56 protein-coding genes and 2 pseudogenes (1 of these 58 cut by a window edge) are annotated in these 55706 nt (G+C 67.7%); 33 read left to right on the forward strand and 25 right to left on the reverse strand.

Annotation, left to right across the window (positions count from 1 at the left end; all coding sequences use genetic code 11):
• Both CA237_RS06535 and CA237_RS06540 read left to right on the forward strand, forming a co-directional pair.
• On the forward strand, positions 1-606 hold the 3' portion of the coding sequence (locus CA237_RS06535) for a hypothetical protein (protein ID WP_066693328.1). Its footprint begins 111 nt before the window's first position; the window shows 606 of its 717 coding nt (coding positions 112-717); its start codon lies off the left edge, out of view; its stop codon occupies positions 604-606.
• A 54-nt stretch (positions 607-660) separates the two neighbouring features.
• On the forward strand, positions 661-1122 hold the full coding sequence (locus CA237_RS06540) for a vgr related protein (RefSeq protein WP_066693330.1): 462 nt from the start codon (positions 661-663) through the stop codon (positions 1120-1122).
• 4 nt (positions 1123-1126) lie between these two features.
• Here CA237_RS06540 and CA237_RS06545 read toward each other — a convergent pair whose 3' ends face one another.
• Positions 1127-1978 (reverse strand): energy transducer TonB, encoded by an 852-nt coding sequence (locus CA237_RS06545; protein ID WP_164523843.1) that lies wholly within the window; start codon positions 1976-1978, stop codon positions 1127-1129.
• Positions 1979-2060: 82 nt separating this feature from the next.
• On the opposite strand from CA237_RS06545, the gene CA237_RS06550 reads away from it, so the two are divergent.
• The 9 genes from CA237_RS06550 to CA237_RS06590 all read left to right on the forward strand — a co-directional run bounded on the left by CA237_RS06550 (position 2061) and on the right by CA237_RS06590 (position 8454).
• Positions 2061-2867 carry a DUF1206 domain-containing protein gene (locus CA237_RS06550; RefSeq protein WP_066693334.1) on the forward strand — a complete coding sequence of 269 codons (807 nt, stop codon included), beginning with the start codon at positions 2061-2063 and terminating at the stop codon, positions 2865-2867.
• Complete coding sequence (locus tag CA237_RS06555) at positions 2864-3235, forward strand: GCN5-related N-acetyltransferase (RefSeq protein ID WP_198158603.1); 372 nt, start codon at positions 2864-2866, stop codon at positions 3233-3235. Before CA237_RS06550 ends, CA237_RS06555 begins: the two co-directional genes overlap by 4 nt.
• On the forward strand, positions 3232-6192 hold the full coding sequence (gene uvrA, locus CA237_RS06560; protein ID WP_066693336.1) for an excinuclease ABC subunit UvrA: 2961 nt from the start codon (positions 3232-3234) through the stop codon (positions 6190-6192). Before CA237_RS06555 ends, uvrA begins: the two co-directional genes overlap by 4 nt.
• A gap of 35 nt (positions 6193-6227) precedes the next feature.
• Positions 6228-6737: a hypothetical protein gene (locus CA237_RS06565; protein ID WP_232308041.1), complete on the forward strand. Its 510-nt coding sequence runs from the start codon at positions 6228-6230 to the stop codon at positions 6735-6737.
• Positions 6715-6909 carry a hypothetical protein gene (locus CA237_RS06570; RefSeq protein ID WP_066693339.1) on the forward strand — a complete coding sequence of 65 codons (195 nt, stop codon included), beginning with the start codon at positions 6715-6717 and terminating at the stop codon, positions 6907-6909. The genes CA237_RS06565 and CA237_RS06570 overlap by 23 nt, the downstream gene beginning before the upstream one ends.
• Before the next feature lie 97 nt (positions 6910-7006).
• On the forward strand, positions 7007-7417 hold the full coding sequence (locus tag CA237_RS06575; protein WP_066693344.1) for a hypothetical protein: 411 nt from the start codon (positions 7007-7009) through the stop codon (positions 7415-7417).
• 187 nt (positions 7418-7604) lie between these two features.
• Complete coding sequence (locus CA237_RS06580; RefSeq protein WP_066693346.1) at positions 7605-7817, forward strand: cold-shock protein; 213 nt, start codon at positions 7605-7607, stop codon at positions 7815-7817.
• 56 nt (positions 7818-7873) lie between these two features.
• Positions 7874-8077: a hypothetical protein gene (locus CA237_RS06585; RefSeq protein ID WP_066693348.1), complete on the forward strand. Its 204-nt coding sequence runs from the start codon at positions 7874-7876 to the stop codon at positions 8075-8077.
• A 50-nt stretch (positions 8078-8127) separates the two neighbouring features.
• The gene (locus CA237_RS06590; protein ID WP_066693349.1) at positions 8128-8454 is read left to right on the forward strand and encodes a hypothetical protein; all 327 of its coding nucleotides are present in this window, start codon (positions 8128-8130) and stop codon (positions 8452-8454) included.
• Between the two features lie 28 nt (positions 8455-8482).
• Here the strand turns inward: CA237_RS06590 and CA237_RS06595 are convergent, their stop codons facing one another.
• From CA237_RS06595 to CA237_RS06635, 9 genes are all read right to left on the reverse strand, one after another.
• Entirely contained in the window at positions 8483-10513 is a 2031-nt protein-coding gene (locus tag CA237_RS06595) for a TonB-dependent receptor (RefSeq protein ID WP_241215445.1), read from the reverse strand.
• A gap of 22 nt (positions 10514-10535) precedes the next feature.
• Positions 10536-10883 (reverse strand): iron-sulfur cluster assembly accessory protein, encoded by a 348-nt coding sequence (locus CA237_RS06600; protein ID WP_066693354.1) that lies wholly within the window; start codon positions 10881-10883, stop codon positions 10536-10538.
• Positions 10883-11341 (reverse strand): SUF system Fe-S cluster assembly protein, encoded by a 459-nt coding sequence (locus CA237_RS06605; RefSeq protein WP_066693357.1) that lies wholly within the window; start codon positions 11339-11341, stop codon positions 10883-10885. Before CA237_RS06605 ends, CA237_RS06600 begins: the two co-directional genes overlap by 1 nt.
• Positions 11338-12561: a cysteine desulfurase gene (locus CA237_RS06610; RefSeq protein WP_066693360.1), complete on the reverse strand. Its 1224-nt coding sequence runs from the start codon at positions 12559-12561 to the stop codon at positions 11338-11340. Before CA237_RS06610 ends, CA237_RS06605 begins: the two co-directional genes overlap by 4 nt.
• A complete protein-coding gene (locus CA237_RS06615; RefSeq protein WP_066693363.1) occupies positions 12540-13616 on the reverse strand; it encodes a SufD family Fe-S cluster assembly protein in 1077 nt (358 codons plus the stop codon). Before CA237_RS06615 ends, CA237_RS06610 begins: the two co-directional genes overlap by 22 nt.
• 142 nt (positions 13617-13758) lie before the next feature.
• Complete coding sequence (gene sufC, locus CA237_RS06620) at positions 13759-14502, reverse strand: Fe-S cluster assembly ATPase SufC (RefSeq protein ID WP_126013427.1); 744 nt, start codon at positions 14500-14502, stop codon at positions 13759-13761.
• Between the two features lie 43 nt (positions 14503-14545).
• Positions 14546-14842, reverse strand: a complete 297-nt coding sequence (locus tag CA237_RS06625; RefSeq protein ID WP_066693367.1) for a hypothetical protein — start codon at positions 14840-14842, stop codon at positions 14546-14548.
• A complete protein-coding gene (gene sufB / locus CA237_RS06630) occupies positions 14839-16302 on the reverse strand; it encodes a Fe-S cluster assembly protein SufB (protein ID WP_066693371.1) in 1464 nt (487 codons plus the stop codon). Before sufB ends, CA237_RS06625 begins: the two co-directional genes overlap by 4 nt.
• A complete protein-coding gene (locus CA237_RS06635; protein ID WP_066693373.1) occupies positions 16302-16730 on the reverse strand; it encodes an SUF system Fe-S cluster assembly regulator in 429 nt (142 codons plus the stop codon). The genes sufB and CA237_RS06635 overlap by 1 nt, the downstream gene beginning before the upstream one ends.
• A gap of 384 nt (positions 16731-17114) precedes the next feature.
• On the opposite strand from CA237_RS06635, the gene CA237_RS06640 reads away from it, so the two are divergent.
• Together CA237_RS06640 and CA237_RS06645 are read left to right on the forward strand one after the other, a co-directional pair.
• Positions 17115-18101, forward strand: a complete 987-nt coding sequence (locus tag CA237_RS06640; RefSeq protein WP_066693376.1) for a quinone-dependent dihydroorotate dehydrogenase — start codon at positions 17115-17117, stop codon at positions 18099-18101.
• On the forward strand, positions 18101-18778 hold the full coding sequence (locus CA237_RS06645) for an HPP family protein (protein WP_066693416.1): 678 nt from the start codon (positions 18101-18103) through the stop codon (positions 18776-18778). Before CA237_RS06640 ends, CA237_RS06645 begins: the two co-directional genes overlap by 1 nt.
• 213 nt (positions 18779-18991) lie before the next feature.
• Here CA237_RS06645 and ggt read toward each other — a convergent pair whose 3' ends face one another.
• Positions 18992-20731: a gamma-glutamyltransferase gene (gene ggt / locus CA237_RS06650; RefSeq protein WP_066693378.1), complete on the reverse strand. Its 1740-nt coding sequence runs from the start codon at positions 20729-20731 to the stop codon at positions 18992-18994.
• A 101-nt stretch (positions 20732-20832) separates the two neighbouring features.
• Between ggt and CA237_RS06655 the strand changes: the two genes are divergently transcribed.
• Both CA237_RS06655 and CA237_RS06665 read left to right on the forward strand, forming a co-directional pair.
• Positions 20833-22623: an AMP-dependent synthetase/ligase gene (locus tag CA237_RS06655; RefSeq protein ID WP_066693380.1), complete on the forward strand. Its 1791-nt coding sequence runs from the start codon at positions 20833-20835 to the stop codon at positions 22621-22623.
• Between the two features lie 570 nt (positions 22624-23193).
• A pseudogene (locus CA237_RS06665) lies at positions 23194-23589 on the forward strand (glucosaminidase domain-containing protein); the annotation flags it as partial.
• A 32-nt stretch (positions 23590-23621) separates the two neighbouring features.
• On the opposite strand, the gene CA237_RS06670 reads toward CA237_RS06665, so the two are convergent.
• Positions 23622-24011 carry a hypothetical protein gene (locus CA237_RS06670; RefSeq protein WP_066693384.1) on the reverse strand — a complete coding sequence of 130 codons (390 nt, stop codon included), beginning with the start codon at positions 24009-24011 and terminating at the stop codon, positions 23622-23624.
• A gap of 407 nt (positions 24012-24418) precedes the next feature.
• On the opposite strand from CA237_RS06670, the pseudogene CA237_RS06675 reads away from it, so the two are divergent.
• From CA237_RS06675 to CA237_RS06685, 3 genes and pseudogenes are all read left to right on the forward strand, one after another.
• Positions 24419-24619, forward strand: a pseudogene (locus CA237_RS06675) (MFS transporter); the annotation flags it as partial.
• A gap of 29 nt (positions 24620-24648) precedes the next feature.
• Positions 24649-25131 carry a hypothetical protein gene (locus CA237_RS06680; protein WP_066693388.1) on the forward strand — a complete coding sequence of 161 codons (483 nt, stop codon included), beginning with the start codon at positions 24649-24651 and terminating at the stop codon, positions 25129-25131.
• A gap of 223 nt (positions 25132-25354) precedes the next feature.
• Positions 25355-26575, forward strand: coding sequence for an MFS transporter (locus tag CA237_RS06685; protein ID WP_066693390.1), 1221 nt, complete (start codon positions 25355-25357; stop codon positions 26573-26575).
• A 279-nt stretch (positions 26576-26854) separates the two neighbouring features.
• Here CA237_RS06685 and CA237_RS06690 read toward each other — a convergent pair whose 3' ends face one another.
• Both CA237_RS06690 and CA237_RS06695 read right to left on the reverse strand, forming a co-directional pair.
• Complete coding sequence (locus CA237_RS06690) at positions 26855-29773, reverse strand: M16 family metallopeptidase (protein WP_084401772.1); 2919 nt, start codon at positions 29771-29773, stop codon at positions 26855-26857.
• A gap of 105 nt (positions 29774-29878) precedes the next feature.
• Positions 29879-30598, reverse strand: a complete 720-nt coding sequence (locus tag CA237_RS06695) for a Crp/Fnr family transcriptional regulator (RefSeq protein ID WP_066693425.1) — start codon at positions 30596-30598, stop codon at positions 29879-29881.
• Positions 30599-30734: 136 nt separating this feature from the next.
• Between CA237_RS06695 and CA237_RS06700 the strand changes: the two genes are divergently transcribed.
• From CA237_RS06700 to CA237_RS06730, 7 genes are all read left to right on the forward strand, one after another.
• A complete protein-coding gene (locus CA237_RS06700; RefSeq protein ID WP_066693430.1) occupies positions 30735-31310 on the forward strand; it encodes a NifU family protein in 576 nt (191 codons plus the stop codon).
• Positions 31307-31900, forward strand: a complete 594-nt coding sequence (locus tag CA237_RS06705) for a malonic semialdehyde reductase (protein WP_126013430.1) — start codon at positions 31307-31309, stop codon at positions 31898-31900. The genes CA237_RS06700 and CA237_RS06705 overlap by 4 nt, the downstream gene beginning before the upstream one ends.
• Positions 31901-31907: 7 nt before the next feature.
• On the forward strand, positions 31908-32525 hold the full coding sequence (tsaB, locus tag CA237_RS06710; RefSeq protein WP_126013433.1) for a tRNA (adenosine(37)-N6)-threonylcarbamoyltransferase complex dimerization subunit type 1 TsaB: 618 nt from the start codon (positions 31908-31910) through the stop codon (positions 32523-32525).
• Positions 32522-33004: a ribosomal protein S18-alanine N-acetyltransferase gene (gene rimI, locus CA237_RS06715; RefSeq protein WP_066689354.1), complete on the forward strand. Its 483-nt coding sequence runs from the start codon at positions 32522-32524 to the stop codon at positions 33002-33004. The genes tsaB and rimI overlap by 4 nt, the downstream gene beginning before the upstream one ends.
• A gap of 90 nt (positions 33005-33094) precedes the next feature.
• Positions 33095-33508: a MucR family transcriptional regulator gene (locus tag CA237_RS06720; RefSeq protein ID WP_066689352.1), complete on the forward strand. Its 414-nt coding sequence runs from the start codon at positions 33095-33097 to the stop codon at positions 33506-33508.
• An 89-nt stretch (positions 33509-33597) separates the two neighbouring features.
• Entirely contained in the window at positions 33598-34020 is a 423-nt protein-coding gene (locus tag CA237_RS06725; RefSeq protein WP_066689351.1) for a Fur family transcriptional regulator, read from the forward strand.
• Between the two features lie 5 nt (positions 34021-34025).
• Positions 34026-34757, forward strand: coding sequence for a lysophospholipid acyltransferase family protein (locus tag CA237_RS06730; RefSeq protein WP_232307893.1), 732 nt, complete (start codon positions 34026-34028; stop codon positions 34755-34757).
• A gap of 104 nt (positions 34758-34861) precedes the next feature.
• Here the strand turns inward: CA237_RS06730 and CA237_RS06735 are convergent, their stop codons facing one another.
• The gene (locus CA237_RS06735; RefSeq protein ID WP_066689350.1) at positions 34862-35794 is read right to left on the reverse strand and encodes a Gfo/Idh/MocA family oxidoreductase; all 933 of its coding nucleotides are present in this window, start codon (positions 35792-35794) and stop codon (positions 34862-34864) included.
• Positions 35795-35854: 60 nt separating this feature from the next.
• On the reverse strand, positions 35855-36610 hold the full coding sequence (locus tag CA237_RS06740) for a molybdopterin-binding protein (RefSeq protein ID WP_066689349.1): 756 nt from the start codon (positions 36608-36610) through the stop codon (positions 35855-35857).
• Positions 36611-36673: 63 nt separating this feature from the next.
• Between CA237_RS06740 and map the strand changes: the two genes are divergently transcribed.
• Complete coding sequence (map, locus tag CA237_RS06745; protein WP_066689377.1) at positions 36674-37501, forward strand: type I methionyl aminopeptidase; 828 nt, start codon at positions 36674-36676, stop codon at positions 37499-37501.
• Between the two features lie 14 nt (positions 37502-37515).
• Here map and CA237_RS06750 read toward each other — a convergent pair whose 3' ends face one another.
• Positions 37516-37884 (reverse strand): DUF3592 domain-containing protein, encoded by a 369-nt coding sequence (locus CA237_RS06750; protein ID WP_066689348.1) that lies wholly within the window; start codon positions 37882-37884, stop codon positions 37516-37518.
• A 184-nt stretch (positions 37885-38068) separates the two neighbouring features.
• Between CA237_RS06750 and CA237_RS06755 the strand changes: the two genes are divergently transcribed.
• From CA237_RS06755 to CA237_RS06765, 3 genes are all read left to right on the forward strand, one after another.
• Entirely contained in the window at positions 38069-38407 is a 339-nt protein-coding gene (locus CA237_RS06755; RefSeq protein WP_055759592.1) for a P-II family nitrogen regulator, read from the forward strand.
• A gap of 90 nt (positions 38408-38497) precedes the next feature.
• On the forward strand, positions 38498-39910 hold the full coding sequence (gene glnA / locus CA237_RS06760) for a type I glutamate--ammonia ligase (protein ID WP_066689345.1): 1413 nt from the start codon (positions 38498-38500) through the stop codon (positions 39908-39910).
• 478 nt (positions 39911-40388) lie between these two features.
• On the forward strand, positions 40389-41339 hold the full coding sequence (locus CA237_RS06765) for a tartrate-resistant acid phosphatase type 5 family protein (protein ID WP_066689343.1): 951 nt from the start codon (positions 40389-40391) through the stop codon (positions 41337-41339).
• On the opposite strand, the gene CA237_RS06770 is transcribed toward CA237_RS06765, so the two are convergent.
• The 4 genes from CA237_RS06770 to CA237_RS06785 form a co-directional block, all read right to left on the reverse strand.
• The gene (locus CA237_RS06770; RefSeq protein WP_066689341.1) at positions 41329-42777 is read right to left on the reverse strand and encodes a TIGR00366 family protein; all 1449 of its coding nucleotides are present in this window, start codon (positions 42775-42777) and stop codon (positions 41329-41331) included. The genes CA237_RS06765 and CA237_RS06770 overlap by 11 nt on opposite strands.
• Positions 42778-42824: 47 nt before the next feature.
• The gene (locus CA237_RS06775; RefSeq protein WP_198158507.1) at positions 42825-46985 is read right to left on the reverse strand and encodes a translocation/assembly module TamB domain-containing protein; all 4161 of its coding nucleotides are present in this window, start codon (positions 46983-46985) and stop codon (positions 42825-42827) included.
• Entirely contained in the window at positions 46982-48859 is a 1878-nt protein-coding gene (locus CA237_RS06780; protein ID WP_232307892.1) for an autotransporter assembly complex family protein, read from the reverse strand. The genes CA237_RS06775 and CA237_RS06780 overlap by 4 nt, the downstream gene beginning before the upstream one ends.
• A 116-nt stretch (positions 48860-48975) precedes the next feature.
• On the reverse strand, positions 48976-49200 hold the full coding sequence (locus CA237_RS06785) for a hypothetical protein (RefSeq protein ID WP_066689337.1): 225 nt from the start codon (positions 49198-49200) through the stop codon (positions 48976-48978).
• A gap of 169 nt (positions 49201-49369) precedes the next feature.
• Between CA237_RS06785 and CA237_RS19610 the strand changes: the two genes are divergently transcribed.
• Positions 49370-49546 carry a hypothetical protein gene (locus tag CA237_RS19610; protein WP_164523844.1) on the forward strand — a complete coding sequence of 59 codons (177 nt, stop codon included), beginning with the start codon at positions 49370-49372 and terminating at the stop codon, positions 49544-49546.
• Positions 49547-49551: 5 nt separating this feature from the next.
• Here the strand turns inward: CA237_RS19610 and CA237_RS06790 are convergent, their stop codons facing one another.
• Positions 49552-50166: a S24 family peptidase gene (locus CA237_RS06790; protein ID WP_066689335.1), complete on the reverse strand. Its 615-nt coding sequence runs from the start codon at positions 50164-50166 to the stop codon at positions 49552-49554.
• 96 nt (positions 50167-50262) lie between these two features.
• Here CA237_RS06790 and CA237_RS06795 point away from each other — a divergent pair, with 96 nt between their 5' ends.
• Together CA237_RS06795 and CA237_RS06800 are read left to right on the forward strand one after the other, a co-directional pair.
• On the forward strand, positions 50263-50448 hold the full coding sequence (locus tag CA237_RS06795; protein ID WP_066689333.1) for a hypothetical protein: 186 nt from the start codon (positions 50263-50265) through the stop codon (positions 50446-50448).
• Positions 50445-50744, forward strand: coding sequence for a hypothetical protein (locus tag CA237_RS06800; protein ID WP_066689330.1), 300 nt, complete (start codon positions 50445-50447; stop codon positions 50742-50744). Before CA237_RS06795 ends, CA237_RS06800 begins: the two co-directional genes overlap by 4 nt.
• A gap of 4 nt (positions 50745-50748) precedes the next feature.
• Here the strand turns inward: CA237_RS06800 and CA237_RS06805 are convergent, their stop codons facing one another.
• From CA237_RS06805 to CA237_RS06815, 3 genes are read right to left on the reverse strand one after another with little or no spacing between them, the layout of a single operon-like run.
• Positions 50749-51492, reverse strand: coding sequence for a hypothetical protein (locus CA237_RS06805; protein ID WP_066689328.1), 744 nt, complete (start codon positions 51490-51492; stop codon positions 50749-50751).
• Positions 51489-52730, reverse strand: a complete 1242-nt coding sequence (locus CA237_RS06810) for a TIGR04063 family PEP-CTERM/XrtA system glycosyltransferase (RefSeq protein ID WP_066689326.1) — start codon at positions 52728-52730, stop codon at positions 51489-51491. The genes CA237_RS06805 and CA237_RS06810 overlap by 4 nt, the downstream gene beginning before the upstream one ends.
• A gap of 56 nt (positions 52731-52786) precedes the next feature.
• Positions 52787-54166 (reverse strand): short-chain fatty acyl-CoA regulator family protein, encoded by a 1380-nt coding sequence (locus tag CA237_RS06815; RefSeq protein WP_066689325.1) that lies wholly within the window; start codon positions 54164-54166, stop codon positions 52787-52789.
• A 152-nt stretch (positions 54167-54318) separates the two neighbouring features.
• Between CA237_RS06815 and CA237_RS06820 the strand changes: the two genes are divergently transcribed.
• Positions 54319-55101: an SDR family oxidoreductase gene (locus CA237_RS06820; RefSeq protein ID WP_066689323.1), complete on the forward strand. Its 783-nt coding sequence runs from the start codon at positions 54319-54321 to the stop codon at positions 55099-55101.
• Positions 55102-55706 lie beyond the last annotated feature (605 nt).

A 55706-nucleotide genomic window follows, 5' to 3' on the forward strand; every position in this document is an offset into this window, starting at 1 on the left:
GACGGCGATCCGCAATCGACCTATGCGGTGGCGGTAGCGGCCGGGACGCTCGGCATCGGGCCGGAAATCGGCTGGCGCATTTCGGACCATGTCGGCATCCGCGGCGGCGCGAGCTTCCTGACCGTCAACGCCTCGTTCGAACCGGAGGACGTCAGCTTCGATGGCAAGGTCAAGCTGAACTCGTTCGGGGCGACGGTGGACGCCTATCCGTTCGGCGGCAATTTTCGCGTGTCGGGCGGGGCGCGTATCAACAACAACGAAATCGGCCTGACCGCCACGCCCAATGTCGCGGTAGAGATCAACGGCAACGAATATCAGCCGCGCGACATCGGCACGCTGAGCGCCCGCGCCGCCCCGCGCAAATTCTCGCCGATGCTGACCCTGGGCTGGGCGGGCAGCAACCGCCGCGGGTTCATGTTCGGCTTCGATGCCGGCGTGCTGTTCCAGGGCGCGTTCAAGATCGATCCGCTGACCGCCACCGGCCAAAAGCGCAACGACCCGACCCTGCGCGCGGACCTGGAAGCCGAGCGCCGCTCGCTGCAGGACGATGTCGACAAGGTGAAGGTCTATCCGGTCCTGCAAGTCGCGATCGGCTATCGTTTCTGAAGCCTCAACGGCCCGCGCCTTTAACCGCGCGGGCCGCACCACCATGTCGGCCGCATGCGCCGTCCGCTGACCCCCGCCGAGACCGAGCTAGCCCGCACGATGTTCGGCGACACGATCGATTATCAGCAGGCGCGAGTGGCGAATGCGAAATGGGCGTTCTTTCAGCCCAGACAGGTCGCGATGGCGCCGACCGGCTGCATCCATTTCCACCCACGGGGCACGTTGTACCGCGACGACTTCGCCGCTGCCGGGCGCGATCTGGCCGCGCTGTTCCTGCACGAGATGATGCACATCCACCAGACGCAACATCGCGGGCGCTACTGGCTGCCTCTCATGCGACATCCCTTCTGCACCTATCGCTACACCGTCGTGCCGGGAAAACCGTTCGAAGCGTATGGCATCGAACAGCAGGCGGAAATCGTCCGCCACGCCTTTCTGTTGCGACAGGGCGTGGCAATGAAGGACAAGCCGCCACTGGAAGTGTACGAAGCGCTGCTACCGTTCGGGCGGGGTTAAGGCGTCAGGACTTGAAACGGATGACGCGCGACGACAGCGTTTCGACCGGATGCCCGTTCGCGTCGCGTGCCGGCGTGTAGCGCGCGCGTCGCGCCAGCGCTTCGCACGGGATCGCATCGAACGTTGCATTGCCGGACGAGCGGACGACACGACAATTGCGAATGCCCCCCTCCTTCGTGATGATCCAGGCGACGGTAACGTTCGCGTTCGCGCCCAGCAGCTGACGCGGAAAATCGCTGTTTGACAGCCACATCGACGGATCGCGCTGGGCCCGTGCCGGCAGCACCGGCGCAGTATCGACCGCGCCGACGTCGAAACCCCAACTCTGCATCAGATCGGTTTCGCACTTGCGTAGCGCGGTCAATGCGGCACGCGACAGCGAAAGGTTCACGCGAAACGGCTTCCCACCTGATAAGGCGAAGCCCACCGGCTCCGTTCCTGCAAAGTCGGTGACGGTATCGCGCGGCAGATCGAAGGTGATCCCCATGTTTCGCCCCTTCGGCAAGGACGTACGCTGTCCGTCACCATCGAACACGCCCTTCCCCGCGCGACCATCGATCTGAACCTTGACCCGCGGCGAATATCCCAACTGTTTTCGATCACCGACCAGCACCGTCTGTACACGGTCGTTGAACGGCGTAGGCCGGAACAACACGCTGACGCGGTTGCCCGCATCGCCATAATCGCGACTGAGGACACACATATCCTCGGCATAGTTGACGCTCCATGCCGATGCCGGCTTGAGCGGCGGCACATCCGCCGCACCGCCCTGCCCCGCCAGTATCGCCGCCAGCATGATCGCCTTCATCGCATTGCCCCGCATTGCCCCGCATTGCCCCTGCCTGCACGGTGCCATGGGCATTGCCCGCTCGCAACTATCGGAACCCTCTGGCCGGCAAGCTGTTGGCATCGCGCAACGATTTTGAAAGCCTGCCCCCATGTCGACGCGCAAAGGCGCCACCCTGCTCGCCCGCCTCGGATTCGCGGCGCGCGGTATCGTCTATTGCATCGTCGGCTGGTTCGCGATCGACGCCGCGCTGCGCGGCGGCAAGGCCGGCGACAATCAGGGTGCCATCGCCAGCCTGGCCGACGAACCGTTTGGCGAATGGCTGCTGGCGGCGATGGCGGCGGGGCTGGCCGGCTATGCGCTGTGGCGGCTGACCGAGGCGCTGTTCGATCCCGAAGCGCAGGACAATGACGCCAAGGGCGCATTCCGTCGCGCCGGCCATGCGGTCAGCGGGATCGCCCATGTCGTGCTGGCATGGACCGCCGCGCGCCTCTCCCTGCACAGCGCGCGGGCGACCGGCCGTGTCGGCGGCGAGGAGAGCGCCCATGACTGGACGGCATGGATGCTCGATCAGCCGGGCGGACGGTTGCTGGTGGCACTGGTCGCCATCGGCCTGCTGGCGGCGGCGGTCCAGCAGGCGAAAAAGGCATGGACCGGCGAGTTCGCCCGCACCCTGTCGGGTGGAACGCCGGTGCCCGACTATGTCTGTACCATGGGTCGCATCGGCTATGGCGCGCGGGCAGCGGTGTTCGCGGCGATCGCGTTCCTGTTCGTCGCCGCGGCATGGGCGGCGGATGCCGACGAAGCCGGCGGCATGGCGAGCGGCATGGCACTCATGCAGCGGCAGGCGGGCGGACAGTTGTTGCTCAGCGCGATCGGCATCGGCTTCATCGCGTTCGGGGCGTTCAGCTTCGTCGAGGCGCGCTGGCGCCGGTTGCAGGTGCGGTTGCCGGCATGACCGGGCGTGAGGTGCTGGAGGCGCGCTGGCTCGACCTGACCCGGCGCGAGCTGCCGGCGGTGGCGCGGGAGCGCGGATGGCCGGTGGTGGCCGACCATTGTTTCCAGCGCATCCTGCTCGACAATGCATTCGGCGGGCAATGGTATGATCATGTCGCCGGACGTCCGGCTTATGCCCATGCCGATCCGGCCGCCCTCGCGCAGGCGGTGGCGTTGGGAGAACAGGCGCTGACGGGCGATGCCGATCTGCCCGACCTCAACCGACGCTCGCTGGAATGGCGCGGCAAGGCCCCCTCGAAACCGGGACGAGGCACCCCCATCTCTCGCCCTAGCCAATCCAAAAGAACGAAGATAGAACGGACCGCATGAGCCTGACCCATATCTCCGTCCGCGGTGCGCGGGAGCATAACCTCAAGGGCGTCGATATCGACATCCCGCGCGATACGCTGACGGTCATCACCGGCCTGTCGGGTTCGGGCAAGTCGTCCCTCGCCTTCGACACCATCTATGCCGAAGGGCAGCGGCGCTATGTCGAATCGCTGTCGGCCTATGCGCGGCAGTTCCTCGAACTGATGCAGAAGCCCAATGTCGAGCATATCGAAGGGCTGTCGCCGGCGATCTCGATCGAGCAGAAGACGACCAGCCGCAACCCGCGATCGACGGTCGCGACGGTCACCGAAATCTACGACTATATGCGCCTGCTGTGGGCGCGGGTCGGCGTGCCCTATTCCCCCGCCACCGGCCTGCCGATCAGCGCGCAGACCGTCAGCCAGATGGTCGACCGGGTGCTGGCGCTGCCCGAAGGTACGCGGCTGCTGCTGCTCGCGCCGGTCGTGCGCGGGCGCAAGGGCGAGTATCGCAAGGAACTGGCCGAATGGCAGAAGGCCGGGTTCCAGCGCGTGCGGGTGAACGGCGAAGTCCATCTGATCGAGGACGCGCCGGCGCTCGACAAGAAGTTCAAGCACGACATCGAGATCGTCGTCGACCGGCTGGTGGTGAACGCCGATGCCGCGACGCGTCTGGCCGAGAGTTTCGAGACCGCGCTGAAGCTCGCCGATGGCCTCGCCTATGTCGACCTGGTCGATACGACGGTGGCGCAGGCGCAGTCGGGCAATCCGCCGCTGGACAGCGAACAGGGCGACCGCGCGACCGAGGCAGCGCCGCAGACCGGCAAGCTGAAGGGCGCCGGCATCCCCGACAACCGCATCGTGTTCTCCGAAAAATTCGCCTGCCCGGTCAGCGGATTTACGATCAGCGAGATCGAACCGCGCCTCTTCAGCTTCAACGCGCCGCAGGGTGCTTGCCCGGCGTGCGATGGTCTTGGCGAACGGCTGGAGTTCGACGAGGACCTGATCGTCCCCAACCACGAACTGTCGATCAAGAAAGGCGCGGTGGTGCCGTGGGCGAAGTCCAACCCGCCCTCCCCCTATTACATGCAGGTGCTCGGATCGCTGGCGAAGGCCTATGGCTTCTCGCTCGACGCGGCATGGAAGGACCTGCCCGAGGAAGCGCAGCGCGTGATCCTGCACGGCACCGCCGGCAAGCCGGTGACGCTGACCTTCATCGACGGCAAGAAGTCGTATGACGTCAAGAAGCCGTTCGAGGGCGTGCTGGGCAATCTCAACCGGCGGATGCTGTCGACCGAGAGCGCGTGGATGCGCGAGGAACTGGCGAAGTACCAGGCGTCGCAGCCCTGCGAGACCTGCCATGGCGCGCGGTTGAAGCCCGAGGCGCTGGCGGTCAAGGTCGCGATGCAGGACATCGCGCACGCGACGCGGCTGTCGGTGGTCGATGCCCTCGCCTTTTTCCAGTCGCTGCCTGAGCATTTCAACGACCAGCAAAAGGCGATCGCCCAGTCGATCCTGAAGGAGATCGTCGAGCGGCTCGGCTTCCTCAACAATGTGGGGTTGGATTATCTGAACCTCGACCGGACCAGTGGCACGCTGTCGGGTGGTGAGAGCCAGCGCATCCGCCTTGCTTCGCAGATCGGCAGCGGGCTGTCGGGGGTGCTGTACGTCCTCGACGAACCGTCGATCGGGCTGCACCAGCGCGACAACGACATGCTGCTGGCGACCCTCAGGCGTCTGCGCGATCTCGGCAACACGGTGCTGGTGGTCGAGCATGACGAAGATGCGATCCGCACCGCCGATTACGTCATCGACATGGGGCCGGGCGCCGGCGTCCATGGCGGCGAGGTCGTCGCCAAGGGAACGCTGAAGCAGATCCTGAAGTCGAAGGGATCGATCACCGCCGATTACCTCAACGGCACGCGGTCGGTGCCGCTGCCCGACAAACGGCGCAAGGGCAATGGCAAGAAGCTGACGGTGCACAATGCCACCGCCAACAACCTGACCGGTGTCACCGCGTCGCTGCCGCTCGGCACCTTCACCTGCATCACCGGCGTGTCGGGGTCGGGCAAGTCGAGCTTCACGATTGACACACTTTACGCCGCCGCCGCCCGCACCCTGAACGGCGCCCGGATCGTGCAGGGCAAGCATGACAAGATCACCGGGCTGCAGCATCTCGACAAGGTGATCGACATCGACCAGTCGCCTATCGGCCGTACGCCGCGATCGAACCCGGCGACGTATACGGGCGCGTTCACCCAGATTCGCGACTGGTTCGCCGGTCTGCCCGAAGCACAGGCGCGCGGCTACAAGCCCGGCCGGTTCAGCTTCAACGTGAAGGGCGGCCGGTGCGAGGCATGCCAGGGCGATGGCGTGCTGAAGATCGAGATGCACTTCCTGCCCGACGTCTATGTGACGTGCGACGTGTGCCACGGCGCGCGGTACAATCGCGAGACGCTGGAGGTGAAGTTCAAGGGGATGAGCATCGCCGATGTGCTCGACATGACGGTCGAGGACGCGGTCGAGTTCTTCAAGGCGGTGCCGCCGATCCGCGACAAGATGGCGATGCTGGCCGAGGTCGGGCTGGGATACGTCAAGGTTGGGCAACAGGCGACGACGCTGTCGGGCGGTGAGGCGCAGCGGGTGAAGCTGGCCAAGGAACTGGCGCGGCGCGCGACCGGCAACACGCTCTACATCCTCGACGAACCGACGACGGGCCTGCATTTCGAGGATGTGCGCAAATTGCTGGAGGTGCTCCACCAGTTGGTCGAGCAGGGCAACACCGTGGTAGTGATCGAGCATAATCTCGACGTCATCAAGACCGCCGACTGGATATTGGACATGGGGCCGGAAGGCGGCGTCAAGGGCGGCCGTGTAGTGGCGGAAGGCACGCCGGAAACCGTCGCAGCGGTCGAGGGGAGCTTCACCGGGCGATATCTCAAGCCGCTGCTGACACCCAGGGCACAGGCGGCCGAGTGAGTCTCTGGCGAGCGCCGTTCGAAGCTGCGTTGCGGATGTTCGCGACGGTCAGCGAGGCGTTGCGCGCCACCGGTCAGCCCCGCCCGATCCTGGTCGGCGGGGCGGCTGTCGAATATTGGTCGGGCAGCGCCGTTTCCACCGGCGACTTCGATCTGTGCTCGCCTGTGCAGGAGGAGGTGGAAGCGGTTTTGCGGGAGCATGGCTTCATTCGTCCAAGCGGGCCCGGCAACGCGACGCAGGGCTGGATCCATCCCGAACTGGCGCTCGGGTTCGAGGTCGTGGGCCGCGTCCCACTTGACGGGCTGGTTCCGCGCGAACGGATCATGCTGATCGACGATTTCGCGCCCGGTTCCTCGTTTGCCATTCTCGGCGTGGAAGACCTGATCGCGGACCGGATGGGGCAATATGCTTCCGGCACCGCACCGGATCGGATCGAACAGGCTCGGTTATTGTACCGGCTTCATTCTTCTCTCGATCGCGCCTATCTTGAACAGCGGATACGGCAGGAAAGTGCAGGTGATCATGGCGTCGACGATCTCGACTGAAGCGGAGGACTGGCCGGGCCCCCGGCTGCGCCATGCCGACATCGCGCAGCAGCTGGCCGAGCGCCGCGCGGCACTTGGCAACCCGGAGCTGCCGCGCAACGCCGGCAGCAATCGGACCGACAGCAAACGCGCGCTCCTCGCGGCGATCGAGGCCGCCGGCGGGCGCTGGTAGCACCGGCGGCGAAACCGCCGTTTCCCGTATAATTTCGGAAGCTCCGTCGCGCCCCGGCATTCGGGCTTGATCGATATCAAGCGAAGGATCCGTCGACATGCGTGCGCTCACCCTCGGCCTCGTCGCCGCCGCTACCCTGGTTACCGGATGCACCGATTACGGCATGGGCGGTCCGCGCTATGCCGATGCCGGCTATGGCCGCTACGACTGGGATCGCCCCGACCCCTCGTACAATGGCTATGACGCCGCACGCTATTACCGCGACGACCGCCGCTATCGCGAACGCCGCCTGTCGCGGAACGACCGGGTCTATGTCGGTCAGGACGGCCGCTATTATTGCCGCCGCAACGACGGCACGACCGGTCTGATCGTCGGCGGCATCGCCGGTGGCGTGCTTGGCACCGCGCTGCGGCCGGGCGGTTCGGGCCTGCTGGGTGCGCTGCTGGGCGGTGCCGCCGGCGCAGCCGGTGGCCAAGCGATCGACCGCAACAACGTCCGCTGCCGCTGACCCGACCGGCGACGTTTCGAACGACATCGGCCCGCCCCTTGCACGGGGGCGGGCCGATACCCATATCCGCTTCGCTACAGTCGCAAATCGATGGTGTCCTGCTTTGCGGCAAGTTCCTTCTTTCCCTGCTGCCTAAGGCACGGGGGTCGGGTGTTTCCGGCGCCCGCAACCTCCGGAAGGAACCTTCATGGCCAATCTCGGCACCGTAAAATTCTTCAACATCGACAAGGGCTATGGCTTCATCGCCCCCGACAATGGCGGCACCGACGCCTTCGTCCATATTTCGGCGGTCGAGCGCGCCGGCATGGTCACGCTGAACCAGAACCAGCGCGTGGGCTATGAGCTGGAAGAAGACCGGCGCGGCCGGGTGAGCGCGGTCAACCTGACCGCCGCAGACTGATTTTCGTGGGGCGGGCGGAGCGATCTCCGCCCGCCCCTTTTGCTTGGAGGATATTCTTGGCCGACACCGCCGAAGCCTATCGTGCCCGCGCCGCCGTGGAGCGCGCCAATGCTGAAGCCGCGACGCTGGACAATGTCCGCGAACGCTGCCGCCGTGCCGAACAGGCATGGACCGAAATGGCCGACCGCGCCGAGCGCACGACCGAACAGCGGCTGATCCGCGAAGCGGCGACCGTCCGCCGGAGCGAAACCATCGGTTGAACCTGTCGCTGTGCCGGTCGTTGGACCGGTGAACAGCGAAGGGATCGACCATGGCCAACCATAAGAAACACAAGCCGAAATCGCGCACCGCAGGCGTTTCGACGCTGCGTACTGTCGCGTTGGCCGCCACCGGCATTGCCGTCGGCCTGTTCGGCGTGCTGCTGGCTCGGCGCAAACCGACCGAAGGCCATGCCGCGCCCGATCTGGCGCTGGACAAGGATCGTCCCGGCCCGACCGACCGCGCGCCTGAAGCCTTCCGTCCCGATCCGACCGCACCGGTTTCCGCTGCCGATCGCGAGGCACTGCGCCCGGCGACCGGCCCGGTGCCGACGATGGTCGAGCCGCGCGGCAGCATGGCGTCGCAGACCGGCGCCTGACCCAGCCGGGCGGCGGATCGATCCGCGATCAGCCGCCCAGCCGTACCCCCAGCCATAAGGTACGGGGCGCGGCCCGTTCGACGACACCGTCCCCACCGATCGCAGTCTCGATCCGCGTGTCGGTCACATTCTCCGCCCGTGCCTCGAACGCCAGCCAGCGAGTCGCCGGCAGCGTGGCGAAAAGATCGAGCGTCGTTGCAGCCGACAGGCGACGCAGATTCGCGTCATCCTCATATTGCCCGGCGACATGGCGCAGCGTTGCGGACGCCTGCCACCGGTCGCGGCGCCAGCCGAGCGTCGCCGATCCGCTATGCGCCGGCGTCTGGGCCGGGCGCAGGCCATCCAGCGCACCCATGTCGCAGACCCGTGCATCGGTATAGGCGTAGGACAGCCGCCCTTCGATCGGTCCGACCCGCCCCGATGCATCCAGTTCAATCCCTTTCACCCGCACATGATCGAGATTCGCGCGGCGCCGGAACACGCCGGCCGCCGACACGAAGCCGACGCCGGGGAAGGTGCCGGGGCCGTTCGCGACCGTCACATTGGCGATGGCATCGCGCAGATCGTTGGCGAAGGCGGTCGCGGCGAAGCGGACGCCGGCTGCCGGCCGCAATTCCACGCCGGCCTCCGCGCCCCATAGCGTTTCGGGGGCAAGCGCGGCATTGGCAGCGGTCGCATCCGCGCCGACCCGAAACGGGCGATAGAGTTCGTTGAGCGTCGGCAACCGCCAGCCGCGATAGCCGGCCAGTCGCAGCGTCAGCGGATCGGCCGGCGTCCAGGCGACGCCCGCGCGTCCGGTCGGCTCCCATCCCTGCCGATCGACGAAGCGCTGATCGGTCAGCGTCGCACCGGTCAGGGCGGCTTCCTGCAACCGGCCATCGCCGATCGCCCAGCGGTCGATCCGGCCACCGGCGCTGAACACGAGATCGCCGCTAGTGACGCTGGCATCGGCGAACAGGCCGGCCGTGGTGTTGCGCCCGCCGGCGACCCGCCGCCGGGTCGGGTTGCCTGCGACATAGGTGTAACGTTCCTGCGTCTCGCCGGTCACCACGCGCAGGTCGCCACCCAGGCGGAGCGACACCCCGCCCCATTCGGGCGCGATCTCCGCTCGGCCGCCGATGCCGGTCGCAGGGACATTATACTGGTCGAGTGTCAGCGCGGTCGACGCCCGCCCCGCCCCGACGCTGGCGAAACGGCTGGCGAAGGCGCGGGTCTGGAGATAACCGAGCAGCGACCAGCCGAGCGGCCCGCGCCCGACTAAGCGGAGGCTGGCATCCGCCCCTTCGCTGCGATTGTCGGTGAAGTCGAGACCCCGGTCGCGGCTGTCGGTGAAGGCCGACACATTGGCCTGCAATTCGGTCATGGGTGCGATCTGCACCACGGCGCGGGCGGCGGCGCTGGCCTGTTCGAACGGTGCGGCACGGTCGGCCGTACCGCGATCCTCGCGCACGATGGGCACGAAGCCGTCGCCACGCGCATAGGCGCCGGACAGGGTGGCGAACCCGCCGCTGCGCACCAATGCCGCCGATCCGCGCGCATCGATCGACGCACGGCTGCCCCCGGCGATCGATGCCGCAAACGGGCTCAGATCACCTGGCCCTGCGCTGTCGAGTTCGATCGTACCCGCCAGCGCTCCCGGACCGGCAACGCCGCTACCCCCGCCACGCGTGACGCGTACCCGGCCCAGCCGATCGGTCGCATAGGCGGGAAAGGCGACCCAGCCGCCGAACGGGTCGGCCTGCGGCACGCCGTCGAGCAGCAGCAGCGCGCGGCTGGAGGCATTGCCGCCGAGGCCGCGGAAGGTGATCCCCTGCGACGTCGGATTGGCGCTGCGGGAATCGGAACGGCGGAATTGCTGGAGCCCGGCGACGTCGCGCAGCACATCCTCTACCCGGCCGCTCGCGGACGACAGGATGCGATCGCGCTCCAGCGTGACGATGTCATAGACCCGGTCGCCCGGCGCATCGGCAAGGCCGCGCCCGGTAACGACGATCTCCGGCGCGTCCTGCGCCGCCGCCACGCCCGGCCACGCGGCCAACACCAACCAGAAACGCTTCACGCCTGTCCCCCAACAGGGACGATCAGACCGTGAAGCTCTCCCCGCACCCGCACGCGCCCTTGGCATTCGGATTGGCGAAGACGAAGCCCGCGGTAAAATCGTCCTCGACCCAGTCCATCGTCGAACCGATGAGGTAGAGGATCGATCCGCCATCGACGAAGAAGGTGCCGCCCGGCGTCTCGATCCGTTCGTCCATCGCATTGGCGGTGGTGACGTAATCGACCGAATAGGCGAGCCCCGAACAGCCTCGGCGCGGGGTCGACAGCTTGACGCCGATTGCTTCCGGGGGCGCCTTCGCCATCAGGTCGGCGACCCGGCGTTCGGCATTGGGCGTCAGGATGATCGCGGCGGGGCGGACGCGCGTGGCCATTACAGCATTCCCAGTTCGAGCTTGGCATCGTCCGACATCTTCTGCGGGTCCCATGGCGGGTCCCAGACGAGATTGACGTCGGCGGTCGACACGCCCGGCACCGCCGACACGCGCAGTTCGACCTCGGCCGGCATTGATTCCGCGACCGGACAATGCGGCGTGGTCAGCGTCATCGTCACCGCGACATGGCCGTTGTCCGCCACGTCGACGCCGTAGATCAGCCCTAGGTCGTAGATATTGACCGGAATTTCGGGATCGAAGATTTCCTTGAGCGCGGCGATGACGGCTTCATACACGTCGCCGCCCGGTTCGCCGGTCGATACCGGCTCGGGCTTCTTCGCCAGGAAATCGCCCAGATAGTCGCGGCGGCGTGGTTGGTCCGCGTCGGTCACGCGCGCGCGCGGCGGCGACGTCACGGCGTCGACCTCCTCGACCTGAAAGCTGCGTTCGTCGTTCATCCGAAAATCCTGCTTACCCGTTCCAGTCCGCGCACCAGCGCATCGACATCGGACCGTCCGTTATACACGCCGAAGCTCGCCCGCGCGGTGGCGGGGACGCCCAGCACGTCCATCAGCGGCTGTGCGCAATGATGGCCGGCACGGATCGCGACCCGTTCCTCGTCCAAGATGGTGCCGACATCGTGCGGATGCACCCCCTCCACCACGAAACTGACGATTCCGGCGGCATCGTCCGGCCCGAGCAACCGGACCGAGTTGATCCGGCCGAGTGCGTCGCGGGCAGCGGTGACCAGTGCGGTTTCATGCGCATGGATCGCGTCCAGCCCGATACTGTCGACATAGTCGATCGCGGCGTGGAGCCCGAGCGCACCGATGATATGCGGCGTCCCCGCCTCGAACCGAGCGGGCGGTGGCGCATAGGTGGTGCGCTCGAACGTCACACGATCGATCATCGCGCCGCCGCCCTGCACCGGATGCATCGCTTCGAGCAGTTCGGGGCGGCCCCACAGCACGCCGATACCGGTCGGGCCGTAGAGCTTGTGCCCGGAAAAGACGTAGAAATCGCAGTCGAGCGCGGCGACGTCGACCGCCACGCGCGGCACCGCCTGGCAGCCATCGAGCAGCAGCTTCGCGCCGACCGAATGCGCGATATCCGCAGCCCGCCGCGCGTCGAGGACCGAGCCTAGCACGTTCGACACATGCGCCAGCGATACCAGCTTGTGCTCCGGCTGGATCATCGCCGCCATCGCGTCGAGATCGATCCGCCCGTCCTGCGTCAGCGGCACGACGTCGATCGCCACGCCGATGCGTTCGGCGATCAGCTGCCATGGCACGATGTTCGAATGATGTTCGAGCATCGACAGCAGGATGCGGTCGCCGGCCTTCAAATGCCGTTCGGCCCAGCCTTGAGCGATCAGGTTGATCCCCTCGGTCGCGCCGCGCACGAACACGCATTCCTCCGGCCCGCCGGCGCCGATGAACGATGCCACGCGACGCCGCGCGGCTTCATAGGCGAGCGTCATGTCGGCCGAGCGCTGATACACGCCGCGATGCACGGTGGCGTAGGTCGTATCATAGGCCCGCGTGATCGCGTCGATCACCGCCTGCGGTTTCTGCGAGGTCGCGGCGGTGTCGAGATACGACCAGCCGGCGGGAATCGCCGGAAAGTCGCTCACGCGGTCGAGGGGGGTGGTGCCGCTCAAAGCGCCGCTTCCAGCCATGCATCGGCATCGGCGGCAAAGGCTTCGCGCACCGTCTCGTCGCCGATCCGGTCAAGCGCGTCCGCCACGAAGGCGGTGGTCAGCAATGCCTTGGCCCGCGCTTCGCTCACGCCGCGGCTGCGCAGGTAGAACAGCGCCTTGGCATCGAGTTCGCCGACTGTCGCGCCGTGCGCGCACTTCACGTCGTCGGCAAAGATTTCGAGTTCGGGCTTCAGGTTCACCGTCGCCGTGCGTTGCAGCAGCAGGCCACGCAGCGACTGTTCGCCATCGGTCTTCTGCGCGCCGCGGGCAACCTCGACGCGGGCGGCGAGGCTCGCCTGGCTGCGATCGGCGGCGACCGCGCGCCAGGTCTGGCGGCTGGAGCCGTTCAGGGCAGCGTGGCGGACGGCGACGGCACATTCCTGCCGCTGGTCGTCGCGCGTCAGCAGCGCGCCGCCATAATCGACGAACGCACCGTCCCCATCCAGCGTCAACAGCGCGTCGATGCGGCTGCCCATGCCGCCGGCGCCGAGGAACTGCGATACGAGGCTTGCCGCCTCGCCCACCACCGCTTCGTCGCGGATCGATACGAAGCCGTCCGTTTGTAGCAAGCGGACGCTGCGCATCAGCCGCGCGCCGCGTTCGAGGTCGATCTGCGTCAGGCGATTGGTCCAGCCGTTGCCGACATAGGTCTCGACGACCGACGCGACCGCATCCTCGTCGAGCGTCAGGCGCGCGGGCAGATGGTTCTCCGCCCCGGTCGCGACATGGACGATCTGCACCGTATCAACGATCTCCGCCGCCGACAGGTCGATCGACCAGCCCGCCGCACCGGATGCCTGCACGCCCAGCGGGTGCGCGGTGTCGAGCGTCAACGGGGACAGCGCGACATGACCCGGCGTGCTCCGGTCGGCCGCATAGACGCCGTCGACGAACAGGATGCGCGGGCCGGCGAGGTCGAGCCAATAGCCTTCCGCACTCGCCACCGCGCCCCGCGCCGAAGTAGCAGCTGCGGTCAGCGCGGCAAGATCGGTCCAGCGGAACGCCTCGTCACGGTTTGTGGGAAGAGTGGCCATCAGATCCTCCCCGGCACGGGGAAGGCGACCATGCGCAGCATGGTGGAGGGGGACCTCCACGAACGCAGCATCTGGGGCAATCCCCCTCCACCAGCCTGCGGCTGGTCCCCCTCCCCGCGAGCGGGGAGGATCTGCAAGGTCATCATGCCGCCACCGCTCCATAACCTTCGCGTTCCAGCTCGTGCGCCAGTTCCGGCCCGCCCGAGCGCACGATGCGGCCATCGGCGAGTACATGCACGAAATCCGGCTGCACATAGTCGAGCAGCCGCTGGTAGTGGGTGATGAGGATAACCGCCTTGTCCGGCGAGCGCATGATGCGGTTGATGCCGTCGCCGACGATGCGCAGCGCGTCGATGTCGAGGCCGCTGTCGGTTTCGTCGAGAATGGCGAGCTTGGGGTCGAGGATGCCCATCTGCACCATCTCGTTGCGCTTCTTCTCGCCGCCCGAAAAGCCGACATTCACCGGCCGCTTCAGCATGTCCATGTCCATGCCGAGGCCGTCCGCCTGGGCACGGGCGAGCTTCAGGAATTCGGCGCCCGACAGCGGCTTTTCGTCGCGGGCGCGGCGCTGGCTGTTCAGGCTTTCGCGCAGAAACTGGACGTTCGACACGCCGGGAATCTCGACCGGATACTGGAAGCCGAGGAACAGGCCGGCGGCGGCGCGGGCATCGGCCTCCATCTCCAGCAGGTCCTCACCCGCGAAGGTCACGCTGCCCTCGGTCACTTCATAGCCGGGACGCCCGCCCAGCACATAGCCGAGCGTCGACTTGCCCGCGCCGTTCGGCCCCATGATAGCATGGACCTCGCCCGCATTGACGCTGAGCGAGAGGCCCTTGAGGATTTCCTTGCCGTCGATTTCGGCGTGGAGATTGTCGATCTTCAGCATGTTCCGTCCTGTTCGTGCGGGGTCAGGCCCGCAGATCCAAATCTTACGGCGTCTCGCCCGCGACCGGTTCGGTGCCGAACTCGGCCTCGGCGGCGTCCGGGTTGGTCAGCACCGCCTTCATCGACGCATCGATCTTGTCGAGCATCGGGCCATGCGCCTTAGCGACCTTCGCCCGCACCGGTGCGCACGCCTTGGCCGCGTCGTCGAAAATCGCGACGCGGGCCGCGGCCTCGGTCGGCGGCTTCTCCATGCGCGCGTCCGCATTGATCCGCTCCGACAGGCAGTCGGCATAGGGCGCGGTCGGCGCGACCGCCTGCAGCGCGAGCAGCAGCGCGATCACCCCACCGACCCTTCAAGCGAAATGCCGAGCAGCTTCTGCGCCTCGACCGCGAACTCCATCGGCAGCTGCTGCAGGACTTCGCGGGCGAAGCCGTTGACGATCAGCGCGACCGCCGCTTCCGAATCCAGCCCACGCTGCATCGCGTAGAACATCTGATCCTCGGAAATCTTCGACGTCGTCGCCTCATGCTCGATCTGGGCCGAGGGGTTCTTGACCTCGATGTACGGCACGGTGTGCGCGCCGCACTGGTCGCCGAGCAGCAGGCTGTCGCACTGGGTAAAGTTGCGCACGCCCTCCGCCGAAGGACCGACGCGCACCAACCCGCGATAGGTATTGTCGCTGCGCCCGGCGCTGATCCCCTTCGACACGATGGTCGAGCGCGACCCCTTGCCCAGATGAATCATCTTGGTGCCGGTATCGGCCTGCTGGCGATTGTTCGTCACCGCGACCGAATAGAATTCGCCGACCGAGTTCTCACCCGCCAGCACACAGGACGGATATTTCCAGGTGATCGCGGAGCCAGTCTCGACCTGCGTCCACGACACCTTGCTGTTCCTGCCCTGACACAAGGCGCGCTTGGTCACGAAATTATAGATGCCGCCCTTCCCGTTCTCGTCGCCGGGATACCAGTTCTGAACGGTCGAATATTTGATCTCGGCATCGTCGAGCGCGACCAGCTCGACCACCGCCGCGTGCAGCTGGTTCTCGTCGCGCATCGGCGCGGTGCAGCCTTCGAGATAGCTGACGTAAGAGCCCTTGTCGGCGACGATCAGCGTCCGTTCGAACTGACCGGTATTCTCGGCGTTGATCCGGAAATAGGTCGACAGCTCCATCGGGCAGCGCACGCCCTCCGGAATGTAGACGAAGGTGCCGTCCGAGAAGACCGCGCTGTTCAGAGTCGCGAAGAAATTGTCCCGTTGCGGAACGACCTTGCCCAGCCACTTGCGGACCAGCTCGGGATATTCGCGGATCGCCTCGCTGATCGAGCGGAAGATGACGCCGGCGGCTTCGAGTTCCTTGCGGAAGGTCGTCGCCACCGACACGCTGTCGAACACGGCATCGACCGCAACCTTGCGCGACCCTTCGACCCCGGCGAGCACCTTCTGCTCCTCGATCGGGATGCCGAGCTTTTCATAGACGCGCAGGATTTCGGGATCGACCTCGTCCAACGACGACAGCGAGGGCTTCTTCTTCGGCTCCGCGTAATAGTACGCGTCCTGATAGTCGATCGGATCGAGGTTCAGCTTGGCCCAGTCGGGCGCCTCCATCGTCTGCCACAGGCGAAACGCCTTCAGCCGCCAGTCGAGCATCCATTCGGGCTCGCCCTTCTTGGCGCTGATATAGCGGACGGTGTCCTCGCTCAGCCCCTTGGGCGCGAAGTCCTGTTCGATGTCCGAGGAGAAACCCCACTCGTACTTCTTGTTCGCGGCGGCGAGCGCCTCGGCATTCTTGGTGGCCATCACACTACCTCTTGGGGCATCGCCCCGGTGTTCGCGAGTTGGGCGAGCGTCACGCCCGCCAGAGCGCCCCGGACCACGGCGTTGACCGTGCCGGCATGGGGGCGGATCATGCAGTTCGTCTCCACCGCGCAATCATGCCGCGCGGCGTCGACGCAGGTGGTGAGCGCGATCGGCCCCTCGATCGCCTCGATGATTTGCGCCAGGTCGATCGCCTGCGGGGCGCGGGCAAGGCGGAAACCGCCGCCGGTGCCGCGCCCGGTTTCGATCAGCCCGGCGGCGGACAGGCGGCTGACCAGCTTCTGCACCGTCGGCAGCGGCAGGCCGGTTTCCTCCGCCAGCACGGTCGCCGTCACGCGCGCATCGCCGCCCCGCCGCGCGGTGGCGGCGAGCAGGACGACGGCATAGTCGGCAAGGCTGGAAAGGCGCATGGATTCCTTAATCGGATCATTCCGGTCGGATTGGCATGTGGTCGCGCGGGGGCGTGAGGTCAACCGGGTTTCTGTCGATCGTTGTGATCGATTGTTTGGGGGCTCGAGGATTTGGTTTCGCGCGAAGGTGCGAAGAGAAGAAGGAAGAATGGTTCGCGCAGAGGCGCGGAGGCGCGGAGGAGTTGCGCCCGCGGATCGGTCAGCTGCGCCAGCGGCCTTCATCCTGTTGGTTGCCGCAAGTATGAAGGTCTCGCTGACGCGAGACGGGGTGGCGAGCGAACCTCCTCCGCGCCTCTGCGCGAACCACTCTCTTCTTCGCGCCTTCGCGCCTTCGCGTGAAACCGAATCTTCCTTCCGTCGCCGCTGAACGATAGAGCGCCGCATATGGCCTGGTATCACCCGCTTCTCTTCGCCCTCGACGCCGAACGCGCGCATTCGTTGACGATCGCCACGCTGGAGGCGTGGGGGAAAGCCGGCGCACCGCTCGCCCCCCGCACCGACGACAAACACGCGGTGACGGTGGCGGGCATTCGCTTCCCCAATCCGGTCGGGCTGGCGGCAGGGGTCGACAAGGATGCGCGGGCGGTCGCCGGGTTCCTGGGGTTAGGCTTCGGATTCGTCGAGGTCGGCACGCTGACCCCCCAGCCGCAGCCGGGCAATCCCAAGCCGCGCATCTTCCGCCTGCCCGAGGACCGGGGCGTGGTGAACCGGCTCGGCTTCAACAATGGCGGGATCGACGCGGCGCTGGCACGGGTCGCGGCGCTCACCCCCCGCCCCGGCATCATCGGCATCAATGTCGGCGCGAACAAGGATTCGACCGACCGCATCGCCGATTACGGGACGGCGGTCGCCAAGGCTGCGCCGCTCGCCGATTATGTCACGATAAACATTTCCAGCCCGAACACGCCGGGCCTGCGCGACCTGCAATCGCAGCCCGAGTTGGGGCAGTTGATCGCCGCGAGCGACGCCGCGCGCCATGTCGGTGGCAAGCGCGTACCACTGTTCCTGAAGGTCGCGCCCGACCTGTCGCGCGAGGGACTGGAGGTCGCGATCCGCGCGGCGGTCGATGGCGGGATCGATGCGCTGATCGTGTCTAACACCACCATCTCGCGCCCCGATACGCTGCGGTCGGCGAATGCGAAAGAGACCGGGGGGCTGTCGGGCGCGCCGCTCGCCCCCTTGGCACTCGCCAAGCTGGTCGAGGCGCGCGAGATTGCGGACGGTGCGATCCCCCTGATTTCGGCCGGCGGTGTCGGATCGGCGGACGAAGCGCGGCGGCGGCTCGACGCCGGGGCCAGCCTCGTCCAGCTCTATAGCGCTTTGGTCTATGAAGGCCCCGGCCTCGCCCGGCGGATCGTCGACGGATTGTGATCCGGCTGTTCCGTTCGCTGCTCGCCAATGCCGGGTTCGGCCGGCGGGTCGTCGCCTGCATCGGTGCGGGCATCGGCATCGCGCTGACCATGGTCGTCTGCGCGCAGGTGCCGTGGATCGAGGGCGACCTGCCGATCATCGTCGCGCCGCTGGGGGCATCGGCGGTGCTGGTGTTCGCGGTGCCGGCCAGTCCGCTCGCCCAGCCTTGGCCGGTGGTCGGCGGCAACATCCTGTCGACGCTGGTCGGTGTCGCGGTGTTCCAGGCGATCCCGAATGTGACGATCGCCGCCGGGGTCGCGGTGGGCCTCGCCATTCTCCTCATGTCGCTGTGCCGCTGCCTGCATCCGCCGGGCGGGGCGGCGGCGCTGACGGCGGTGATCGGCAGTGCGGGCATCCATGATGCGGGCTATGCCTTCGCCTTCGCGCCGGTCGGGATCAATTCGATCGCGCTGGTGTCGATCGGCATCTTCTATCACCGCATGACCGCACTCAGCTATCCGCACCAGCCGGCGACCCCCGCCGCGATTCAGGCGGCAGTGGAGCCGGGCGGGGTCCGGCTGGAGGATATCGACGCCGCGCTGGCGGAGACGCCGGACGCGTTCGATATCGCGCGGGAGGATTTGACGCTGCTGCTCGAACGGGCCGAACATTTCGCGACGGTTCGGCGGAAGAAGTAAGGGGTTCGCGCAGAGGCGCGGAGACGCGGAGGGGTTGCGTTCGCGGATCGGTCAGCCGCGCCAGCGGCCTTCATGCTGCTGGCTTCCGGAAGAGCGAAGGTCTGGCTGACGCGAGACGGAGCCGCAAATGCACCTCCTCCGCGTCTCCGCGCCTCTGCGCGAACCCCTCGTCCTTCTTCTTCGTACCTTCGCGCCTTCGCGCGAACCAACCTTCTACTCCACGATCACTTTACCCTCACGCCGCGGATCGACACCCCCATCGACCTTCCCGTCGCGGATGATGACCCCGTGCAGCCCCGAATCCTCGCCCTGCCCCGGCTGCAACCGGACACCCCGTGCCGCCAGCCCGCTCAGGATTTCCGGCGAGAACTTCGTCACCTCCCCCTGAAAACTGCTGCCCCGCGCGACGAGGTTGGGGAGCGCCAGCGCCTGCTGCATGGTCAGCTTCCATTCGACCGCACCGACCAGCGACTTGCCGACATAGGCGAGGATCGCATTGCCGCCCGCCGATCCCAGCGCCCCGGCGAACTTGCCCTGCCGGTCGATCATCACCAGCGGCGTCATCGACGACCGCGGCCGCTTGCCCGGTGCCACCGCATTGGCCGCAGGCCGGCCCTGCGCATCGCGCGGTGAAAAGGCGAAGTCGGTCATCTGGTTGTTCAGGAAGAAGCCGTCGACCATCCGCCCGGTGCCGAAGAAGCTCTCGACCGTGGTCGTCATCGACACGACATTGCCCTGCGCATCACCGACGATGAAATGCGACGTGCCCGCCGGCTCGCGCGTCGTGTCCGCCGCCGCCGTCACCACCCCGGCCGGCACGCCCGCCGCCGGGGCGGGTCCGGCGAACGGGCCAATCAGCTTCGCCCGCTCGGCGATATAGGCCGGGGCGAGCAGCCCTGCGACCGGCACGTTCACGAACTTGGGATCGCCGACATACAGGTCGCGATCGGCATACATCAGCCGGCTCGCCTCGGCGAAGAGATACCAGCTCTGCGGGTCGTTCGGCCCGCGCTTGTCGATATCGGTGCGGCCGAGGATCGCGAGCAGCTCGAGCAGCCCCACCCCGCTCGACGGCGGCGGCGGCGTGCAGACGATGTACGCGCGCCAGTTGCCGCACAGCGGATCGCGCTTCACCGCGCGATAGGCGGCGAGGTCGGCAAGCGTCATCGTGCCGGGCAGGCTGCCGCTGGTGGTCTTCGCCACGATCCGCTCGGCGGTCTTGCCGGTGTACAGCGCGTCCGGCCCCTGCTTGGCCAGCCGCTTCAGGAAATCGGCATAGTCGCCATTCCTGATCCGGTCGCCGGTGGTGGCGAGCGCCCCGCCCTTGCCCTTGAAGTAACGGCGGACATCCTCCGCCTGCAACTGCGGCGACTTGCCGCCCAGGAACCGACCGAGCCGGGGCGAGATCACGAACCCCTTGCGCGCGACCTCTTCCGCATCGTCGAACAACTGGTTCCAGGCGAGCGTGCCATGGTCGGCATGCGCCTGCCCCAGCATCCTGACCGCGCCCGGCACCCCGGTCGCCCGCCCGCTCAGCACCGCCTGCGCAAAGGGCAGCGGCTGGCCATCGGCGCCCATCAGCATGGTCGGCGTGGCGCCGGCGGGCGCAACCTCGCGCCCGTCATAGATTTCGACCTTGCCGGTCTTCGCGTTGAAATAGGTCAGGAACGCGCCGCCACCGAGGCCGGAGCTTTGCGGTTCGACCAGCGACAGCATCGCCTGAACCGCGATCGCCGCGTCGACCGCGCTGCCGCCCTTGCGCAGCACCGCCATCCCCGCCTCGCTGGCGATCGGGTTGGCCGAGATCACGAACTTCTGCGCCTGTCCCGCCGGCGCGGTCGGCGGCGCCTGTGTCGCAGACGTCGCCACCTCCTTCTTCCCGAAGGGCAGGACGTTGCAGCCCCCCAGCGTGACGGTGGCGAGCGCGGCGACGGTGGTGGCGAACATCTTCATGACCGCCTGTCTAACCAACGCGGTCGCCCCCGTCACCCGCTGTCGAACGTTGCCGTACCGGTTCCGCCTGCCTACACCCGGCGACAGGAGAAGGATAAGCAATGGCCCGGCAACTGGAACGATTCCCCAATCTGGTCGCGATGTTCTTTACGCGGGCGGCCGAACGCGGCGACGCGCCGTTCCTGTGGAGCAAACAGGCGGGCGCATGGCAGTCGATCAGCTGGGCCGATGCCGCGCGACAGGTCGCCAGCCTCGCCACGGCGCTCAAGGCGATCGGGCTGAAGCGCGGGGACCGGGTGATGCTGGTCAGCGAGAACCGGCCCGAATGGTGCATCTCCGACCTGGCGATCATGGCGGCCGGCTGCGTGACCGTGCCGACCTACGTCACCAATACCGTGCGCGACCATGGCCATATCATCGAGAATTCGGGCGCCTGCGCGATCATCGTGTCGACCGAAAAGCTGGCGCGCACCGTCCTCCCCGCCGCGCTGCGCACCACCCAGTCGTCCGAAAAGATCATCATGATCGAACGGATGAAGACCGCGCAGCAGGGCAGCCTCGAATTCCACGACTGGCACGACCTGATCGCCCGGCACCCCGCCGACCCGGCGAGCGTCGCGGCGCAGGCCGATTTCACCCGCGACGACCTCGCCTGCATCATCTACACCTCGGGCACCGGCGGGTCCCCGCGTGGGGTCATGCAGCATCACGGCGCGATCCTGCACAACGTCAATGGCTGCTGCACCGTCATCTCGGAGGATTTCGGCTGGGACGACGAGGTGTTCCTGTCGTTCCTCCCCCTCAGCCACGCCTATGAACATACCGGCGGCCAGCACTTCCCGATCGCGCTGGGCGGGCAGATTTACTATAGCGAAGGCCTCGACAAGCTCGCCAGCAATATCGAGGAAGTCCGCCCGACGATCATGGTCGTCGTCCCCCGCCTGTTCGAGGTATTGCGCACCCGCATTACCAAGGCGGTGCAGAAACAGGGCCGCGTATCGTCGTGGCTGCTCGACCGCGCCGTCACGATCGGGGGCAAGGAGAACGGCCCCACCCTGCTCGACCGGCCGACCAAGCTGCTGGTCGACACGCTGCTCAAACCCAAGGTCGGCAAGCGCTTCGGCGGGCGGTTGAAGGCGATGGTGTCGGGCGGCGCCCCGCTCAACCCGGAAGTCGGCGGGTTCTTCCAGTCGCTCGGCCTGTGCTTCCTGCAAGGCTATGGCCAGACCGAGGCGGCGCCGGTCATCTCGTGCAACCGCCCGGCGGCGGGGATCAAGATGGACACGGTGGGTCCGCCGCTCGCCGAGACCGAGGTCCGCATCGCCGAGGACGGCGAAATCCTGGTGCGCGGCGAACTGGTCATGCACGGCTATTGGCGCAACGAGGCGGAAACGGCGCGCGTGCTCAAGGACGGCTGGCTGCACACCGGCGATATCGGCGAGATCGACGCCAAGGGCCGCATCCGCATCACCGACCGCAAGAAGGATATCATCGTCAACGACAAGGGCGACAATGTCGCGCCGCAAAAGGTCGAGGGGATGCTGACCCTGCAGAACGAGATCGCGCAGGCGATGATCGCGGGCGACCGGCGCCCCTATATGGTCGCGGTGATCGTGCCCGACGCCGAATGGACCCAGCAATTCTGTGCGAAGGGCGGAGCACGCTGCGACTTCGCGAAGCTGCGCGAGGACAGCGACTATCGCGCGGCGCTCGGCGCGGCGGTGGAGCGGGTCAACAAGGACCTGTCGGTCACCGAACGCATCCGCCGCTTCATCATCGCCGACGAACCCTTCACCATCGAGAACCAGCAGCTGACGCCCAGCCTGAAGATCCGGCGGCATGTGTTGAAAGAGGTGTATGGCGAGCGGCTGGACGCGCTGTACCGAAATTGATCGCGGCCGACGAGCCTGTGGCGTCGCAATACGGACGGCCGACGTGACGCATCCCAGCGGCTCGATCTGCGTTAATCGGCTGCGTCATCGAACGACGACATAGAGAAGGTGGAAGATGCGCCATGCAGCCGAAGTGCGCCTTGCCGGATCCGTGGGCCGGGGCGGGCTTAATCGCTGGCCCGATGTGGCCGCCGTACAGCAATTGCTCAACGAACATCTACCCTCCGGCGTCCGGCCGCTGGTGATCGATGGCGATGCCGGTCCACTTACCGTAGATCTCATTGCCCGCTGGCAACGCCGCCACGGCATCGTGCGCCAGCCCGATGGTCGCGTCGATCCGGGTGGGCCAACACTGCGTGCGCTCAACGGCGCCAGGCGCGTGCACAGCATTCCCCGGGCTGAAGTACGCAAGGCACCGCCACCTGTTGCACCCCCTGTTTCGCGTCGTCCTCCACGCACGCCTGGGCCGGCGGTCCCAGTTACCCGCGCAACGCCACCGACTCCCGATACCATGGCCGCGCGCGGGCGCACGCCACCCGATGCGGTAATCCGTGCCGCCAGGCCTCTCAGACACGTTGGGGCATCCCCGCTTCCGTCACGCTAGCCCAATGGGCCTTGGAAAGCGCATGGGGCAGCCGAATGCCTCCCGGCAGCAACAATCCCTTCGGCATCAAGGCCAGGCGTGGTGAACCATCGGTCAGCACCGGCACCGAAGAAGTCATCAACGGCCAGCGCGTCCGCATCCGCGCTGGATTTCGCGCCTTTGCCTCGATCGCGGACGCATTCGATCACCATGGCAGGTTGCTCGCGACCGGTCGCCCCTATCGTAACGCGCGAGCGACCCTGCCCGACCCGAACGCCTTCGCGGATGCGCTGACCGGCGTCTATGCAACCGATCCAGGCTATGGTCGGAAGCTGAAGTCTCTGATGAACAGCAACAACTTCTATCGATTTAACGTGCGGTAAGGCCGTCCCTGGAACGGTTCTCCCCGTCTGGCCTATGCGGCGCTGAAGCACTTCGACAGGCGCGCGACGACCGGCGCCCATTGGCGTTGCGCCGCTGCGGGGTAGCGCAACTCCATCGTGCTGAACGTACCGTGGGCAAGCATCGATTTTAGATAGAATATCTGACCATTCTGACGTCCCGACAGCACATACCAGTTCGGACGCGTCACGGCATAGCTCACCTGCCCGTTTTGGGTCAGCCGTTTGCGATCCTCGGCCGCGCTCGAGGCAACCGTGTCGTTCAGCGCGTTATTGCTGCCCCAAACGCGCAAGACGGCACCACCCGCGCCGTTGAAGCGGCGCCCATCGCCGTTCGGGGCCTCTGCAGCCGGCCGAAGCAGTCCGGCTGGATAGCAGACGCGATAGCCGTAGCGCGCATTCACATAAGTCGGCCACTGCCCAGCCGCGTGGACACCGGTTGCGACTGCCGGCAAACCACCGGCTACGCCAGACACCAACATAGCCGAAGCCAGCACAACCGCCCGAACCGTTCCCGATACAGATCGCATCCATCCACCTCCGATTCCACGCTTGTCATACGTGTAGGGCCTGTACCAGGCGTGAAGCGCAGTTCCGGTTACCATTCCAACGCCGGCATCCTGAGCAGTTGCGAGGTAACGCAGGTCGGCGTTGCCCGATCCCAGACAACGGTCGCAAAGGTGGCAGGAAAGTTTGGAACCCCAATGACGGGGAAAAAAACGTTGCCGTCACAGGCAGACGCCAGGACGTCGCGCATAGCTATTCACCGTTGAACCGGCGATACCCTATCCCATATCGCCCGCTTCCGAACCTGCACCAAAACAAGGAGCGTGCCGGTGCCCCCGATCCGCAGCCCTGCCCTGTCCATCCCGCGCTCGCGCTGGGTGGCTTTGCGATCGGGACGACCGAGTTCGCAACGATGAACCTCGTGCCGTTCTTCGCGCCGGGCCTCGGCATTTGCGAGCTGACGGCGGGATATGTCATCAGCGCCTATGCGCTAGGCGTCGTGGTCGACGACAACCGCCGCATCCGAAACCGGACGTGAAGCGGCTGGCCCGGACGCTCGCGATCGGGGCGCTGGTCATGGCAGGGTCGCCCGGCTGTTCGAAGAGCACGGCAGATATGGTCGAAGGCGCACGGAACGACGTCGCCACGTTGCGAAAGCTCGTCACGCTGCAACCCGTGCCGGTCGAGGCGCGGTGGTCGCTCGACCCCGTCGGCAGGGACGACGGCTTCGGCCCGACCGACCGGGCGTTGTGGGTCGTAGTCCGCTATTCCGAGGGCGATGCCGCCAAGATCGCCCGCGCGCTCGAATCGGCCCCGGCAACGCAGCCGGTCACGGTCGCCGCGCCGCCCGCGTGGCTGCTGGCCGATATCGATCTCGCCCGGCACCGGCGGGGTAAGGACTATGTCTTCGACCGCTCCGTGTCGGACGGACGGCCGTTCGCATCGGACCTGTACTCTACCGGCTTTGCGATGCTGCTGCCGGACCGCCGCGTCCTGATCCACTTCGCGTCGCGGTAGCGCGCAGCGGCGACCAGGCCGAAGCTTGCTGCCGATCCGCCCGAACCAGCGCGTCGCCCCAGCAAAAGCTAGTTCCTCAAGCGGCTCCTGCCCCAAGCATAACCGGGAGATCCCAGCCTTCGCGGGGATGACGGTTGGGGCGAACACGACAGTGCCGGCATTCGGCAGCGCCCTTTGCCACCGCATAGCTATTCATTGTTGAACTGCCCCGACCCCTTCCCATATGGCGCGCTTCGAATGCTGCGTTGCAGCAAGGAGCGTGCCTGTGACCCCGACCCGTAGCCCTGCCCTCGTCCATCTCGCGCTCGCGCTGGGTGGCTTTGCGATCGGGACGACCGAGTTCGCGACGATGAGCCTCGTGCCGTTCTTCGCCCCCGGCCTCGGCATCGACGAGCCGACGGCGGGGCATGTCATCAGCGCCTATGCGCTGGGCGTAGTCGTCGGCGCCCCGCTGCTGGCGGTGATGACCGCGCGGATGGCGCGGCGGACGGTGCTGATCGCGCTGATGGCGTGCTTCGGTATCGCCAATGCGGCGAGCGCGCTGGCCCCGACCTATGAGGCGATGCTGGTCGCGCGCTTCTTCAGCGGGTTGCCGCATGGCGCCTATTTCGGGATTGCCGCTTTGGTCGCCGCATCGCTGGTCCCCCCGGAGAAGCGGACCCAGGCGATCGGGCGGGTGATGCTGGGGCTGACCGTCGCGACGATCGTCGGCGTGCCGCTGGCCAATGCGCTGGGGCAGGCGCTGGGCTGGCGTTGGGGCTTCGGCGTAGTCGCGGTGCTGGCGGCGGCGACGATGGCGATGGTCGCCTGGGCCGCGCCGCATGACCGGCCGGACGTACAAGCCAGCCCGCTGGCCGAGCTGGGCGTGCTGAAATCAGGGCAGTTGTGGCTGACGCTCGGCATCGGCGCGATCGGCTTTGGCGGGATGTTCGCGGTGTACACCTATCTTGCCTCGACGCTGATCGAGGTGACCGGCGCCGCGCCGGCGATGGTACCGGTGGTGCTGGCAGTATTCGGCGCGGGCATGACCTTCGGCAATCTGGTCGTGCCGCGCTTCGCCGACCGCGCGCTGATGCCGACCGCCGGCAGCCTGCTGCTATGGAGCGCGGGGACGCTGGCGCTCTATCCGCTCGCGGCGGGGCAGCTATGGTCGATGCTGGCGATCGTGTTCCTGATCGGTATCGGTGGGGCACTCGGCACCGTGCTCCAGACGCGGCTGATGGACATCGCGCAGCAGGGGCAGAGTCTGGCGGCGTCGCTCAACCACTCGGCGTTCAACACCGCCAACGCCATCGGGCCATGGGCCGGCGGACTGGCGATCGCGGCCGGCTATGGCTGGACCTCGACGGGGATCGTCGGCGCCGGGCTGGCGCTGGGCGGGTTTGCGATCTGGGGGCTCGCGGTGCTGGCAGGCGCACCGGTTCGTCAGGTTGTGGAGGCGTAGAAGCAGGTAGGGGTTCGCGCGGAGGCGCGGAGACGCGAAGGGGTTGCGCCTTGTGCCAGCGTTCCCCGCGTCAGCGGCCTCACTATCAGCCTATCCGGTCACGCAAGGTCTCCCGTTCGCGAGCGCTTCGCCCGGAACGCAACCCCTCCGCGTCTCCGCGCTTCCGCGCGAACCCCTACCTTCTTTCTAAAAGTCAGGGGCGTCCGCCACCGGTTCGTGCGCGGACACCCCCCTCCACCATCCTCCGGATGGTCCCCCTCCCCGTTCCGGGGAGGAGCCTTACTTCTTCTCCGGCAGCACCTGCATCGACCAGTCCTTGGCCGGCACCAGATATTTTGCGGCCAGTGCCTGCAACTCGGCCGGGGTCGTTGCGCGGATGTCGTTGATGATGCCCGGGATCGCCGCCAGTCGCGCGGGGTCGCGGGTGCCGCCCTGGGTCTGGTTCATCCAGAACATGTTGCCGCTCGACATGCGGGCGATCATCTGGATCACCGGCAGCTTGGCGCGGTCCAGTTCGTCCTCGGGCACCGGCGTCTTGACCAGATCGGCGGCCAGTTCGCGGGCGAGGTCGAAGAAGAAGCCGGTCTTGTCCGGCGGCACCATGCCGATCGCCATGATCCGCCCGCCGCCGGGCAGGCCGACCGGCCAGCCATTGTCGACATTCGGCGAATAGCTGACGCCTGCCTGGCTGCGCAGGCGATCGAGCAGCCGGTCGCGGAACACGGCGGCCAGCACCTCCAGCTTGCGGCTTTCGGTCAGGCCCGCGCTGCCCGCACCGGTCGGCCATGCAATGGCGGCGGCGGCCTGGTTGGGTTGGCCGCTATGGGTGCGGGTGACAGGTGTCGCGACATGCGCCGGAAAACGGACCGGCGGCGGCGGGGTGTTCGCGGCGGGACGTGGCGCCATCGCACCGATGGTCGCGGCAACCGCGTCGATCGCCGGCTGCTGCTGCACGTCGCCGAACACCTGCACCTCGATCGGACCAGAGGCGAGCAGCGGCGCCCAAAGCGCCTTGAACGCCGCCGGGGTCAGCGCCTCGATCTCCTTGCGGTCGGGCGTGCCCCAGCGCGGGTCGTTATCGTGGAGCAGCGCGTCGAGGTCGCGCGCCATCACGCCGTCGGGCGAGGCGCCCAGCGCATCATAGCTCGCCAGCATCACCGCCCGCGCGCGGGCGACGGGCGCGGGGTCCCATGCCGGCGATTGCAGCTTCGCCGCGATCAGCTTGAGCTGGTCGGCGAGGTCGGCGGCGGTGGTGATCCCCGACAGGCTGAACGCGTCGTCGTCGATCCCGAAGGACAGCCCGATCTGCCGCCCGCCGGTCAGCCGGTCGAGCTCCTCCTGCCCCAGTACGCCCTTCGGCGTCTGGATGCCCGACGCCACCAGCGCGAGGTCGGCGGCGAAAGCGGGCGTACGCCGGTCGGCCGGCAGCGCGTTCAGCCCCCGGCCGAACCGGACGCGGACATAGACCTTGCCGGTTTCGGACTCGTTCGGGAACAGCAGCAGCGACGAGCCATTGGCGAAGTCGACGCGCTCGATCGGCGGATCGCTCAGCGCCATGCTGCGCGCGGTGATCGCACCCGGCTTGCCGAGCGAAGGCAGCCGGTCGAAGCCGATCGCCCCCTGCCCGCTGCGCCGGCTCGCGCTGCCGGCGATCTTCTGCGTCAGCGCGGCGGTCAGCTTGGTCTGCGCGGTCGGATCGGGGGTGCGGGTGTTGACGATCGCGCGGGTGGCGGTGCCGGCAAAGACCTTCCTCGTCGCCGCCTGCACGCGTGCCGGGGTGAAGAACTTCTTGGTCACCGCCCCTTCGAAGATGCGCAGCGACGTTTCCGGCCCGGCGACGGTTTCGCGAATGTCGGTCGCCGCGATCAGATTGTCGGCGAGCAGCGCGCCCGCCGTCACCGGCGCAGTGCGCACCTCATTCTCCATGCCCGCGCGGATTTCGGCGACCTCGCGGTCGATCTCCGCCTGGGTAGGCGCAGTGCGCATCGCGTCGGCGATCGACTGACGCACGTCGCGCAGCGCCGCCGCCCAGTCGTCGCCCAGCGGCAGGATCGACAGCTGGGTGATGTTGGCCGATCGCGACACGTCGTCGAGGTTCGCTCCGGCCGAGATATAGCTGCCCCCGGCACGCGCGCGACTTTCCAGCCGGCGGTTGAGGATGCGGAGCGCAATCTGGTCGATCATGCGTTCCTGGTTGAACAGGATCGTGTCGTCACCGACCGTCCACGGTCGCAGCACCGCCATCTGGACGAGCGTCGGCATGGTCGGTTCGCTCACCGCCGCCGCCACCGGCTCGCCCGCCTTGGGCGATCCGAACTTCGGCTCGGCCGGCGACGGGCCGTTGCCCTGCCAGCCTGCGAAATGCTTCTTCACCATCGCTTCGAGGATGGCGGGATCGGCGTCACCGGCGATGACGATGATCGCGCGATCGGGACGATACCAGCGGTCGTGGAACGCCTTCACGCTGGCGGCGGTCGCCGCCTGCAACGTGTCGACATTGCCGATCGGCGAGCGGTCGGACAGCGGCTGCCCGGCGAAGAACAGCGCGCGCACCGCATCGCCGAAGCGGACCTGGGGCCCGGGCTGTTCGCGCTGTTCGGACAGCACCACCGGCCGTTCCGCGTCGAGCGCCGCCTGGGTCAGCGTCGGTTCGGCCATCATCCCCGACAGGATCTTCATGCTCTCGTCCAACCCGGCGGGCGTAGCGGAGGGCAGGTCGAGCTTGTAGACCGTCTGGGTAAAGCTGGTCGACGCATTGCTGTCGGAGCCGAAAGTGACGCCCAGACGCTGCCACACCCGCTTCGATTCCCCATCGGGCACATGGACCGACCCGCGGAAGGTCAGATGTTCGATCAGGTGCGCGAAGCCGCGCTCGCTGTCGGTTTCCATCAGCGATCCGGTGCCGATCGCGACGCGGATCGCGACCTGCCCCGGCGGCACGCCATTCTTGCGCACCGCATATTTGAGGCCGTTGGACAGCACGCCATAGGTCCATGACCGGTCGGGCGGAATGTCGCTGCCCTTGAACAGCCACGGCGTGTCCGGCCCCTGCGCCACCGGCTCCAGCGGTGGAAGCTGGCGCGCGGGGGCCGGCGATGCGGGCGCGGGCGATGCGGGCGGGGTCTGCGCAGCGAGCGGCGCGGCGATCAGGGCCAGGGTCGTGAACGCACCCGTGGCCAGACGAAACGAAGATGCCATGGGCGGCAGGTGTAGCGTCGTTGCAACGGCCCGACCAGTATCGACAGCGCGCTGCAAATATAAAGGCGAAACGCGCCTCTGGTTCAGCCCCGGCTCAGCTTGGCCTCAACGCTCCTCGCGACGCAGATACAGGTACGAATCGTCGAACTCGGCCAGCGCGGTCAGCCCGGCAAGATCATGGATCGTCACCCGCCGCCCGCGAAAATCCATCAGCCCGCGTTCGCGCAGGTCGCGCAGCGTGCGGTTGACATGGACCGGGGTAAGGCCGGTGCAGTCGGACAGGTCGGACTGGGTCAGCGGCAGGGAGAAGCCGTCATCGTCCGCCTGCCCGATCAGGCCCAGCCGCACGCGCAACTCGCACATCAGGTGGGCGATCCGCTGGATCGCGCTGCGCCGGCCGAGCGACAATTCCCATTCGCGGTGGATCGCGGCATCGAGCGCGGTCAGGAACCAGTAGACCCGCGCCAGATGCGGCTGGGTCTCGGTAATCTCGGTCAGCTTGGCATGCGGCACCAGCACGACGCGGCACGGGGTCAGCGCCATGACATTATGGTCGAGCTGTTTCAGCGAAAAGCTGTGCAGGTCGAGGAAGTCGCCCGCGACATGCAATTCGGTGATCTGCCGCTCGCCGCCCGGCAGATCCTTGTAGCGGCACATCAACCCGTCGAGCAGCAGCGTGCTCGCGCTCAGCCGCTCGCCGGCGCGGATGCAGGTGACGTGCGCCCGCAATTCGCGCACCTCGCCCAGCGAGGCACGGATGACCTGCTCCTCCTCCTCGGAAATCGTGTCGCGTGCGCGCAGTTTCGCCAGATGCGTCTCGATCACGGGCACGTTCCCCTTCTGCCTTTCCCGGCTCGTACAGGAGCGTAACAATCGTGGCAACGCGCGGGTCGCCACCGCACAACCCAGCGTTTCCGCAACCGCCCTTGATCCCCCGTGCCCATGCCGCCACATGGACGCCATGTTGATCGAAACCGAATCCACGCCCAATCCGGCGACGCTGAAATTCCTGCCCGGGCAGGTCGTGATGGACGCCGGCACGCGCGACTTCGCGTCGCCGGAGGAAGCGGAAGCATCGCCCCTCGCCACGCAGCTGTTCGCGCTGGGCGATGTCGTCGGCGTGTTCTTCGGCCGCGACTTCGTGTCGGTGACCAAGGCGCCGGGCAGCGAATGGGCCGATCTGAAGCCCGATGTGCTGGCGCTGCTGCTCGACCATTTCGGCGGGCGCATGCCGTTGTTCCACGCGACCGGCACCGCCGGCTTCTCGGTTCCGGCCGAGGACGCGGCGTTCACCGACAATCCGGAAGACGCCGACATCGTCGAACAGATCAAGGAACTGATCGAAACCCGCGTCCGTCCGGCGGTGGCGAATGACGGCGGCGACATCGTCTATCGTGGGTTCGACCAGGGCAAGGTCTATCTGCAGCTGCAGGGCGCCTGTTCGGGCTGCCCGTCGTCCAGCGCGACGCTGAAGAACGGGATCGAGCAATTGCTCAAATATTATGTCCCCGAAGTCACGGAGGTTCGTGCAGTCTGATGGCCAAGCTCGACGACCAGGCGCTCGACACGCTGTTCCGCAGCGCGCGCACGTTCAACCACTATACCGATCGGCCGGTCGACGATGCGACGCTGCACGCGATCTGGGACCTGCTGAAATGGGGTCCGACCAGCGCCAACCAGCTGCCGGCGCGGATCGTGTGGTGCACCTCGCCAGAGGCGAAGGACAAGCTGGCCGCCTGCGCCAGCGGGACCAACCCCGACAAGATTCGCGCCGCGCCGGTGACCGCGATCATCGGCATGGACACCGAATTTCACGAACATCTGCCCGAACTGTTCCCGCATACCGATGCGAAGTCGTGGTTCGACGGTAATGCCGAGCTGCGCCAGGCATCGGCTTTTCGCAATTCGTCGTTGCAGGGCGCCTATCTGATCCTCGCGGCACGCGCCCTGGGGCTCGATACCGGGCCGATGTCGGGCTTCGATGCCGGCGCGGTGGACAAGGCGTTCTTTGCCGATACGCCGTCGGTCCACGCCAATTTCATCACGACGCTCGGCTATGGCGATACCGCCAGCCTGCATCCGCGGTCGCCCCGGCCCGATTTCGCCAAGTTCAACCGGATCGCCTGACCCCCTCGTGCGGACGCTGGTCATCGAAACCGCCACCGCCGCCTGCTCGGTCGCGTTGATCGAGGATGGCGCAGTGATCGCGCGCGACCATGTCGTCGTCGGGCGCGGCCATGCCGAACGGCTGGTGCCGATGATCGCCGCCCTGCCCGATCAGGGACGCGCCGACGCGATCCTGGTCGATTGCGGGCCGGGCAGCTTTACCGGCGTGCGCGTCGGGCTGGCGGCGGCGCGCGGGCTGGGCATCGGCTGGGGCGTGCCGGTTACGGGCTATTCGTCGCTGGCGCTGATCGCCGCCGCCGCGCTCGCCGAGCAACCGGGCGACGCGATCGTCGCGGTGCTCGACGGCGGCCATGGCGAGGTGTTTCAGCAGGGGTTCGACGGCGATCTGGTCGCCGATGGACCGGCGGTGTCGCGCAAGCCCGCCGATGCGGTCGCGGCGCTGACGGGTCGCCGCGTCGTCGGACAGGGGCTGGCACGGTTGCGCAGCGTCGACGACAGCCTGCCCGACAGCGACCGCCTGCCCGATGCCGCCGATGCGGTGCTGCTTCCAGCGGCGCAGGCCAGCCTGCCCCCCGCCCCGCTCTATGGTCGTGCGCCCGATGCGGTGCCGAGCGTGCGGGCATGAGCGATACGCGCGTCGCGATCGCGCTGGCCGATGGCACCGCCGCCGATGTCGGCGCGGTCGACCGGGTGATGCAGGCGGCGTTCGATCCGCGCTTTGGGGAGGCATGGACCCCTGCCCAATGCCTCGGCATGTTGTCGTTGCCCGGCGTCTGGCTGACGCTGGCGCATCTGGACGATCGGCTGGTCGGCTTCGCGCTGACGCGGGCGGTGGCCGATGATGCCGAATTGCTGCTGATCGCGGTGCTTCCCGACCAACGCGGGCGCGGGGTCGGACGCGCCCTGCTGCGGCGGGCGATCGACGATGCCGCTGCGCGCGGTGCCGTGCGGCTGTGCCTCGAAATGCGCGCGGGCAACGATGCCACCCGCCTCTATGCCAGCGAAGGCTTCGCCAAATGCGGGGAGCGGCGCAATTATTATGCCGGTCGCGGTGGCGAACGCTTCGACGCACACACCTATGTCCGGCCGATTCCGGGCAAATAACAAAAGATGTTACTTATATTGTTGCGATGACCGCGCGGTAGGCCGATAGCGGTAACGGCCAATTGTAGCGGCTGCGTAACGAGGGAAGATATGGGAATGGACGCGGAGCGTGACGGCACGCTGATCGCTTTGACCGCGGATATCGTCGCGGCACATGTCGGAAACAACAATATCGATGTCGCGGACATCCCGACGCTGATCCACAGCGTCCATGGCGCGCTCGCCAAGCTCGGTTCGCCGGACGAGGCGCCCGCACCGCGCGCGGAACCGGCGGTGCCGGTGCGCTCGTCGGTCAAGCCCGACTATATCGTCTGTCTGGAGGACGGGCGGAAGCTCAAGATGCTCAAGCGGCATCTGATGACCCATTACAACCTGACGCCCGAGCAATATCGCGCGAAGTGGAACCTGCCGGCCGACTATCCGATGGTCGCGCCAAACTATGCCGAACAGCGTCGCTCGCTCGCCAAGCAGATCGGCCTGGGTACGCAACGGCGCAGCGCCTGATCCGGGCGGCACGCGTTTAGCGGCTTTCGCTGGCGCGCCCGGCACGCTAGAACGGCGCGCAACTCTCCCGTCTGGACGTACAGGAATTCATGCCCCGCAAGATCGATCTCGAAGCGCTGTGTCACCAAAAGGGGCTGCGGATCACCGAACAGCGCCGCGTCATCGCGCGCGTCCTGTCCGAAGCCGACGACCATCCCGATGTCGAAAAGGTGTATGAACGCGCATCGGCGATCGATCCGGGCATCTCGATCGCGACCGTGTATCGCACCGTGCGCCTGTTCGAAGAGGCCGGCATCCTCGACCGTCACGATTTCGGCGACGGCCGCGCGCGCTACGAACCCTCGCCCGAGGCGCATCACGATCACCTGATCGATGTAGAGAGCGGCCGGGTGATCGAATTCGTCGATCCGGAACTGGAACTGCTGCAGAAACAAATTGCCGAACGCCTGGGCTTCCGCCTGGTCGACCACCGCATGGAACTCTACGGCGTCAGCCTCGACCGCAAGGATTGACGCGCATGCCCCTGCCCGCGCGGCTGCGGTTGATCGCACGGGCGGGCGGCATGCTGGCGGCGCTGGTCGTCTATCTGATCCTGCACGGCAGTTGGCGGGCATTGCGCCTGCGCTCGCCATGGCCGCCGCGCTTTCTGGGGCGGATCGCTTCGGTCGTCGGGGTCAGGACCACCGTCATCGGGTCGCCGGCGCCGCGCGACGTGCTCTACCTCGCCAATCATCAAAGCTGGATCGACATTCTCGCCATTGCCGGGGCGAGCGGGAGTGCGTTCGTCGCCAAGGGCGAGTTGCGTGACGCGCCGCTGGTCGGGTGGCTGTGCACGCTGAACCACACCCTGTTCGTCGATCGCGGCGACCGGCTGGGCGTGGCGCGGCAGATCGATACGCTGCGCCAGGCGCTGCTGGCCGACCATCCGGTGACGGTGTTTCCCGAAGGGACGACCAGCGCGCCGGGCGAATTGCTGCCGTTCAAGGCGGCCTTGCTGGGCGCGATCGATCCGCCGCCGCCGGGCCTCAGGGTGCAGCCGGTCTATCTCGACTATGGCGACGCGCGGGAAGTCGCGTGGCTGGGTGACGAACCGGGCACGACCAACGCCGCACGCGTGCTGGCACGCCCGGGGCGGATCGCGCTGACGATCCATTTCCTCGAACCGTTCGATCCGGCGGGCATGGGACGCAAGGCGGTCGCGGCAAGGGCGCGGGATGCGATCGCGGCGGCGATGCGGCGCCCACAATAGCCGTCACTCCAGCGCAGGCTGGGGTCTCCCGGTAACAAAGCGCGCGCCTCGCCGCGGGAGACCCCAGCGCAGCCTGGGGTGACGTTACTGCGTAAACGGAAAGGCTACTCGCTGAACTCCCCGACCGTCACCCGCCGCCCCAACAGGAAGGCGTCGTTGACGTGCACGAACGGCGACAGATCGACGTCGCTCACCCGGTCGCGCAGGCATTCGGCAAAACGACGATACAGGCGAGCATATTCGGGCTCGTCACCGACATCGACCGGCGTGCCATCGACCGCCATCTGCGAAGCGCCCATCGACAGCTTCAGCTGGCCGTCATCGGTTTCGACATCGACGTCCCAGGTCTGCGGCCCCGTCTGGTCAAAGTCGAATTCGACGCGGACCGGCACGCCCGCCGTGTCGGTGAAGTCGAGATCGGCGGCGATCGGCGCGTCGCGGTTCGACGGAAAGCGTAGCTCCGCCGCATCGAGCAGCAGCGGGCGCGGCAGGATGCGGGTGATGACCGACAGCGCGTTGATCCCCGGATCGAACACGCCGATGCCCGGTTCCCAGATCCATGCCTGCCCCGGATGCCAGACGCGCACGTCCTCCTTCCAGTTCACTGCCACGCGGCGGATGGTGCGGGTGGCCAGCCATTGCCGCGCGGGCTCGACCGCCGCTGCCTCGCGCGAATGCCAAGTCGCGAACAGCACCTTGCCGGCCTGTTCGGCGGCGCGGGCGAACGCCTGCGCTTCGGACAGGGTGGCGGCGGGCGGCTTTTCGATCATCACGTCGAGCCCGTGGTCGAGCGCCTGTTGGATCAGCGACAGGCGTCCGCGCGGCGGCGTGCAGATCGAGATCGCCTGCACATCGGGCATCGCCGCCATCATCTCGTCGATGGTCTTGAACCCCGGCACGCCATCGGGCGCGGCATGGCCGGTGACGGCGGCGACGAGCTCGAAGTCCGGGCTGGCGGCGATATGCGGGATATGCTGGTCGCGCGCGATCTTGCCGATGCCGGCCAACGCAATGCGGGTCGGGGATGCCAACGTCATTCTCTCCTGCCGATTATTTGTCCGACTTATCAAGCCGGCCGCAACCTAGCAAGCGGCGTATCAGATTCCGCCGGCAACCGGGTCGTGACCGGCGGTGCGCAGGCGGTCGGTCAGGTCGGCAAGGCAGGCATCGACCACCGCCGGATCGGTCGCGCGGACGACGAAGTTCGCGCCGGTGCGGCCTTCGCGAAAGAAGGGGTAGCTGCCGATCGCCACGCCATCATGCGCGCGTTCGACCTCGCCCAGCATCCCGGCCACCTCGCTCTCGCCCACCCAGCAGCCGAGCGTCCCGGAGACGACCGGCCGACCGCCCTCCATCGTGCCGGTCAGGCTGTCGAGCATCGCCGCGGCGATATGCGGCACGCCCGCCATGACGAAGATATTCGCGATATGAATGCCCGGCGCGCCCGACATCCGGTTCTCGATCAGCTCGCCGCCTTGCGGAACCCGCGCCATGCGCAGCCGCGCGTCGGTCAGCCCGCCCCGCGTTTCGTAATAGGCTTCGAGGATCGCCCGCGCGCGGGGATGCACGACGACCGGCACGCCCAGCGCCGCCGCGATCGAATCGACGGTGATGTCGTCATGGGTCGGTCCGATCCCGCCGGTGGTGAAGAGATAGTCGTTGCGCGCCCGCAGCGTGTTCACCGCCTCGACGATCGCGTCCTCCCGGTCGGCGACGACCCGAACCTCGGACAGGCGGATGCCCTGCACGTTCAGCCAGGTCGCCAGCTGCGCCACGTTCCTGTCCTGCGTCCGGCCGGAGAGGATTTCATCCCCGATGACGAGCAGGGCGGCGGTCCAGATGCGGTCGGTCATGCCCTTCGCATAGCGCGGGCACGCGCCCTCGCCTAGCGCCCGATCCTTGCCTATATGGGCACGATGACCGACTATCAGACCGTCACCGCCGATATGCCGCTGGCCCGGACCGGCGCGATCAAGCTGCACGATGCCACCGGGTTCGAAGGGATGCGCCGCGCCGGCCGCCTCGCCGCGCACATCCTCGACGAAATCACCCCGCATGTCGTGCCGGGCGTCACCACCGCCGAGCTGGATGCGATCATCTATCGCCTGATGCGCGAGGGCGGCGCGGTGCCCGCCACGCTCGGCTATCGCGGCTATGCCCATTCGACCTGCATCTCGATCAACCATGTGGTTTGTCATGGCATCCCGTCGGACCGGACGCTGAAGGACGGCGACATCGCCAATATCGACGTCACGCCGCTGCTGGACGGCTGGCATGGCGACAGCAGCCGCACTTATCTGGTCGGCAACGTGCCGATCAAGGCCCGCAAGCTGGTCGACGTGACCTATGAATGCCTGATGCTCGGCATCGAACAGGCGAAGCCCGGCAACCGGATGGGCGATGTCGCGCACGCGATCCAGCGCCATGCCGAAGCGCATCGCTACGGCGTGGTCCGCGACTTCTGCGGTCACGGCCTGGGCCAGCTGTTCCATGACGCGCCGGAAGTGATCCATGCCGGCCGCCCCGGCACCGGTCCGGAACTGCGGCCCGGCATGTTCTTCACCATCGAACCGATGATCAACATCGGCCGGCCCGACGTGAAGATGCTGGAGGATGGCTGGACGGCGGTGACGCGCGACCGGTCGCTGTCGGCCCAGTTCGAACATTCGATCGGGATTACCGAGGATGGGTGCGAGATCTTCACGCTCAGCCCGAAGGGGTTTACGAAGCCGCCGTACGGGTAAGTAGGGCGCCGGCCTTATCGCCTTCGCGACAGCCACCCGCCCAGCACGAACCCTACGCCCAGCACGACCGACGCGATCACGCCTACCCAGACGCTGCCGATCGCGTCGATCGCCGGGCTGATCCGTGGTCGTCGCGGATCGTAGCGCACCGCTATGCGGTCACCTGTGGCGTAGCCGCCGATCCATCCATTGCCGGGAAAGGTCACGACGACGCCGTCCGCCGTCGCGAGCCGTATGACCGGGTGGCTTCCGCCATAGGGCGTTGCCATTACCTCGCCGATGGTCACCGATGTGTCGCGAAGGTAGCGGCGCACGGCGACTGCCTGCACTGCCGCAGCCGTCAGAAGCGCGATACCCAGTACGACGAACAACTTCGCACGCATGTCCTGCCTCCGTCACGGCTGCCCGAAAAACCGGCACCCTGCCCCTTCTGCGGGCAATATCGACAGCTTCGACCGAATGCCCGATGATCGTATCCAAGGCGAATCGCCGGTTGGCACGGTAATTGTTTAACGGGATGCAAACGGCCTATCGGGGTCGGTTCGTCCGAGGGGATCGGCAAGGCGAATGAAGAAGATCGAGGCCATCATCAAGCCGTTCAAGCTGGATGAGGTGAAGGAAGCGCTGCACGAGGTTGGCGTGAGCGGGATCACCGTGACCGAGGCCAAGGGCTTCGGTCGGCAGAAGGGCCACACCGAACTGTATCGCGGCGCGGAATATGTCGTCGATTTCCTGCCCAAGGTGAAGCTGGAAGTAGTGGTCGAGGACGGCCTGGCCGAGCGCGTCGTGGAGGCGATCGCCGCGGCGGCACAGACCGGCCGCATCGGCGACGGAAAGATTTTCGTCATTCCGGTCGAGACCGCCTTGCGCATCCGCACGGGTGAGCGCAACGACGACGCGATCTGACGCAACGCAGCATTATTTCGAATCACGGGGCGTTCCGGGGCGATTGATTGCGCCGGAGCGTGGGGTTTAATCCAGAAAGGGCAGTTTCCGATGGCTACTACCGCCAGCACCATCCTGAAGCGGATCAAGGAAGAAGAGATCGAGTGGATCGATCTGCGCTTCACCGATCCCAAGGGCAAGTGGCAGCACCTGACCATGGTCGCGTCGATCCTGGGCGAGGACGAGCTGACCGACGGCCTGATGTTCGACGGTTCGTCGATCGAGGGCTGGAAGGCGATCAACGAATCCGACATGGTGCTCAAGCCCGATCTGGACGCGGTCTACACCGACCCGTTCTCGGCCACCCCGATGCTGGTCATCTTCTGCGACGTGGTCGAGCCGTCGACCGGCGAACTCTATGCCCGCGACCCGCGTTCGACCGCGAAGCGCGCCGAGGCGTATCTGAAGACCACCGGCATCGGCGACACCGTCTATGTCGGGCCGGAAGCCGAATTCTTCATGTTCGACGACGTGCGGTTCGAAAACAGCTATTCGACCAGCTACTACAAGATCGACGACATCGAACTGCCGGGCAATTCGGGTCGCGAATATGAAGCGGGCAACATGGGCCACCGCCCGCGTGCCAAGGGCGGTTACTTCCCCGTCGCCCCCGTCGACAGCGCCGTCGACATCCGTGGCGAAATGGTCACGACGATGCTCGAAATGGGCCTGCCCTGCGACAAGCATCACCACGAAGTCGCCGCCGCGCAGCACGAACTGGGCCTGACCTTCGGCACGCTGACCACGACCGCCGATCGCATGCAGATCTACAAATATGTCGTGCACCAGGTCGCCCATGCCTATGGCAAGACCGCGACCTTCATGCCGAAGCCGATCAAGGAAGATAACGGCTCGGGCATGCACACCCACTTCTCGATCTGGAACGGTGGTTCGCCGCTGTTCGCCGGCGACGGCTATGCCGGCCTGTCGGACATGTGCCTGTATTTCATCGGCGGCATCATCAAGCATGCCAAGTCGGTGAACGCCTTCACCAACCCGACGACCAACAGCTACAAGCGCCTGGTCCCGGGTTACGAAGCGCCGGTGCTGCTCGCCTATTCGGCGCGCAACCGGTCGGCATCGTGCCGCATCCCGTACGGCACCGGTCCGAAGTCGAAGCGCGTCGAAGTCCGCTTCCCCGACGCGATGGCCAACCCCTATCTCGCCTATGCGGCGCTGATGATGGCTGGTCTCGACGGCATCCAGAACAAGATCCATCCGGGCGAAGCGATGGACAAGAACCTGTACGACCTGCCGCCGGCAGAACTCGCCCAGGTCCCGACCGTGTGCGGCAGCTTGCGCGAAGCGCTCGACAGCCTCGAAGCCGATATGGACTATCTGCTGAAGGGCGACGTGTTCTCGAAGGACCAGATCGAAGCCTATATCGAGATCAAGCGCGGCGAAGTGGCGCGGTGGGAAATGACCCCCAGCCCGGTCGAATATGACATGTACTACAGCGCCTGAGGTTGCCGTGCCGGCAACCGGTGGCACGCAAGCGTGCCACCGGTGCTGTCGGCCGGCCTCGCCTTACGGCGAGGACCGACGACGTGGCTTCGCCACGTCGCGCTGATGGATAAGAGGCGTCGGGCGCATGCTCCGGCGCCTTTTTCCATTGTCCGATCTACCACGCATAACGCTCGCCGAAGAAGAAGCGGGACCCCGGATCAAGTCCGGGGTGACGATGGACGATGGCTTTCGATAACCGCAAACGCCCCCTAACCGCGCACGCCGGCTCGCCCGCCCCACCCACCAACGTCATCCCAGCGAAGGCTGGGATCTCCCGGTACGAGCCCACCGCAGGAGCCGCGAGAGACCCCAGCCTTCGCTGGGGTGACGGGCTGATTGTGAAGGGGATTAGGCGATCCCCCCTCACCCTCACCGCCACACAATCGTCACATCGCCATGCTCCAAGGCCCGCATTCGCCCGTCAACAGGAACGCCCATGACCGTCATCCTCGACCGCCGCACGTTGCTCGGCGGGTTCGCCATCGGCGCGGCCAGCCTGGGCGTCACGCCGTCGCGCGCGCGGAGTGCGAACCGCGCGACCTTCGCCGTCCTCGGCGACTGGGGGCGCGATACCCCCGAACAGCATCATGTCGCCGCCGCGATGGGCCGTACCGCCGCAACAGCACAGGCCGATTTCGTGCTGGCGATCGGGGACAATTTCTACACCGACGGCGTCGCGTCGGTAGACGATCCGCTGTGGCAGTCGGTGTTCGAGGGCGTCTATACCCACCCGGCGTTGCAGGTGCCGTGGTATGCGCTGCTCGGCAATCACGACTATCGCGGCAACCCGCAGGCGCAGATCGATTATGCCGCGCGCAGCAAGCGGTGGCGGATGCCGGCGCGCTATTATCAGGTCGCCGATGCGGCGCTGGTCCGCGCCGACGCCGATCTGTTCGCGATCGATACCTCGCCCTTCGTCGAACGCTATCGCAGCAACGACGGCGTGATCGGCAGCAACACGCGGTCCCAGGATACGAAACAGCAGCTGGCATGGCTCGACCATGCGCTGTCGCAGTCGCGTGCCAAGTGGAAGATCGTGACCGGCCACCACCCGATCCGATCCGGCGGCAGCGGCCATGGCGACCAGCCGGAGATCATCGCGCAGGTGCTGCCGATCCTGAACCGCCACGGCGTGCAGGCCTATATCGCGGGCCATGACCACGACCTTCAGCATATCCGTCGCGACGGGATCGACATGATCCAGTGCGGCGGCGGCATGGAGGCACGGCCGGTGCAGCCGGTCGAGGGCACCCGCTTCTGCCGCGCCGCCGCCGGCTTCGGCATGGTGCAGATCGCGGGGGACCTGTTGTCGTTCGACCTGCGCGACGAACGCGGCGCCAGCCTCTACAACGCGTCGATCCCGGTCCGCGCCCGCGCTACGGCATGACCGGCGGGGTGTAGGGCAGCGTAAACGCCAGCGCCCAGAGCAGGAACAGCACCAGCGGCAGGTGGACGATCAGCTGCAGGAAGCTGAACCCGACAATGTCGCGCGCCTTCAGCCCGAGAATGCCCAGCAAGGGCAGCATCCAGAACGGATTGATGAGGTTCGGCAGCGCCTCCGACGCATTGTAGATCTGCACCGCCCAGCCGAGATGGACCTGCAGGTCGTTCGCCGCCTGCATCACATAGGGCGCCTCCAGCAACCACTTGCCGCCGCCCGAGGGGATGAAGAAGCCGAGGATCGCCGAATAGACGCCCATGGTGATCGGGAAGGTCTCGGCGGTGTTCAGCGACACGAAGGCATGGGCGATGACGTCGGACAGGGTCGATCCGTCGGCGCTCCTGGCGGTCGTCATCATCGCGGCGATCGCGGCATAGAAAGGGTATTGGATCAGGATGCCCGCCGTCGCCGGCACCGACCGGGCGAGCGCGTTCAGGAAGCGTTTGGGCCGCCAGTGCAGCACCAGCCCCGCCATCAGGAACAGGAAGTTGTAGGTGTTGAGGTTGGAGATGGCGATCATCCACGGTTGCCGCGCGAACTCCTGCACCAGCCACCCGGCCGCCAGCAGGCCGATCAGCACGGTCAGCAGCGGCGCATGTTCCAGCCATTCGCCGGGCTGGGTCCGCGGCGGCAGTGCGTCGTCCTCGCGTGCCGGATCGATCCCCATGTCCTGCGCGGTCACCGCGCTGTCGCGACCGGGGGCGGAAGCGACCGCGATCACCGTCGACACCACGACCAGGATCGCGGCGATCAGCATCGATTGCCACAGGAAGATCGTCTGGCTGAACGGGATGACGCCGGTGATCGGCAGCAGCCCCGGTGGCAGGCTGGCCGGGTTCGCCTGTAGCTGCGCTGACGACGACGACAGTCCCATCGCCCAGGTCGCGCCGAGGCCGAGATAGGCCGCCGCCCCGCCTGCGCGGTAATCCATGCGCAACTCGGTCCGCCGCGCCACTGCACGGGTGAGCAGGCCGCCGAAGATCAGGCTCAAGCCCCAGCTGAGCAGCGAGGACAGCATCGTAGCGATGGCGATCAGCCCGATTGCGCCGCGTCCGCTCTTCGGGATCAGCGCCAGCCGATCGATCAGCCGCTGCATCGGCGCGGAGGTCGCGACGACATAGCCGCCGATGGTGACGAACACCATCTGCATGGTGAACGGGATCAGCGTCCAGAAGCCGTCACCGAAGCTCTTCGCAACCGACGCCACCGGCGCGCCATTGGCCAGCACCGCCGCGGCGACGACGACCACCGCCAACGCGACGAACACGAAGGCATCGGGAAACCAGCGTTCGGCCCATTCGGTGAAGCGCAGGGCGATCCGGGCAAGGCGGCCATCGGTGGCGGGGGCGGCGGCGGTCATCGGCGTCTCCGGTGGTTCGGACATTATACGAACCGCCCGGCCAATCGTTGCGCAGCCGGTTCGACCGCGGGTCAATAATCGCGGGAGATGCGGACGTTGGTGCTCTGCCGACCGATGGTGGAGATCGACGCCAGCAGCGACAGCCAGCGCGTGACCTGAAACTCGATCCGGGTGGCGGAATAGCCCTGCCCGTCGGTCACGATCTCCGCATAGAAACGCCGCGTCAGATATTTGCCGGCAGCGACCGAGGTCCCCTGTCCGGTCTGCGGGTCGGCGGGCAGGATGCGCAGGCGATCGAGGCCGGCGGCACGACGCACCGCGTTGATCGGGTTCAGCCCGCCCTCGCCATTCTGGAGCGCGGCGACGGCGGCTGCCAGCTGCAACGCCTCCGGTGCCGACAGGTTGGTGATCGAGGTGCCGAACAGCAGGCGGGACAGCAATTCGTCCTCGGGCAGCGCCGGCACGCTCTGGAAACTTATTTCCGGACGCGTGGCAGTGCCGGCAACACGAATGGTCGCGTTCAACCCCTGCGTATCGGCATTGGCGACGATGTCGAGCGCGGGGTCGGCCGGGCTTTCGCCGTTGAATCGCAACGCCCCGCGATCAAGCTGAAACTCCCGCCCGGCAAATTCATAATCGCCGCGGACCAGATCGGCGCGACCGTTGATGATCGGATTGGTCGGTTCGCCGGTGATGGCGAGGTCGGCGGACCATTCGCTGGTGAGACCCAGGCCGGTGACGATCAGGCCGCCGGGCGCACGGGCGCGCAGGTCGAGCTTCCACGGCACCACCGCCGCGCTCGCCTCGTCATCGCCGTCGGGGCGGTTGATCTCGCGGATGTTGAGGCGGGGGATCGGCGCGGTGGCGGTCGCGCGGCCGAGGCGATAGCGGCTGCCATCCATCCGGACCTCGCCCGAGATGGTGCCGCCCGCGCCGTCGCTGCGCACGCGGATCGGACCGGTGACGGTTGCCCCAATCGAGTCGGTATTGATGAGCCGCGCGCGGTCGGCGGTGAGCGACAGGTCGATGCCGAAGCCGCGCACCGCGGCGAATTCGAACGCGCCGGTGCCGGTCACCCGCCCCTGCCGACCGTCATTCGCCGCGAAGCGATCGATCACCAGCCGCGATCCGTCGAAGCGCCCCTGCGCCTCCACGCCGGTCAGCACGGTGCCGGTGATCGCGCTTTCGATGCGCGCGCCGCTGGAACGGAGCACGCCCCGGATGCGTGGGTCGTTCAGTCGGCCGGTCACGTCGGCGCCGACCGATACCGGGCCGGACAGGTCGAACAATTCGATGCCGGTCAGTCGCCATAGCGTGTCCGCCGGGCCGCCATAGCGTAGCTGCGCGAAGAGCGGCGCATTGCCCAGCCGGGTGGCGAGATCGCCCTGCCCCAACGGCGCGAGGCGTGCCTGCGCCCGGCCGATCGTCCTGCCGCCGCTGGCCATTACCGCACGCACGCCGGCGCGGTTCGCGTCGAGCACTGCCGCCACGCCGACGTCGATCGGCGTCGACGACAGCACCAGCCCCGACCGGCTCAAGCCCCGGATGGTCAGGTCGACCCGGCCGCTGGGGGTATCGCCGCGCGTGGCATAGGCGATCTTGCCCGACGCGCTGCCGCTCAGCCCCAGCCCCGGATAGCCGATGTCGAGCACCGCCAGCGGCATGCGCGTCACGTCCAGCGCCAGTTCGGTCGTGTCCGGCCCGACCGCGCCACCGACCGTCGCCGTGCCGCCGGCAAAGCTGAACCGGGTCGGTGCCAGCCGCCAGCCATCGCCTTCGCGCCGGACCACCGCCGGGGTTTCGAGCTTCAACGGCCGGCGGTCCAGCGTGCCCTGCGCGCTGATGCGATATTCGTCGGCGGTGACCTGGGTCACGCTCTGGATCGAGAAGGCGCGACCGCGCGAGCCGGCGATGGCGGCGCGGACTTCGCCGACGCCGTCGACCAGCTTCGCGCTGCCCGCCAGCCGCGGGATCGACAACTGGCCACGCCGGAACCCTTGCGCGGTCATCGTCGCGTCGAGCGTGGTGCCGCCATCCGCGAGCAGTACGCCCGCCTCAAGCCGGGCGCGCCGCACCGATCCGGCGACGCCGAGGCGCGCGCGCGTGGCGTCGAGCGCGATGTCGATCCGCTGGTCGCTGCCCTGCGGCGCGAAGTCGATCGTGCCGGCAATGCCGCCGCCATCGACGTTCAGCCGGCCAAGGAACCCTTCCGCGACGATGTCGACGCCACCGGTGGCGCGGGTGCCGCTGACCTCCAGTTCGTCGACCGCGATGCGTGCGGTGCCGCCGCTCGGCAACAGGATACGGCCGTTGGCGGTGAACGGCCCGAGCCGCGAGTTGCCCTGGGCACGATAGGCGAAGCCTTCCGCCGTCGGATCGAGATGGGCGACGACATTCGCCAGTCCCAGCGTGGCGTTGGGCGAGGCGAAGCGCAGGTCGAGCGTAGGCTTGGAGATATTGCCGTCGAGGACCAGCTGCACCGGGCCATAGGTCACCTGCCGTCCGCTGCCTTCGAAATGGAAGGTGCCGTCGCGGCGACGATAGCCGATGCCGGTCAGCGTCAGGCCGGGTGACGTGAGCCGCAACCCGCGCAGATAGAGGATGCCGTCATTGCCGCGCTCCAGCCCGGTCTCGATCCGGGGCAACCCTTGCGTCAGCGAGCGGAAGAAGCCGTTGTCGAGCCGGCGGACCTGCGCCATGCCGCGGCCGACGATCCGCGTGCCGCCGCCGGGGATCGGCACCGCCGTCAGCCGGGTCTGCACATCGACCAGCCCCAGTCCCGGAATCAGATAGCGTTGCAGTGCGCCGCTGATCCCGACCTCGTAGCGGCCGGTGGTCAGGTCGAGCGTCAGCATGATCCGCCCGTTAAGTTTGTCGGAGCGGACGATCAGGTCGTTGCCGACCAGCGTCCGGGCATCGACCGCGAGCTTGCCGGTCACCGACAGGTTGCGCAGGATACCGCCCGCAACATCGCCGACCCCGGTCACGCGCGCCGCCGCCAGCCGGATCGGCACGATCACCGGCGCCTTGGAAAAACGTCCCTGCCCGGCAGCCACCACCTGTTCGAACCCGGTCTGATCGAACGCCAGTCGGGCCGCACGCAGGCGATAGTCGAAGCGCGCAGTCGAGAATTCGCCGTCGAGGATCGCGCGCAGTTCGATGTCGCGCCCGGTCATGTTCGGGAACATCGCCGCCGGACGCAGCAGCCGTGCGCGCAGCCGCAGGTCGCGGAACGCGCTGGTGCCGAGATCGACGATGCCGTCCGCTTCCATCGCCAGCGCAGCGCTGCGCAACGCCAGCACGCCGTCGATGCGGCGGTCGGCGAAGGTCGCGCTGCCGGTCACGCGGACTTGGCGGGCGGTCAACCGCTGGAGCTTGCCCTGCAATAGCGATGACGGGGCGAGCGTCCCGCCCAGCGTATAGCGACCGGCGCGTACACCCAGCGTCAGGTCGACGATCCGCGCACGACCGGCATCGGCGACCGCCCGCCCGTCCCATGCCGACCAGCGCCCGTCGCCCGATATCTCGACCGACAACGGGCGGCGAATACCGCTGGCCGTCGCGAGCAGCCCGTCGCCCGCCCCGCGGGCACGAACGTCGACGTCGAACCGGTCGCGATCCGGTTCGGCGTCGAGGCGCAGGCGCAACCGGTCGCTGGCGGCGATATCGAGCGCGAGGTCGACCAGCGCCCGGCCCGAGCGGACATCCGCCTGCCCGGCCAGCTTGCCGATCCGCGGCGTGCCGGTGACCGCCTTGGCCAGTTCCAGCCGCTCGACGCTCAGCCGGCCGATGCGAATGTCGAAGCTCGGCAGGATCGGCGTCTTGCGCCCGGTCGGCGTCGGCTGCGGCAGTTTGGCAAGGATCGCGCGCGGAATGGTCAGGCTGTTGATCGACAGCCGGTTCGACACGAATTCCCACGGCCGCCAGTCGAGTTCGGCCAGCGGTGCGCGCAGGATCAGGCCCTTGGAATCATAGATCCGCACGTCGATCAGCCGTGCGCGGGTATAGATCGACCCGTCGATCCGCCCGATGCGATAGCGCAGGCCGTTGGCGGGCTTCATCGTCGCGATGCGGTTCGCGATCAGCCGGTGGCCGGGACCGGTGTCGATCAGCACCAGCAGCCCGGCGATCAGGACGATGATCGCCAACACCAGCTGCGCCAGCCGCCGGCCCCAGCCGATACGGCGCTTCGCCACGACCGGCGGCGACGCTGCGACGGGTTCGTCGGTCAAAATGCCTGCCCCAGTGAGACATAGACCGCGACGCGCGGGTCGCCACGCTGCGGGTTGATCGGCGTCCCGACATCGACGCGGATCGGACCGAAATTGCTGTAATAGCGCACGCCGACCCCGGCGCCGTAGCGCATGCCGGTGAAGCGCGGCAGCGTCGAGGTATAGATGTTGCCGGCATCGAGGAACGGCACGACGCCGAAATTGCCGAACGCCTTGACCCGCGCCTCCAGCGAGAATTCGGCAAGGCTGCGGCCGCCGATCGGATCGTTGTTGGGATCGCGCGGACCGATATCCTGAAAGCCATAGCCGCGCACCGACGCGCCGCCGCCGGCATAGAAGCGCCGCGACGGCGCCACCGCATCGCGCGGCGCGCCGAGGATCGACCCGATCCGGGTACGCGCCGCCAGCACGACCCGGCCGGTGATCGGACGATACACGCTCGCATCGATCTGCGCACGGGTATAGCCGAACACATTGCCCTGCAGCGACAATTCGGGGCTGATCCGCCCGCCCAGGCGGAAGCCGCGCGTCGGGTTGAGCAGGTCGTCCGAGCCGTCATAGTTGAGGCTGCTGGGCAAGGCGCCGATGAAATAGGTGCGGCGGCGCGGTTCGCCGGTCGCGACGATCACGTCGCGTTCGTCGGTCGCGACCAGTTCCCCGCCCAGCGACCAGGTCCAGGTCTTTTGGAAGAAGATGTTGGTCTGTCGCTCGAGGCTGCCCGACAGCGACAGCGTGTTCGCCTCGAACGCGTTGCGCACCAGGTGGGTCGCCGCCATCTGCGCGGTCAGCACCCGGTCGCGACCATGGAAATTGTTGCGGCGGAAGGTGACCGCCGCCACCTGTTCGAGGGTGCCGATCACGCCGCGCAGCGTCAGCGCGCCTTCGGGCGGGAACAGGTTGCGATGGGTCCAGCTCGCCTCGACCCGCGCGCCTTCGCCGGTGCCATAGCCGATTTCGCCGGCGATGGTGCGCGGCGGCGCCGGCTCCATCGCGAGGTCGAGGTCGACCGTGCCCGGCGCCTGTCCCTCGACCGGGGTCAGCCGCACCTGCGAGACGAGGCTGGTCTGCACGATCGCGCGGCGCAGATCGTCGACCAGCGCCGAATCATAGGTTTCGCCGGGCTTGAACCGGGCGATGTCCTGCGCATGATCGCCATCGAAGATGCGGTTGGGCCGGGCGACGATCCGCCCGAACCGCCGCTCGCCGCCCGGCTGCACGTCGACCTCGATCGTCGCGGTGCGGGTCGCATGGTCGACGGTGATCTGCGGATCGCCGACCTTGGCGAAGGGAAAGCCTTCGCGCCCGATCGTCGTCTCCAGCTTTTCCTGCGCCGCAACCACCGTGTCGCCCTGTACCGGTGCTTCGGGTTTGAGGCCGAATGCCGTGCGCAGGTCGCCGGCCTTCTCGCCCGCCGCCGCAATACCTGGCGTGCGGACCTGCGCGAAGCGGTAGAGCTGGCCCGGCTCCACCTCCAGATACACGATCAGCCGGTCGCCTTCGGGCCGGACGCTGGTCGCGATGCGGGCGTCGAAATAGCCTTCGTTGCGCAGCAGGTCGTCGAGCAGCCGGGCATCCTCGCGCGCGCGGCGGTCGATCTGCGCCGCGTTCGACGGTTCGCCTTCGTTCGCGCGCAACGTCGAGAGTTCGTTGAACCGCTGGCGGAACAGGTCGTTGTTGATCTCGTCAATGCCGGTGATGCGGTAATTATAGCGATATTCGCCGCCGGCACGCTGCGGCCCGGTGGCGAGCGTCGGGTCGGTCGGCGCGGTCGACAGATCGGGCCAGGCGACGCCGATATCGGGCAGGTCGGTCAGCGGCGCATTCGGATCGAGCGGGGTTTCCTGCGCGGCCGGCGGGGTCTGCGCGAACGCCATCGGACCCGCAAAAGCGAGCCATCCGGCGCTCAACAGCACGGCTAGCCGGCAGCTCGACATCGTTTCGTCCTAGACCGGCAGGGCACTTGCCGCCAAGGGCAAACCGGCCCGAAACGTCAGTGAATCGTGCCCCAGGCGCCCGGCTGCTCCAGCAGCGTGACGAGCCGCGCGACCTGTCGCCAGCGGCAGAATTGGACGACATTGTCCCGGTTGCGGGCCTGACCGGCACGGGCGGCGGCTTCCTCCGCGGCGACCGGGCCGTATTCGGCCATCAATTGCTGTGCGATACCCACGTCGGAAAGGTCGGCGATGTAGGGCGGCAGCGGTGCAGGGTCGAGCATGGCATCCCGTGGTTCATGGATCGTGCCGGAAGCGAACCGACCGCCTTCCCCGCCGCCTTTGATCGTTAACGGCCGCCGCGCAATCCCGGATCGGCACGCCACCCTGTCCCGATGCGACACAGGCGGGACGGGAGTGGCGCGCGGCCGTCGACTATGGCAAGCGACGGGGATGAACAAGACACCGCATACTCCGAAGGCCGGCGGAATGCCGATCGCGCTGGGCGTGATGGGCGGCGCGATCATCGGCGCGGTGTTCGGCGAAGCGACAATGGGGCTGCTGATCGGCCTTGCGCTCGGCATCGCGATCGCCGTCGCCATCTGGCAGCTGGACCGGCCGAAGCCGTGATCCGCCTATAGCGCGCGCGACAGCCACACGACGCGTCCGACGATATCGGGCGTGCCGTCGACCCGGATCGGGGCATAGGCCGGATTGTCGCTGACCAGTTCGACCCCGTTCGGCACCCGCGCCAGCCGCTTGACCAGCAACACCCCGTCATGGCGCACGACATGGATCGCCCCCGACACGCCGCGCCGGTCGCCGCCATCGACCAGGATGGTGTCGCCATCCGCCAGCGTCGGCAGCATCGAATCGCCTGCGACCGCGATCACCGACGCCTGTCCCGGGCGCACCCGCAACTGGCGTAGCAGCGCGCCGTCGATCCGCATCGCGCCGTCGCCGCGATCGTCATCCACCAGCCCACCCGGCCCCGCCGACGCCAGTGCGTCGACTCGTGGCACGGCGACCAGTTCGCGCGCCTCCGGGCCGCCCAGCGCCGCCTCCGACACGCCTAGGTAGCGCGCCAGCGTCGCCCGGTCGCCCTCCGACAATCGGCGGGGCGAACCGCGTTCGATGAACTGCTGCATATAGGCCGGATTGCGCCCCAACAGGCGCGACAATTCGGACAGGCTGGCCCCGCGTTCCGCCGCGACCCGCGCGATCGTCGCGCGGACATCGTCCATTTCCATCGCCGTCCTCCTTGTAGGAATTTTCCTAGACATGTTGGATTCCAAGGAACAGATCAAGAACATTGTCGAGTCGAGGGAGCGGACGGGAGGTTATGGATGCACACCATATTGCAGCGAATCAGCCGGCATCTGCAGGAAACGGGAACGCCCGAAACGCTGTTCGGGCGGCGCGCGGCGGGCGATCCGCGACTGGTGGGCGACCTGCGCAACGGGCGACAGCCGCGCCCGCCGCTGATCGCCCGGATCGAGGCCTATATCGACCGGCAGGAGCGTTCGCAGTGAGCCGGGGGCCGGACGTCACGACCCTGCTCGAACGGCGGCTGCGCATTGCGGCCGAAGCGGCGGGGATCGCGATCGAGATCGTCGCATCGGCGGCGACGCCTTGGGCGAGTGCCACGTTCAACGGGGCGCGGCACCACCTGACGCTGATCGGCGACGGGGCTGGATTCGCCCCATGGCTGGCGAACTTGCCCGAAGCGGACCTGCCGCTACGCGGACATCTGGTCGCCGACCTGGTCGTCACGAGCGCGGCCGAACGGACGGCAACGATCGACATACTCAGCGTCGAGGAACGCTGACCCCCTACTCGCCCCGCGCCATGCGGCGCAGCGCCCCCAGTGCCAAAGCGAGGCCGGCATTGGGGGCATCCGCATCGGGATCGCCCCGTTCCCCACGCCGACGCTGCAACCCGTGGTCGAGCCGGTCGATCAACGCCGACAGGCTGGGCGCAGGTTCGGCGGATCGGGCTTGCGGTTCCACCGGCGAGGGGGGAACGGGTTCGCTCTCCGCCACCGGTTCGGGTTCGGGCTCGGGTTCGGCGGCCGGACGGAACAGCGGGCGAACGGTCGGCGGTGGGGCGGCCGGCACCATCGGCAGCGCGTCCGGGTCGAACATCGCCATCGGCGTGTTCAGGTCGCGCGGCAGGGCGACCTCCGGCTCGGCCGGCGCGACCGGATCGAGGAACGGCTGACCCAGATCGCGCACGGCGCGGACCGGCGGGCGCGGCGGGGCGTCGGGATGGGCATCGGCGCGGCGGACGCTGGGCGGCGCTTCCTCTTCGACCGCTTCCGCCGATGGCAGCGCGACCGGGCCGCGATCGAGCAGGCGCAGCGCGATCCAGACCGGGACCGCAACCGCCAGCCCTGAAAGAAGCATCAGCGCCGCGCGCGCCGTTATGCCCAGCGGCGGCTCCGCGATCGACAGGAAGGCGGGCAGCCCGGTTTCGGACACCACCGTTTCGATCCGCCACATCGGTACGAAGGCGATGGCGATCGCGACGGCCAGCCCGACCAGCGTGGCGACCGTCAGGGGCAGTGCGCGGTTCATGCGTCCACCATCGATGCATCGCCGACCACCGCGCCCGGTCGCCGTGCGGCGATGAGGCGCTGGTAGAGCGGCTGATAGCGCGCGACGTTCGACGCCCAGTTGCGCTCCGCCTCGACAAAGGCGCGGCCGCGGTCGCGCATCGCGTCCCAGCCGGAGCGGTCGGCGAGCAGCGCGGCGACGCGCGACGCCAGCGCGGCGGGATCGTCGGGTGCGAACAGCGTGCCGGTATCGCCGTCGCGGATCAGTTCGCGATGGCCGCCGACGTCGGACGCAGCGACCAGCCGGCGCTGTGCCATGGCTTCGAGGGGTTTGAGCGGGGTGACGAGATCGGTCAGCCGCATCGCCTTGCGCGGATAGACCAGCAGGTCGACGAGGCCATAATAGCGTTCGACCTCCTGATGCGGCACGCGGCCGATGAAATGGATGGCGTGCGCGACGCTCGACGCCGCCGCCTGGGCGCGCAAGGCCGCTTCCATCGGGCCGCCACCGACCATCAGCAGCCGGACGTTCGGCCGCGCCGCAACCAGTGCCGGCATGGCGGCGATCAGCGTGTCGAGCCCTTCATAATCGTAGAAGCTGCCGAGATAGCCCAGCACCTCCATGCCGGCCAAGCCGAGTTCGGCGGCGAGCGCGGTGTCGGGCGGGGGCGGATCGCCGAACAGGGTCAGGTCGACTCCGTTGGGCGACACCATGATCTTGCCCGCGTCGATCCCCCGCGCGACCAGATCGCGGCGCAGTCCTTCGCAGATCACCGCGACGCCATCGGCGCGGCGCACGGCCCAGGTTTCGAGCGCGCGAGTCGCACGGTAGCGGGCGGAGCCTTCGGTGCCGGTGCCGTTGCCGACCGCGGCGTCTTCCCAGAAGGCGCGGATTTCGTAGACGAGGGGCAGCTTGCGCCGGCGGGCGACGCGCAACGCGGCGAGCGCGTCGAGCACCGGCGAATGAGCGTGGAGGATGTCGGGGCGAAACTGGTCGACGACCCGGTCGATCGATGCGGAAAAGGCGCGGATTTCCGCCAGTTCGCCGAGTGGCGCCGGCAGCTGGCGGGGCGGCACGGTGCGGTGGAAATCGATGCCGTCCACCGTTTCCTGCGCGACCGCCGTCACGCCCTGCCGCGCGCCGGTGACGGCGGCGACCTGCCACCCGCGCGCCATCTGCGCCGTCAGGATCGCCCGCGTGCGGAACGTATATCCGCTGTGCAGGGGCAGGCCATGGTCGAGGATGTGAAGGACTCGCATGCCAACCTCCTGCCACGACAGGGTTAAAGGAGACGTAACGCCGTCATAGCGTGTGGTCAGTCGCCGGCAAAGGCGAAGGGGGTCAGCCCGCCCTCTCGGTCGTCCAATCGCATGGCGCGCCCGGCCGGCGGGGCGGAGCGTTGCGGGCAGTCGCTGCGGGTGCAGGCGCGGCAGCCCGGCCCGACCGGCATGCCCGGCGCCGACAGGTCGATGCCCCGCGCCGCCGCGAGGCCGCCCGCCTGATCGGCGGCGACCCCCAGCATCACGACGAAGCGCGCCCGCACCTCTCCGGCCAGGGCGCCGGGCGGAGTGACGGTGCGCGACAGGGTCAGCCAGCGGCCGCCCTCTTCCGGTTCGACCAGCTGCACGATGCTCTCCCCGCCGCGTGCGAAGGCGTCGAAGGCGCCGAGCAGCGGACAGGGTGCCCCCTCGACCAGCGGCGACTGGCTGGCGCCGGCGAAGCGCTTCGACACCTGCCCCGCCCGGTCGAGCCGGAGCAGGCAGAAGGAGAGCCCCCGCGCGCCGACGCGGTTGAGGGTGGTCAGCCGGTGGGCGACATGTTCGAACCCCGCCCCGAAACGGCGGCCGAGCAGCGCGAGGTCGTAGCCGGTCGCCTCGCACGCGCGCAGGAAGCGGGCATAGGGCATCATGACGGCGGCGGCGAAATAGCCGTGGAGGTGGCGACGGAGCCATTGTTCGGCGGTCCGGTCGGACAGGCCGGCACCGCGCACCACCGCATCGACCTCGCCCCGTGCCTCGGCATGGCCCAGCGCGCGGGCGAGCGCGAAGCTGCGCGAGGCGGGGTCGAGCCGTTCGGACAGTTGGAGCTGCCGGGCGTGGAGGTCGGTGCGGTGCAGCCGGTCGGGCATCGCCTCCACCGGCAGCAGCCGGACCGAGAGGTGATGGCGCACCCGCAGCCGGTCGGCCATCGCCGCCGCCGGATCGCCGCCGGCCAGCCGCAGTTCGTCGGCCAGTGCCTCGGCCTGGGCGTCGAGGTCGGGGAAATGGTTGCGCCAGCGCTCGATCGTCGCGCGCGCTTCCGCCGCCGGGTCGGCGGTGACCGGCGCCCCCGCCCCGCCGCTGCCCAGCCGGTCAAAGGCGCGGGCGAACGCCTCCGCCCCGCCCGGCGCGCCGGCCAGCCATTCGGCGATATCGGCGCGGTCGAGCGCGAGGTCGGCGAACATCGGATCGGCCAGCCGACGGCGCAGCGCCTCCGCCCCGCCGCCCGGCTCGCTGGCCGCCAGCGTGCGGGCATCGAAGCCATAGCGTTCGGCAAGCGCCACCAGCAGCGTCGCGGTCAGCGGGCGCTGATTGCGTTCGATCAGGTTGAGATAGCTGGCGGAAATGCCCAGCGCCTGCGCCATCGCCGCCTGGGTCAGCGCGTGGCCGCGGCGCAGGCGGCGGACGGCGTGGCCGGCGAACATCTTGCTTTCCATCTGCCCTGCCCCCTTTGTGCGCTTGTAAAGAGATTACAGGTGCCGGCAATCGACGCAAGATGGGCGAGCACACCTTTTTTGTTGCTACGGTATCGGCTATCCATCCCGTAACGATGCCAATTCGAACATCGGGTTTGTGGAGAGACGATGTGATGGATACCAGCAGCCTGTTCCGGCTCGACGGACGCACCGCGCTGATCACCGGGGGATCGCGCGGCATCGGGCGGATGATCGCGGCGGGCTTCGTGGCGCAGGGGGCGCGGGTGTTCGTGTCGGCGCGCAAGGCTGACCAGTGCATCGCGACCGCCGAGGAGATCGGCGCGACCGCCCTGCCGCAGGACGTATCGACCATCGAAGGGTGCCGCGCGCTGGCAGACCGGCTGGCCAGCCACACCGACCGGCTGGACATCCTCGTCAACAATGCCGGTGCGGCATGGGGACAGGCGTTCGAGGACTTTCCCGAAAGCGGCTGGGACAAGGTCATGGACCTGAACGTCAAGTCGCCCTTCTTCCTGACGCAGGCGCTGCATCCGATGCTGAAGGCGGCCGCATCGCGCGCGCGGCCGGCCAAGGTCATCAACATCACCTCGATCGACGGCCAGCGTGTCAATCCGTGGGAAACCTACAGCTACCAGGCGTCGAAGGCGGCGCTGATCCACCTGACGCGGCGGATGGCGGCGCGGCTGGTGATGGACGCGATCCACGTCACCTCGATCGCGCCGGGGGCATTCGCCAGCGAGATGAACAAGGCGGCACGCGACCATGGCGACGGCGTGGCCAAGCAGATCCCGGCGGGCCGGATCGGCGCGGACGAGGATATGGCGGCGGCGGCGATCTACCTCGCCGCGCGCGCCGGTGATTATGTGGTGGGCGAGACGATCACCGTCGATGGCGGGCTGGTCAATGCGTCGATGGGCGGATCGATCGACGGATAGCGGCCAAAGTTCACTAAGTTCACACTGGTGGCGTGTTGCGCGCCACGTCTTCGTTGGCTTGGACTTGATCGAGAGGTTCCGCTTTGGGTGGCGGTGGAGAAGAAGAAGCGGGACCCCGGGTCGAGCCCGGGGCGACGGTTGGGGTGGCGGTGGAGAAGAAGCGGGACCCCGGGTCGAGCCCGGGGTGACGGCCGGGGGTAGCTGGCATTGGAGCCTCGTGGCGGTTGCGGCGCCAAAGTTCACTAAGTTCACACTCGTCGCGTGTTGTGCGCGGCGTCTTCGTCGGTTCGGACTTGATCCAGGGTTTCGCTCTGGGCGGCGGTGGAGAAGAAGCGGGACCCCGGGTCGAGCCCGGGGTGACGGCCGGGGGTAGCTGGCATTGGAGCCTCGTAGCGGTTGCGGCGCCAAAGTTCACTAAGTTCACACTCGTCGCGAGCTGCGCGCGGCGTCTTCATCGGTTCGGACTTGATCCGGGGTTTCGCTTTGGGCGGCGGTGGAGAAGATGAAGCGGGACCCCCGGGTCAGGCCCAGGGTGACGGTTGGAGGTGGCTGGCGTTGGAACCTCGTGTCGGTTGCGGTGGCCAAAGTTCACTAAGTTCACACTC

The sequence above is a fragment of the Sphingomonas sp. ABOLH genome (genome assembly GCF_003951715.1).
GTDB classification, from domain to species: Bacteria; Pseudomonadota; Alphaproteobacteria; order Sphingomonadales; family Sphingomonadaceae; genus Sphingomonas; species Sphingomonas hankookensis_A.

Excerpts from the sequence above, each read along its gene's own strand:
- ggt (WP_066693378.1), bottom strand. The coding sequence starts at position 20,731 with ATGAAGATGTTCGCCACCACCGTCGCCGCGCTCGCCACCGTCACGCTG.
- CA237_RS06815 (WP_066689325.1), bottom strand. The coding sequence starts at position 54,166 with ATGGAAAGCAAGATGTTCGCCGGCCACGCCGTCCGCCGCCTGCGCCGC.
- CA237_RS06720 (WP_066689352.1), top strand. The coding sequence starts at position 33,095 with ATGGGAATGGACGCGGAGCGTGACGGCACGCTGATCGCTTTGACCGCG.
- CA237_RS06590 (WP_066693349.1), top strand. The coding sequence starts at position 8,128 with ATGGCCAACCATAAGAAACACAAGCCGAAATCGCGCACCGCAGGCGTT.
- CA237_RS06600 (WP_066693354.1), bottom strand. The coding sequence starts at position 10,883 with ATGGCCACGCGCGTCCGCCCCGCCGCGATCATCCTGACGCCCAATGCC.
- CA237_RS06565 (WP_232308041.1), top strand. The coding sequence starts at position 6,228 with ATGTTCGCGACGGTCAGCGAGGCGTTGCGCGCCACCGGTCAGCCCCGC.
- CA237_RS06795 (WP_066689333.1), top strand. The coding sequence starts at position 50,263 with ATGCACACCATATTGCAGCGAATCAGCCGGCATCTGCAGGAAACGGGA.
- CA237_RS06605 (WP_066693357.1), bottom strand. The coding sequence starts at position 11,341 with ATGAACGACGAACGCAGCTTTCAGGTCGAGGAGGTCGACGCCGTGACG.
- CA237_RS06575 (WP_066693344.1), top strand. The coding sequence starts at position 7,007 with ATGCGTGCGCTCACCCTCGGCCTCGTCGCCGCCGCTACCCTGGTTACC.
- CA237_RS06730 (WP_232307893.1), top strand. The coding sequence starts at position 34,026 with ATGCCCCTGCCCGCGCGGCTGCGGTTGATCGCACGGGCGGGCGGCATG.
- CA237_RS06615 (WP_066693363.1), bottom strand. The coding sequence starts at position 13,616 with ATGGCCACTCTTCCCACAAACCGTGACGAGGCGTTCCGCTGGACCGAT.
- CA237_RS06765 (WP_066689343.1), top strand. The coding sequence starts at position 40,389 with ATGACCGTCATCCTCGACCGCCGCACGTTGCTCGGCGGGTTCGCCATC.
- CA237_RS06740 (WP_066689349.1), bottom strand. The coding sequence starts at position 36,610 with ATGACCGACCGCATCTGGACCGCCGCCCTGCTCGTCATCGGGGATGAA.
- uvrA (WP_066693336.1), top strand. The coding sequence starts at position 3,232 with ATGAGCCTGACCCATATCTCCGTCCGCGGTGCGCGGGAGCATAACCTC.
- CA237_RS06655 (WP_066693380.1), top strand. The coding sequence starts at position 20,833 with ATGGCCCGGCAACTGGAACGATTCCCCAATCTGGTCGCGATGTTCTTT.
- CA237_RS06555 (WP_198158603.1), top strand. The coding sequence starts at position 2,864 with ATGACCGGGCGTGAGGTGCTGGAGGCGCGCTGGCTCGACCTGACCCGG.
- CA237_RS06820 (WP_066689323.1), top strand. The coding sequence starts at position 54,319 with ATGGATACCAGCAGCCTGTTCCGGCTCGACGGACGCACCGCGCTGATC.
- sufC (WP_126013427.1), bottom strand. The coding sequence starts at position 14,502 with ATGCTGAAGATCGACAATCTCCACGCCGAAATCGACGGCAAGGAAATC.
- CA237_RS06540 (WP_066693330.1), top strand. The coding sequence starts at position 661 with ATGCGCCGTCCGCTGACCCCCGCCGAGACCGAGCTAGCCCGCACGATG.
- CA237_RS06570 (WP_066693339.1), top strand. The coding sequence starts at position 6,715 with ATGGCGTCGACGATCTCGACTGAAGCGGAGGACTGGCCGGGCCCCCGG.
- map (WP_066689377.1), top strand. The coding sequence starts at position 36,674 with ATGACCGACTATCAGACCGTCACCGCCGATATGCCGCTGGCCCGGACC.
- CA237_RS06700 (WP_066693430.1), top strand. The coding sequence starts at position 30,735 with ATGTTGATCGAAACCGAATCCACGCCCAATCCGGCGACGCTGAAATTC.
- CA237_RS19610 (WP_164523844.1), top strand. The coding sequence starts at position 49,370 with ATGAACAAGACACCGCATACTCCGAAGGCCGGCGGAATGCCGATCGCG.
- CA237_RS06685 (WP_066693390.1), top strand. The coding sequence starts at position 25,355 with ATGGCGCGCTTCGAATGCTGCGTTGCAGCAAGGAGCGTGCCTGTGACC.
- CA237_RS06545 (WP_164523843.1), bottom strand. The coding sequence starts at position 1,978 with ATGGCACCGTGCAGGCAGGGGCAATGCGGGGCAATGCGGGGCAATGCG.
- CA237_RS06725 (WP_066689351.1), top strand. The coding sequence starts at position 33,598 with ATGCCCCGCAAGATCGATCTCGAAGCGCTGTGTCACCAAAAGGGGCTG.
- CA237_RS06635 (WP_066693373.1), bottom strand. The coding sequence starts at position 16,730 with ATGCGCCTTTCCAGCCTTGCCGACTATGCCGTCGTCCTGCTCGCCGCC.
- CA237_RS06640 (WP_066693376.1), top strand. The coding sequence starts at position 17,115 with ATGGCCTGGTATCACCCGCTTCTCTTCGCCCTCGACGCCGAACGCGCG.
- CA237_RS06580 (WP_066693346.1), top strand. The coding sequence starts at position 7,605 with ATGGCCAATCTCGGCACCGTAAAATTCTTCAACATCGACAAGGGCTAT.
- sufB (WP_066693371.1), bottom strand. The coding sequence starts at position 16,302 with ATGGCCACCAAGAATGCCGAGGCGCTCGCCGCCGCGAACAAGAAGTAC.
- CA237_RS06780 (WP_232307892.1), bottom strand. The coding sequence starts at position 48,859 with ATGGCGTTCGCGCAGACCCCGCCGGCCGCGCAGGAAACCCCGCTCGAT.
- CA237_RS06550 (WP_066693334.1), top strand. The coding sequence starts at position 2,061 with ATGTCGACGCGCAAAGGCGCCACCCTGCTCGCCCGCCTCGGATTCGCG.
- CA237_RS06755 (WP_055759592.1), top strand. The coding sequence starts at position 38,069 with ATGAAGAAGATCGAGGCCATCATCAAGCCGTTCAAGCTGGATGAGGTG.
- glnA (WP_066689345.1), top strand. The coding sequence starts at position 38,498 with ATGGCTACTACCGCCAGCACCATCCTGAAGCGGATCAAGGAAGAAGAG.
- CA237_RS06690 (WP_084401772.1), bottom strand. The coding sequence starts at position 29,773 with ATGGCATCTTCGTTTCGTCTGGCCACGGGTGCGTTCACGACCCTGGCC.
- CA237_RS06750 (WP_066689348.1), bottom strand. The coding sequence starts at position 37,884 with ATGCGTGCGAAGTTGTTCGTCGTACTGGGTATCGCGCTTCTGACGGCT.
- CA237_RS06790 (WP_066689335.1), bottom strand. The coding sequence starts at position 50,166 with ATGGAAATGGACGATGTCCGCGCGACGATCGCGCGGGTCGCGGCGGAA.
- CA237_RS06810 (WP_066689326.1), bottom strand. The coding sequence starts at position 52,730 with ATGCGAGTCCTTCACATCCTCGACCATGGCCTGCCCCTGCACAGCGGA.
- CA237_RS06805 (WP_066689328.1), bottom strand. The coding sequence starts at position 51,492 with ATGAACCGCGCACTGCCCCTGACGGTCGCCACGCTGGTCGGGCTGGCC.
- CA237_RS06770 (WP_066689341.1), bottom strand. The coding sequence starts at position 42,777 with ATGTCCGAACCACCGGAGACGCCGATGACCGCCGCCGCCCCCGCCACC.
- CA237_RS06785 (WP_066689337.1), bottom strand. The coding sequence starts at position 49,200 with ATGCTCGACCCTGCACCGCTGCCGCCCTACATCGCCGACCTTTCCGAC.
- CA237_RS06610 (WP_066693360.1), bottom strand. The coding sequence starts at position 12,561 with ATGGCTGGAAGCGGCGCTTTGAGCGGCACCACCCCCCTCGACCGCGTG.
- rimI (WP_066689354.1), top strand. The coding sequence starts at position 32,522 with ATGAGCGATACGCGCGTCGCGATCGCGCTGGCCGATGGCACCGCCGCC.
- CA237_RS06735 (WP_066689350.1), bottom strand. The coding sequence starts at position 35,794 with ATGACGTTGGCATCCCCGACCCGCATTGCGTTGGCCGGCATCGGCAAG.